General features: G+C 35.1%; 59 protein-coding genes (1 of these 59 running past the window's edge). 27 read left to right on the top strand and 32 right to left on the bottom strand.

Features of this window, described 5'->3' with window-relative positions:
* The first annotated feature begins 66 nt into the window (after nt 1-66).
* Nucleotides 67-780: a YebC/PmpR family DNA-binding transcriptional regulator gene (locus EV142_RS21655; RefSeq protein WP_132037933.1), complete on the top strand. Its 714-nt coding sequence runs from the start codon at nt 67-69 to the stop codon at nt 778-780.
* A gap of 308 nt (nt 781-1,088) precedes the next feature.
* Here EV142_RS21655 and EV142_RS21650 read toward each other — a convergent pair whose 3' ends face one another.
* From EV142_RS21650 to EV142_RS21635, 4 genes are all read right to left on the bottom strand, one after another.
* Nucleotides 1,089-1,991: a LamG domain-containing protein gene (locus EV142_RS21650; protein WP_132037932.1), complete on the bottom strand. Its 903-nt coding sequence runs from the start codon at nt 1,989-1,991 to the stop codon at nt 1,089-1,091.
* Nucleotides 1,992-2,431: 440 nt separating this feature from the next.
* Nucleotides 2,432-3,349 (bottom strand): LamG domain-containing protein, encoded by a 918-nt coding sequence (locus EV142_RS21645; protein WP_132037931.1) that lies wholly within the window; start codon nt 3,347-3,349, stop codon nt 2,432-2,434.
* A 356-nt stretch (nt 3,350-3,705) separates the two neighbouring features.
* On the bottom strand, nt 3,706-4,746 hold the full coding sequence (locus EV142_RS21640) for a PLP-dependent cysteine synthase family protein (protein ID WP_132037930.1): 1,041 nt from the start codon (nt 4,744-4,746) through the stop codon (nt 3,706-3,708).
* A 70-nt stretch (nt 4,747-4,816) separates the two neighbouring features.
* On the bottom strand, nt 4,817-6,877 hold the full coding sequence (locus tag EV142_RS21635; RefSeq protein ID WP_132037929.1) for a S9 family peptidase: 2,061 nt from the start codon (nt 6,875-6,877) through the stop codon (nt 4,817-4,819).
* A gap of 142 nt (nt 6,878-7,019) precedes the next feature.
* Between EV142_RS21635 and EV142_RS21630 the strand changes: the two genes are divergently transcribed.
* Nucleotides 7,020-7,340: a YbaB/EbfC family nucleoid-associated protein gene (locus tag EV142_RS21630; RefSeq protein ID WP_132037928.1), complete on the top strand. Its 321-nt coding sequence runs from the start codon at nt 7,020-7,022 to the stop codon at nt 7,338-7,340.
* A 156-nt stretch (nt 7,341-7,496) separates the two neighbouring features.
* Here the strand turns inward: EV142_RS21630 and EV142_RS21625 are convergent, their stop codons facing one another.
* Nucleotides 7,497-8,516, bottom strand: coding sequence for a threonine aldolase family protein (locus EV142_RS21625; RefSeq protein ID WP_132037927.1), 1,020 nt, complete (start codon nt 8,514-8,516; stop codon nt 7,497-7,499).
* Nucleotides 8,517-8,666: 150 nt separating this feature from the next.
* Here EV142_RS21625 and prfB point away from each other — a divergent pair.
* From prfB to hemN, 8 genes are all read left to right on the top strand, one after another.
* Nucleotides 8,667-9,765 (top strand): peptide chain release factor 2 gene (prfB, locus tag EV142_RS21620; RefSeq protein WP_132037926.1). Its coding sequence is split into 2 segments (ribosomal slippage): nt 8,667-8,729 and nt 8,731-9,765, totalling 1,098 coding nucleotides; the frame shifts between segments, so codons are not numbered across the junction.
* Nucleotides 9,766-9,868: 103 nt separating this feature from the next.
* Nucleotides 9,869-10,315 (top strand): peptide-methionine (R)-S-oxide reductase MsrB, encoded by a 447-nt coding sequence (gene msrB, locus EV142_RS21615; protein WP_132037925.1) that lies wholly within the window; start codon nt 9,869-9,871, stop codon nt 10,313-10,315.
* A gap of 663 nt (nt 10,316-10,978) precedes the next feature.
* Entirely contained in the window at nt 10,979-11,977 is a 999-nt protein-coding gene (lpxD, locus tag EV142_RS21610; protein ID WP_132037924.1) for a UDP-3-O-(3-hydroxymyristoyl)glucosamine N-acyltransferase, read from the top strand.
* Nucleotides 11,978-12,143: 166 nt separating this feature from the next.
* Complete coding sequence (locus EV142_RS21605; protein ID WP_132037923.1) at nt 12,144-13,772, top strand: acyl-CoA carboxylase subunit beta; 1,629 nt, start codon at nt 12,144-12,146, stop codon at nt 13,770-13,772.
* A gap of 121 nt (nt 13,773-13,893) precedes the next feature.
* On the top strand, nt 13,894-14,316 hold the full coding sequence (locus EV142_RS21600; protein WP_132037922.1) for a DoxX family protein: 423 nt from the start codon (nt 13,894-13,896) through the stop codon (nt 14,314-14,316).
* A gap of 121 nt (nt 14,317-14,437) precedes the next feature.
* Entirely contained in the window at nt 14,438-14,785 is a 348-nt protein-coding gene (locus tag EV142_RS21595) for a hypothetical protein (protein WP_132037921.1), read from the top strand.
* 104 nt (nt 14,786-14,889) lie between these two features.
* Entirely contained in the window at nt 14,890-15,360 is a 471-nt protein-coding gene (locus EV142_RS21590; protein ID WP_132037920.1) for a hypothetical protein, read from the top strand.
* A gap of 126 nt (nt 15,361-15,486) precedes the next feature.
* Complete coding sequence (hemN, locus tag EV142_RS21585; protein WP_132037919.1) at nt 15,487-16,851, top strand: oxygen-independent coproporphyrinogen III oxidase; 1,365 nt, start codon at nt 15,487-15,489, stop codon at nt 16,849-16,851.
* 7 nt (nt 16,852-16,858) lie between these two features.
* On the opposite strand, the gene EV142_RS21580 is transcribed toward hemN, so the two are convergent.
* From EV142_RS21580 to EV142_RS21545, 8 genes are all read right to left on the bottom strand, one after another.
* Nucleotides 16,859-17,560 (bottom strand): sulfite exporter TauE/SafE family protein, encoded by a 702-nt coding sequence (locus tag EV142_RS21580; protein WP_132037918.1) that lies wholly within the window; start codon nt 17,558-17,560, stop codon nt 16,859-16,861.
* 11 nt (nt 17,561-17,571) lie between these two features.
* Nucleotides 17,572-18,021: a FixH family protein gene (locus EV142_RS21575; RefSeq protein ID WP_132037917.1), complete on the bottom strand. Its 450-nt coding sequence runs from the start codon at nt 18,019-18,021 to the stop codon at nt 17,572-17,574.
* Nucleotides 18,022-18,033: 12 nt separating this feature from the next.
* Nucleotides 18,034-19,452 (bottom strand): cytochrome c oxidase accessory protein CcoG, encoded by a 1,419-nt coding sequence (gene ccoG, locus EV142_RS21570; RefSeq protein ID WP_132037916.1) that lies wholly within the window; start codon nt 19,450-19,452, stop codon nt 18,034-18,036.
* Between the two features lie 9 nt (nt 19,453-19,461).
* Nucleotides 19,462-20,397 carry a cbb3-type cytochrome c oxidase N-terminal domain-containing protein gene (locus EV142_RS21565; protein WP_132037915.1) on the bottom strand — a complete coding sequence of 312 codons (936 nt, stop codon included), beginning with the start codon at nt 20,395-20,397 and terminating at the stop codon, nt 19,462-19,464.
* An 18-nt stretch (nt 20,398-20,415) separates the two neighbouring features.
* Nucleotides 20,416-20,592, bottom strand: coding sequence for a CcoQ/FixQ family Cbb3-type cytochrome c oxidase assembly chaperone (locus tag EV142_RS21560; RefSeq protein ID WP_132037914.1), 177 nt, complete (start codon nt 20,590-20,592; stop codon nt 20,416-20,418).
* Nucleotides 20,593-20,596: 4 nt separating this feature from the next.
* Nucleotides 20,597-22,786: a cytochrome-c oxidase, cbb3-type subunit I gene (gene ccoN / locus EV142_RS21555; RefSeq protein ID WP_132037913.1), complete on the bottom strand. Its 2,190-nt coding sequence runs from the start codon at nt 22,784-22,786 to the stop codon at nt 20,597-20,599.
* Between the two features lie 2 nt (nt 22,787-22,788).
* Nucleotides 22,789-22,980, bottom strand: a complete 192-nt coding sequence (gene ccoS, locus EV142_RS21550; RefSeq protein ID WP_132037912.1) for a cbb3-type cytochrome oxidase assembly protein CcoS — start codon at nt 22,978-22,980, stop codon at nt 22,789-22,791.
* Nucleotides 22,981-23,084: 104 nt separating this feature from the next.
* Nucleotides 23,085-25,481, bottom strand: coding sequence for a heavy metal translocating P-type ATPase (locus tag EV142_RS21545; protein ID WP_132037911.1), 2,397 nt, complete (start codon nt 25,479-25,481; stop codon nt 23,085-23,087).
* A gap of 205 nt (nt 25,482-25,686) precedes the next feature.
* On the opposite strand from EV142_RS21545, the gene EV142_RS21540 reads away from it, so the two are divergent.
* On the top strand, nt 25,687-26,367 hold the full coding sequence (locus EV142_RS21540) for a Crp/Fnr family transcriptional regulator (RefSeq protein WP_132037910.1): 681 nt from the start codon (nt 25,687-25,689) through the stop codon (nt 26,365-26,367).
* Here the strand turns inward: EV142_RS21540 and mazG are convergent, their stop codons facing one another.
* The 3 genes from mazG to def all read right to left on the bottom strand — a co-directional run bounded on the left by mazG (nt 26,368) and on the right by def (nt 28,397).
* Nucleotides 26,368-27,138 carry a nucleoside triphosphate pyrophosphohydrolase gene (mazG, locus tag EV142_RS21535; protein ID WP_132037909.1) on the bottom strand — a complete coding sequence of 257 codons (771 nt, stop codon included), beginning with the start codon at nt 27,136-27,138 and terminating at the stop codon, nt 26,368-26,370.
* Nucleotides 27,139-27,239: 101 nt separating this feature from the next.
* On the bottom strand, nt 27,240-27,740 hold the full coding sequence (locus tag EV142_RS21530; RefSeq protein ID WP_132037908.1) for a DUF5606 family protein: 501 nt from the start codon (nt 27,738-27,740) through the stop codon (nt 27,240-27,242).
* Between the two features lie 66 nt (nt 27,741-27,806).
* Nucleotides 27,807-28,397 (bottom strand): peptide deformylase, encoded by a 591-nt coding sequence (gene def / locus EV142_RS21525; protein WP_132037907.1) that lies wholly within the window; start codon nt 28,395-28,397, stop codon nt 27,807-27,809.
* A gap of 198 nt (nt 28,398-28,595) precedes the next feature.
* On the opposite strand from def, the gene EV142_RS21520 reads away from it, so the two are divergent.
* Nucleotides 28,596-30,818: an FUSC family protein gene (locus EV142_RS21520; protein WP_132037906.1), complete on the top strand. Its 2,223-nt coding sequence runs from the start codon at nt 28,596-28,598 to the stop codon at nt 30,816-30,818.
* Between the two features lie 39 nt (nt 30,819-30,857).
* Here EV142_RS21520 and EV142_RS21515 read toward each other — a convergent pair whose 3' ends face one another.
* The 3 genes from EV142_RS21515 to EV142_RS21505 all read right to left on the bottom strand — a co-directional run bounded on the left by EV142_RS21515 (nt 30,858) and on the right by EV142_RS21505 (nt 33,649).
* Nucleotides 30,858-32,354 (bottom strand): malate:quinone oxidoreductase, encoded by a 1,497-nt coding sequence (locus tag EV142_RS21515; RefSeq protein WP_132037905.1) that lies wholly within the window; start codon nt 32,352-32,354, stop codon nt 30,858-30,860.
* Nucleotides 32,355-32,479: 125 nt separating this feature from the next.
* Complete coding sequence (gene ruvX / locus EV142_RS21510; RefSeq protein ID WP_132037904.1) at nt 32,480-32,896, bottom strand: Holliday junction resolvase RuvX; 417 nt, start codon at nt 32,894-32,896, stop codon at nt 32,480-32,482.
* A 132-nt stretch (nt 32,897-33,028) separates the two neighbouring features.
* Nucleotides 33,029-33,649 (bottom strand): PAS domain-containing protein, encoded by a 621-nt coding sequence (locus EV142_RS21505; RefSeq protein WP_132037903.1) that lies wholly within the window; start codon nt 33,647-33,649, stop codon nt 33,029-33,031.
* A 298-nt stretch (nt 33,650-33,947) separates the two neighbouring features.
* Here EV142_RS21505 and EV142_RS21500 point away from each other — a divergent pair, with 298 nt between their 5' ends.
* Entirely contained in the window at nt 33,948-34,763 is an 816-nt protein-coding gene (locus EV142_RS21500) for a 2,3,4,5-tetrahydropyridine-2,6-dicarboxylate N-succinyltransferase (RefSeq protein WP_132037902.1), read from the top strand.
* An 84-nt stretch (nt 34,764-34,847) separates the two neighbouring features.
* Here EV142_RS21500 and EV142_RS21495 read toward each other — a convergent pair whose 3' ends face one another.
* A complete protein-coding gene (locus EV142_RS21495) occupies nt 34,848-35,597 on the bottom strand; it encodes a glycosyltransferase family 2 protein (RefSeq protein ID WP_132037901.1) in 750 nt (249 codons plus the stop codon).
* A 129-nt stretch (nt 35,598-35,726) separates the two neighbouring features.
* Between EV142_RS21495 and EV142_RS21490 the strand changes: the two genes are divergently transcribed.
* The gene (locus EV142_RS21490; protein ID WP_132037900.1) at nt 35,727-36,803 is read left to right on the top strand and encodes a glycosyltransferase family 9 protein; all 1,077 of its coding nucleotides are present in this window, start codon (nt 35,727-35,729) and stop codon (nt 36,801-36,803) included.
* A 10-nt stretch (nt 36,804-36,813) separates the two neighbouring features.
* Nucleotides 36,814-37,590, top strand: coding sequence for a glycosyltransferase family 2 protein (locus EV142_RS21485; RefSeq protein WP_132037899.1), 777 nt, complete (start codon nt 36,814-36,816; stop codon nt 37,588-37,590).
* On the opposite strand, the gene EV142_RS21480 is transcribed toward EV142_RS21485, so the two are convergent.
* Nucleotides 37,568-38,335 carry a lipopolysaccharide kinase InaA family protein gene (locus EV142_RS21480; protein WP_132037898.1) on the bottom strand — a complete coding sequence of 256 codons (768 nt, stop codon included), beginning with the start codon at nt 38,333-38,335 and terminating at the stop codon, nt 37,568-37,570. The two genes, EV142_RS21485 and EV142_RS21480, sit on opposite strands and share 23 nt — an antisense overlap.
* 80 nt (nt 38,336-38,415) lie before the next feature.
* Between EV142_RS21480 and EV142_RS21475 the strand changes: the two genes are divergently transcribed.
* The 4 genes from EV142_RS21475 (at nt 38,416) to EV142_RS21460 (ending at nt 42,383) form a co-directional block, all read left to right on the top strand.
* Nucleotides 38,416-39,492 (top strand): glycosyltransferase family 4 protein, encoded by a 1,077-nt coding sequence (locus EV142_RS21475; RefSeq protein WP_132037897.1) that lies wholly within the window; start codon nt 38,416-38,418, stop codon nt 39,490-39,492.
* A gap of 134 nt (nt 39,493-39,626) precedes the next feature.
* Entirely contained in the window at nt 39,627-40,589 is a 963-nt protein-coding gene (locus EV142_RS21470) for a CgeB family protein (RefSeq protein ID WP_132037896.1), read from the top strand.
* Nucleotides 40,590-40,591: 2 nt separating this feature from the next.
* Nucleotides 40,592-41,557, top strand: coding sequence for a hypothetical protein (locus EV142_RS21465; protein ID WP_132037895.1), 966 nt, complete (start codon nt 40,592-40,594; stop codon nt 41,555-41,557).
* Nucleotides 41,558-41,567: 10 nt separating this feature from the next.
* Nucleotides 41,568-42,383 (top strand): glycosyltransferase family 2 protein, encoded by an 816-nt coding sequence (locus EV142_RS21460; RefSeq protein WP_132037894.1) that lies wholly within the window; start codon nt 41,568-41,570, stop codon nt 42,381-42,383.
* A gap of 62 nt (nt 42,384-42,445) precedes the next feature.
* Here EV142_RS21460 and EV142_RS21455 read toward each other — a convergent pair whose 3' ends face one another.
* From EV142_RS21455 to EV142_RS21430, 6 genes are read right to left on the bottom strand one after another with little or no spacing between them, the layout of a single operon-like run.
* Entirely contained in the window at nt 42,446-43,081 is a 636-nt protein-coding gene (locus EV142_RS21455) for a PglD-related sugar-binding protein (RefSeq protein WP_132037893.1), read from the bottom strand.
* Nucleotides 43,081-44,091: a ketoacyl-ACP synthase III gene (locus EV142_RS21450; protein ID WP_132037892.1), complete on the bottom strand. Its 1,011-nt coding sequence runs from the start codon at nt 44,089-44,091 to the stop codon at nt 43,081-43,083. Before EV142_RS21450 ends, EV142_RS21455 begins: the two co-directional genes overlap by 1 nt.
* 6 nt (nt 44,092-44,097) lie before the next feature.
* Complete coding sequence (locus EV142_RS21445) at nt 44,098-44,841, bottom strand: SDR family NAD(P)-dependent oxidoreductase (RefSeq protein WP_132037891.1); 744 nt, start codon at nt 44,839-44,841, stop codon at nt 44,098-44,100.
* Nucleotides 44,841-45,926 (bottom strand): aromatic ring-hydroxylating oxygenase subunit alpha, encoded by a 1,086-nt coding sequence (locus tag EV142_RS21440; RefSeq protein ID WP_132037890.1) that lies wholly within the window; start codon nt 45,924-45,926, stop codon nt 44,841-44,843. Before EV142_RS21440 ends, EV142_RS21445 begins: the two co-directional genes overlap by 1 nt.
* Complete coding sequence (locus EV142_RS21435; protein WP_132037889.1) at nt 45,923-46,978, bottom strand: ketoacyl-ACP synthase III; 1,056 nt, start codon at nt 46,976-46,978, stop codon at nt 45,923-45,925. The genes EV142_RS21440 and EV142_RS21435 overlap by 4 nt, the downstream gene beginning before the upstream one ends.
* A gap of 4 nt (nt 46,979-46,982) precedes the next feature.
* Complete coding sequence (locus EV142_RS21430; RefSeq protein ID WP_132037888.1) at nt 46,983-47,213, bottom strand: phosphopantetheine-binding protein; 231 nt, start codon at nt 47,211-47,213, stop codon at nt 46,983-46,985.
* Between the two features lie 256 nt (nt 47,214-47,469).
* On the opposite strand from EV142_RS21430, the gene EV142_RS21425 reads away from it, so the two are divergent.
* Together EV142_RS21425 and EV142_RS21420 are read left to right on the top strand one after the other, a co-directional pair.
* Nucleotides 47,470-48,546 (top strand): DegT/DnrJ/EryC1/StrS family aminotransferase, encoded by a 1,077-nt coding sequence (locus EV142_RS21425; RefSeq protein ID WP_132037887.1) that lies wholly within the window; start codon nt 47,470-47,472, stop codon nt 48,544-48,546.
* Nucleotides 48,547-48,590: 44 nt separating this feature from the next.
* Entirely contained in the window at nt 48,591-49,163 is a 573-nt protein-coding gene (locus EV142_RS21420) for an L-threonylcarbamoyladenylate synthase (protein WP_132037886.1), read from the top strand.
* A gap of 282 nt (nt 49,164-49,445) precedes the next feature.
* Here the strand turns inward: EV142_RS21420 and EV142_RS21415 are convergent, their stop codons facing one another.
* Nucleotides 49,446-50,570, bottom strand: coding sequence for a cysteine desulfurase family protein (locus EV142_RS21415; protein ID WP_132037885.1), 1,125 nt, complete (start codon nt 50,568-50,570; stop codon nt 49,446-49,448).
* A gap of 83 nt (nt 50,571-50,653) precedes the next feature.
* Here EV142_RS21415 and EV142_RS21410 point away from each other — a divergent pair, with 83 nt between their 5' ends.
* Complete coding sequence (locus tag EV142_RS21410) at nt 50,654-51,646, top strand: hypothetical protein (protein WP_132037884.1); 993 nt, start codon at nt 50,654-50,656, stop codon at nt 51,644-51,646.
* Nucleotides 51,647-51,800: 154 nt separating this feature from the next.
* On the opposite strand, the gene EV142_RS21405 is transcribed toward EV142_RS21410, so the two are convergent.
* The gene (locus EV142_RS21405; protein WP_132037883.1) at nt 51,801-52,352 is read right to left on the bottom strand and encodes a Smr/MutS family protein; all 552 of its coding nucleotides are present in this window, start codon (nt 52,350-52,352) and stop codon (nt 51,801-51,803) included.
* The gene (locus EV142_RS21400) at nt 52,342-52,527 is read right to left on the bottom strand and encodes a hypothetical protein (RefSeq protein WP_132037882.1); all 186 of its coding nucleotides are present in this window, start codon (nt 52,525-52,527) and stop codon (nt 52,342-52,344) included. The genes EV142_RS21405 and EV142_RS21400 overlap by 11 nt, the downstream gene beginning before the upstream one ends.
* A gap of 105 nt (nt 52,528-52,632) precedes the next feature.
* Here EV142_RS21400 and EV142_RS21395 point away from each other — a divergent pair, with 105 nt between their 5' ends.
* Nucleotides 52,633-52,911 carry a DUF2752 domain-containing protein gene (locus tag EV142_RS21395; protein ID WP_132037881.1) on the top strand — a complete coding sequence of 93 codons (279 nt, stop codon included), beginning with the start codon at nt 52,633-52,635 and terminating at the stop codon, nt 52,909-52,911.
* A 143-nt stretch (nt 52,912-53,054) separates the two neighbouring features.
* Here EV142_RS21395 and EV142_RS21390 read toward each other — a convergent pair whose 3' ends face one another.
* Nucleotides 53,055-53,756, bottom strand: a complete 702-nt coding sequence (locus tag EV142_RS21390; protein ID WP_132037880.1) for a DUF1003 domain-containing protein — start codon at nt 53,754-53,756, stop codon at nt 53,055-53,057.
* Nucleotides 53,757-53,947: 191 nt separating this feature from the next.
* Here EV142_RS21390 and epsC point away from each other — a divergent pair, with 191 nt between their 5' ends.
* The 4 genes from epsC (at nt 53,948) to EV142_RS21370 (ending at nt 57,435) form a co-directional block, all read left to right on the top strand.
* Nucleotides 53,948-54,739, top strand: a complete 792-nt coding sequence (gene epsC / locus EV142_RS21385; RefSeq protein ID WP_132037879.1) for a serine O-acetyltransferase EpsC — start codon at nt 53,948-53,950, stop codon at nt 54,737-54,739.
* Between the two features lies 1 nt (nt 54,740).
* Nucleotides 54,741-55,628, top strand: coding sequence for a cysteine synthase CysM (gene cysM / locus EV142_RS21380; protein ID WP_132037878.1), 888 nt, complete (start codon nt 54,741-54,743; stop codon nt 55,626-55,628).
* Nucleotides 55,629-55,765: 137 nt separating this feature from the next.
* On the top strand, nt 55,766-56,752 hold the full coding sequence (locus EV142_RS21375; protein WP_132037877.1) for an aldo/keto reductase: 987 nt from the start codon (nt 55,766-55,768) through the stop codon (nt 56,750-56,752).
* A 239-nt stretch (nt 56,753-56,991) separates the two neighbouring features.
* Nucleotides 56,992-57,435 carry a hypothetical protein gene (locus EV142_RS21370; protein WP_132037876.1) on the top strand — a complete coding sequence of 148 codons (444 nt, stop codon included), beginning with the start codon at nt 56,992-56,994 and terminating at the stop codon, nt 57,433-57,435.
* Here the strand turns inward: EV142_RS21370 and EV142_RS21365 are convergent, their stop codons facing one another.
* On the bottom strand, nt 57,436-57,546 hold the 3' end of the coding sequence (locus EV142_RS21365) for a sensor histidine kinase (RefSeq protein WP_132037875.1). It continues 939 nt past the right edge of the window; the window shows 111 of its 1,050 coding nt (coding positions 940-1,050); the start codon falls outside the window, past its right edge; the stop codon is at nt 57,436-57,438.

The following is a 57,546-nucleotide window of genomic DNA, read 5'->3' as shown; positions in this document are numbered from 1 at the left end:
AGTAGTTTTGATTTTGGAAAAATAAGGAATAACCGTATTTTTGCATCACAAAATAAAAAATCAGTAATGGGAAGAGCGTTCGAATTTAGAAAAGGAAGAAAAATGAAACGTTGGTCTGCAATGGCCAAAACATTTACCCGAATTGGTAAAGACATCGTTATGGCCGTTAAAGAAGGCGGACCTAACCCTGATGCCAATTCCAGATTAAGAGCTGTAATACAAAACGCCAAAGCGGCCAACATGCCTAAGGACAATGTTGAGCGCGCTATAAAAAATGCCAGCAATAAAGATACTGCCAATTATAAAGAAATTTTGTTTGAAGGATATGCTCCTCACGGAATTGCCATTTTGATTGAAACTGCATCTGACAACAATAACAGAACAGTGGCTAATATCCGCAGCTATTTTAATAAATGCAACGGAACGATGGGAACTCAGGGTTCTGTTGAGTTTATGTTTGACCATACTTGTAATTTCCGAATTGCAAAAGGTGCCCTTGATCCTGAAGAATTAGAATTGGAATTAATTGATTTTGGAGCAGAAGAAGTATTTGAAGACGAGGACGGAATCTTAATCTACGCTCCTTTTGGAAGCTTTGGAGCTTTACAAAAAGAATTAGAAAACAGAGGACTTGAAATTTTGTCTTCCGGTTTTGAACGTATTCCTCAAATTACCAAAGAACTGACTGAAGCTCAAATTGCTGATGTAGAGAAATTAATCGAAAAAATTGAAGAGGATGATGACGTAATGAACGTTTATCATACGATGAAAGAAGAATAAAAATACTACCCGTATAAGCAAAGCCCTGAAAATTTTCAGGGCTTTTTTTGCTTTACATTGTTTTTATTTTAATTATGAAAAACCATATTAACTATTATATTTGCAACTGTCCCTATTTTTAATTTAAAAACCGATCCCATGAAAACATCAAAATACACCAAATACGCCGTAATCATTCTGGTAATAGTATTCGTAGTGCTTAGCGTAATTAGCTAAAAAGATCAGAATAAAAATGAAAAAGCCTTCTGAAGTATTAAATCAGAAGGCTTTTTCATTTTTTCAATTAATTGTTTGTTGGTACTTTGAAGTTATTTTTTCGAAGGTGTATTTGTTATCTTGAGCAAATAGGTTCCTTCGGGCAGATCACCAATATTTGTTGCATTGCTTCCCATAATTTTTTTCCCTTGCGAAAAAACCTCAACACTTTTAGATCCCGTATAGGTATCAGCTGAAATTACGGTAGCTGGTGTCTTTACCGGAGTTGTCGCTTTTACAATGACAGGAACAGCTTTTTTTACTGAAGATGAACTAGTTTCAGTTAAAGCCGGAGCAGTTGATTTTGAGCTGTTGTAAGACTCCATTACCTGTTCATCTGTCATTGCTACACTGTATAATCTGAGATCATCAATATCAGCATTAATACCAACTGTTGCGTTTAATTTTCCTATATTCAAAATATACCCTTTCGTTAAGCGCGAAATTCCATCTACTGACTTTAATAATTCACCATTACGGTAAATTTTTGACGCATTTCCATCATACGTAATGCTGTACTGATACCAAACCTCTTTCGCAAGCGGTACTGAAACAATGACATCATTTCCAGTTCCCCAGCCAGCCAGGCTTAAATCGGAATTTCCGTTAGAAGAAGCGTGTTGCAATAATCCAAAATACTGGGCATTTACCGCACCGCCATACCCCAAAATATAATTTGGTGCAGTAATAGTATTAAATTTCACCCAAATTGAAATAGAGCGTGGTTTATTACCTTGAGGAAGATCACCCACTACAGCCTGAAAAGCTTTGTTGGTAAGTCGGAGAGCACTTTTAGGAACTCCCATTCTGTCCGTTACAAAAGCAGGGGTTCCCAAAAAGGAAATTGTATTATCTGTATTATTTAAATTCCCATTGAAATTAAATTCCTGAACAGGATTCTGCGCACTCGTATTTAAAAAAGTTACAAACATTAAAGTGAGTAATAATTTTCTCATATATATAAATTTTAGGGGCCTGTTTTTAACTCACACTAATTTTTAAGTACCTTTTATCCTGGCAAAATAATAACCAAAATGATTGTTTTAAAATATTAATTATATTTATTAATACTTTTTAAAAATCTGTTAAAACTATAAATTTAATTCAATATTACCAAACGCTTCTTACATATAAATAGAGAATTCTCACATAAATAAAAAATAATAACACTACAAAAACAGCAGCATCCATTATTTATAAAAAACACCGCAAAAGCGTTCCATCGCTCTGTTGACGGGGTATCTTAGTATTACTTTTTTTTAAGGAAATGGTAATTTATAAAAATCAAAAAGCCTGCTGATGCTACAATTCAGAAGGCCTTTTTTTTACTATTCAAAATTTAAAACTTAAAACAACATAAAAAACTAACTAATCTATACTAATCAAAATCTTATACTTAATTTGAAGTTATTTTTTTTGAGGCAACATTTGTTATTTTCAATAAATATGTTCCTTCCGGTAAATCATTAATATTCATTCCGTTCCCATTATTTCCTGCTACTTTTTGCCCTTGCGAAAATACCTCAACATTTTTGGAGACATTAATATCCCCGGCAGAACCAATTGTAGTTGAAGGATTTTTTAAAGCTGCTTTAGATTTTGAAGCTTTTACAGCTGCCTTTTCAGCTGTTGTATTTTCTACTATCATAACAACAGAAGGCTTAGAACTTGTATAGGATTGTAAAACCTGTGAATCTGTTAAGGCAACATTATAAATCTTCAGGTCATCAATATCCGCATTAATACCAATTGTAGTATTTATTTCTCCGAGTCTGAAAATATTTCCTTTGGTTTGGCGTGAAACTCCAGTGACCGATTTCAGTAATTCACCGTTACGGTATATCTTAGATACAGTTCCGTCAAAAGTAATGCTATACTGATACCAGACATCTTTTAATAAGGTCGCTGAAACAATAATATCATTGCTTGGTCCCCAGCCTGCGAGACTTAAATCTGAGTTGGAAGAAGCAGTACCTTGCTGTAATAATCCGCAATATTGGGCATTATAAGCTGTCCCGTAACCCCAAATATAATTAGCAGAAGCAATATCATTGAATTTAACCCAAACCGATACTGTTCTGGATTTATTATTTTGTGGGAGATTGTCGATAACAGCTTCCATGGCTTTATTAGCAAGACGCTGTGCTCCTTTGATAACTCCGTTCCTGTCCGTAACGAAATTCCCTGTACCAATAAATGAAGTTGTATTATTGGTATTATTTAAAGTAGCATCGAAATTGAATTCCTGAATTGGTGTTTGCGCATTAACATTCAAATAACTTACAAACAATAATGTAAGTAGTATTTTTTTCATAGTTGTAGGTTTAGGGTATTATAAAACAGTGTGTCATTTTAACATTACTAAACTAAATTATAATGCATTTGGACAGAAATTTTTCCGTTAACGAACCTAAATAATCGTTTAAATAACCAAATTTGATGATTTTGACGATTCAATTATATTTATTTATAACTTAGGTGTTTTTATTAAAATACTAATTTTACTTCAAACAAAAGAATAAAGTCTTACGTATAAATACGGTATTCTCACTTAAACCAAATTATTAACATTTAAAAAAACCGGAACTAAAAGCCATTATTTAGATTTTGATTAAAAAAAAACTCCATCCGCAGAAACGAATGGAGTTTTGTATCTAAAAGTTTTTTAAACTATTTTATAAATTCAATTTTTTGAACTTCTTCTTCATTAACACTGTCAAAGAAGCCTTGTTCGTTCATCCATTCATCACTAAACACTTTACTCATGTAACGTGATCCGTGATCGGGGAAAATAGCAATAATGTTACTGTCCTTTGTAAATTCGCCTTCTTCTGCATATTGCTTAATGGCCTGCATTACCGCTCCTGAAGTATAACCGACAAATAAACCTTCTTTTCTGGTAATCTCCCTTGCTGAGTGGGCACTTTCTTCATCTGTCACCTTGATAAATTTATCAATAATATCGAAATCTGTAGCAGACGGGATTAGGTTTTTACCTAAACCTTCGATACGATAAGGATAAATTTCTTTATTGTCGAACTCTCTTGTTTCGTGGTATTTTTTCAATACGGATCCAAAAGCATCCACACCTAGAATTCTAATATTTGGATTTTGTTCTTTTAAGAATTTTGCTGTTCCGGAGATAGTTCCTCCCGTTCCGCTGCAGGCAACAAGATGTGTGATTTGGCCTTTTGTCTGTTCCCAGATCTCAGGACCAGTAGTGTTGTAGTGCGCATCAATATTTAACTGATTAAAGTATTGATTAATGTAAACCGAACCTTTCGTTTCTTCGTGTAATCGTTTAGCGACATTATAGTAAGATCTTTCATCATCTGCTGAAACGTGCGCCGGGCAGACATATACTTTAGCTCCTAAACTTCTTAGCATGTCAATCTTATCTTTCGATGATTTTGAGCTTACTGCCAAAATACAGTTGTAACCTTTTATAATGCTTACCATTGCTAAGCTAAATCCTGTATTTCCAGATGTTGTTTCAATTATGGTGTCTCCTGGAGAAAGAATTCCTTTTTTCTCGGCTTCTTCAATAATATATAACGCTATTCTATCTTTTGAGGAATGTCCCGGATTAAAAGCTTCGACCTTTGCGTAGAAATTTCCTTCTAACTCTTCGGTGATTTTATTTAGCTTAATAAGTGGGGTGTTACCTATTAACTCTAAAACATTATTATAAGCGTTTATTTCTTCTTTCATAAAAAAATAGTTAATCAAAGGCATTTTTAAATAACCTCGATAGGTTGCAAATTTAACAAAAATTTTCTAATTAGCTTTTAATTTTTTCTAAATCTAATAAAAAACTAAATTCTTTTGCTAAGTCTTTCAGTGCTTCAAATCTTCCTGAAGCACCACCATGTCCGGCGTCCATATTGGTATCTAAAAACAAAAAATTATCATTTGTTTTCAGTTCTCTCAATTTGGCTACCCACTTGGCCGGTTCCCAATATTGCACTTGTGAATCGTGCAATCCTGTAGAAACGTACATATTTGGATAATGTTGTGGCTGTACATTGTCATAGGGCGAATAGGATAACATATAATCATAATATTTTTTATTGTTTGGGTTACCCCATTCATCATATTCTCCTGTTGTTAAGGGTATACTGTCGTCAAGCATTGTCGTAACGACATCAACAAAAGGCACCTGGGCAATAACTCCGTTGTACAATTCCGGGGCTTCATTGATGATAACTCCCATCAATAATCCTCCTGCTGACCCTCCTTCTGCATACAAATGTTTAGAAGAGGTAAACTTTTCGTTAATTACAAATTTAGAGCAATCGATGAAATCTGTAAAGGTATTTTTCTTTTTTAACAGTTTTCCGTCTTCATACCATTGTCTTCCTAAGTCCTCTCCTCCCCTGATATGGGCAATTGCGAAAACAAATCCACGATCTAACAAAGAAAGTCTGGTTGACGAAAAATAAGTATCCATTGTCATTCCGTAAGAACCATAAGCATAAAGCAAAAATGGGTTTTTTCCGTTTTTCTCAAGGCCTTTTCTGTAAATCATAGAGATCGGAACTTTTACCCCGTCTCTGGCAGTAGCCCAAATACGCTCTTCAACGTAATTTTCTTTATCAAACTTTCCTCCTAAAACCTCTTGTTCTTTTAAGATTTCTTTGGTTTTAGTTTTCATATTAAAATCAATAACAGAAGAAGGCGTTGCAAGCGATTGATAGCTGTAACGCAAAATATCTGTATCAAAATCTATATTTGTTGTGGTGTACGCATTATAAGTTTCGCTTCCAAATGGCAAATAATAATCCGGTTCATCATTCCAGGGCATAATACGAATATGATTTAATCCGTTTGAACGCTCTTCAACCACTAAATAATTCCTGAAAATTTCGATATCTTCCAGCAAAACATCTTCGCGATGCGGAATAAGATCTGTCCAGTATTTCTTTCCGGTTTTGTTTTCAGGCGTTTTCATCAACTTAAAGTTCGTCGCCTTATCTTTATTGGTTAAAATGTAAAAGGAGTCTTCATAATGCGAAATACTGTACTCTAAGCCACGTACACGAGGCTGAAACACTTCAAACTCTCCATCCGGATTATCGGAGTTCAGAATTCTGTATTCCGTCGTTAATGTACTTCCTGAACCTATTACAATATATTTTCTTGATTTTTCTTTGCTGACGGAAACATTAAAAGTATCATCGGTTTCATTAAAAACCAATACATCTTCTTTTGAGTCGGTATTTAATTTGTGTCTGAAAACCTTATCAGCTCTTAAAGTAACTTCGTCCTGTTTGGTGTAAAAAATAGTATGATTATCATTGGCCCATACAGATCCTCCTGTAGCATTTTCGATTTTATCTTCAAGGATCTTCCCGGTTTCCAAATTCTTAAACTGAATCGTGTAAATTCTTCTTCCCACAATATCAACACCGAAACTTGCGAATTTATTATCCGGACTGATGCTTAAACCTCCCAGTTTAAAGTAAGCATGACCTTTCGCTAATTCATTACAATTGAATAAAATTTCTTCCGCAGCAGAAAGGCTGCCTTTTTTTCTTGAAAAAATCGGATAATCCTGTCCGGTTTCAAAACGTGTTATATAATAGTAGCCATTATAAAAATAAGGAACAGAAGCATCATCCTCTTTAATTCTTGCTTTCATTTCGTCATACAAAGCATTCTGAAAATCCTTTGTATGTGCTGTCATACTTTCGTAATAAACATTTTCCTTGTTTAGATAATCAATAACCTCAGGATTCTCACGATCATTGAGCCAAAAATAATTATCGATTCGGGTTTCTTTATGTTTCTTTAATTTTTTAGGAATTTGATTGGCTTTTGGAGCAATTATATCGTTTGGCATGAATTAAGCATTAGTTTTTATATAAGAAGGAGCAAAAGTACTATAAACACAATAGAACAGAATTAATATTTTCATAAAATATTATATTGATTTCATACAGCAATATACTAATTTTGTATGAAATAATTTAAAATCAACAAAAATGGATTTAATGGGAATGATGGGCAAACTTAAAGAAACCCAACAAAAAATTGAAGATACAAAAAAGCGCCTTGATACCGTCCTAATCGATGAACAAAGTGCTGATGGATTATTGAAGGTAACCTTAACCGCTAATAGAAAAGTGACAGCCATCTCAATTGATGACTCTTTACTGGAGGACAAAGAACAACTGGAAGATTACTTAATTGTAACGTTAAATAAAGCGATTGAAAAAGCAACAAGTGTAAATGAAAAAGAACTTGATGCCGTTGCAAAAATGGATATGCCAATGATTCCGGGAATGGATGATCTTTTTAAATAAGGTTTAAAAAAGAGACAAAGGTTCAGAGGGACAAAGGCGCAAAGGTCTTGATTTTGTAAACTTTGAACTTTCTAAACAAAAAAAAGACGCACTTTGTGCGTCTTTTTTTTTTAACCCTTTGTACCTCTGAACCTTTGCTTCTTTGTACCTTTTTTTTTAAATTTTCGAAAGTGTCTCAAGCACATACGTATGCATAACCTCCCTGTAATCTAAATGAGTTACAATTCGGAGTTTATTATGACCCATTGAACTTATGGAAATATTTTTCTGTTTTAATTTTTCTATTAAAAGCTGGTCGCTGTAACCTTCCGCGAGCGAAAAAATCAAAATATTCGTTTCAACAGGTTGTACAGCCGATACCCACGGTTTTGTGCTTAGAATTGCTGCGATTTCTTTTGCTCTTCTATGGTCCTCTGCCAGTCTTTCGATATTATGTGCCAGGGCATACAAGCCTCCCGCAGCCATATAACCTATCTGACGCATTCCTCCACCAAGTATTTTTCTGATTCTCAACGCCCTATGAATATCTGCTTTGGTTCCTAATAAAACAGAACCAATCGGAGCCCCTAATCCTTTAGACAAACAAACCGAAATCGTATCGAAAATAGCGCCAAATTCTTTCGGATTTTGTCTTTTAGCCACTAATGCATTCCAGATTCTCGCGCCATCAAGATGAAATTTCAAATTATTGGCATCACAGACTTTTTTTATTTCTCTTAAATCTTCTAATTCATAACAGGCACCACCGCCTTTATTAGTGGTATTTTCCACACAAACCAAACTGGTCAGCGGACTATGATAAGATTCCGGATCATTGATAGCCGCAGCCACCTGGGCCGCATTTATCATTCCACGGTGTCCATCGATCAGACAACAGGAAACACCGCTGTTAAAAGACACTCCGCCACCTTCATAATTATAAATATGTGCGTATTTGTCTGCAATTAATTGCTCTCCGGGCTGCGTGTGTAATTTGATTGCTGTTTGATTGGCCATAGTTCCAGACGGAAAAAAAAGTCCGGCTTCCATTCCAAAAAATTCTGCTACTCTGTTTTCAAGTTCAATGACTGTAGGGTCTTGTTTATATACGTCATCGCCAACCTGGGCGTTAAACATATACTGCAACATTTCGAGTGTAGGTTTGGTAATGGTATCGCTAATTAAATTTATTTCCATATTCTAAAAACTATGTCTTATTTTTGTACAACAAAATTACGTATTACTGATAGTTATTCGAGATAAGTTTTAATAAACTTTAACGTGTGAATATCCCAGAACCAAATTAACGTAATATTTATAAAAAACATATAAAACTAGTATTAATTTATGACAACTACCGAACAAATAAAAGGTATTGTGGAGCGCCTTGGTGCGTTGAGGAGGTATCTTTGACGTTGATGCCAAACTAATCGAAATTGCCAACGAAGAAGAAAAAACCTTCGCTCCTGACTTTTGGAACAATGCCAAAGAAGCTGAAATTATTGTAAAGAACCTTCGAAACAAGAAAAAATGGATCGAAGATTACAATAAAGCCATCGAGCTGACAGATGAATTACAGCTGGCGTATGATTTTTATAAAGAAGGGGAACTTTCTGCTGAAGAATTAGACGAGCATTACAGTAATACACAAACGCATATCGAAAACATAGAATTCAAAAATATGCTTTCTGATGAAGGCGATAGTCTGAGTGCTGTGGTTCAGATTACAGCTGGTGCAGGCGGAACCGAAAGTTGCGACTGGGCCGGAATGCTAATGCGTATGTACATGATGTGGGGAGAAAGCTACGGATTCAAAATAAAAGAACTTAACTTCCAGGCTGGAGAGGTAGCAGGTATCAAAACCGTTACTTTGGAGTTTGAAGGCGATTATTCTTTTGGATACCTAAAAGGAGAAAATGGTGTTCACCGTCTGGTCAGAATCTCACCTTTTGACAGTAACGCCAAACGCCATACCTCATTTGCATCTGTTTATGTATATCCGCTTGTTGACGACAGTATCGAAATTGACATCAATCCGGCTGATATCGAAATTACAACTTCCCGTTCCAGTGGTGCCGGAGGACAAAATGTAAATAAGGTTGAAACCAAAGTACAATTGGTTCATAAACCAACCGGAATTCAGATTCAATGTTCTGAAACCCGTTCACAGCAGGATAACAGACAACGTGCCATGCAAATGTTACGTTCCCAGTTATATGAAATTGAGCTAAAAAAGCAACAGGCTCAACGTGCTGATATTGAGGCCGGAAAAATGAAAATCGAATGGGGCTCGCAAATACGAAATTACGTTATGCAGCCTTATAAACTGGTAAAAGATGTTCGTACAGGCTATGAAACCAGCGATGTTGATGGTGTAATGAACGGAAATATCGATCCTTTCCTGAAAGCATTTCTAATGATGATGGGACAGAGAGAAGAGGAATAAGTGTGCAGTCGCTCCCGATAGCTATCGGGATCAGTCGCAGTACCGTAAGCGTAAACTGAGACCTGAAACCTCAAACTTGAAACTTGAAACTAAAAATAAAGTTATGATAAAATGGGCAGATGTAATTCGTTTTACGAATAAAGGAAATCCGGCTCCTGAAAAAAGAGTGGAAAAAACGGAAGAAGAATGGAAGCAGCTTTTAACCGCTGAAGAATATCAGGTAACCCGTTTAAAAGGAACTGAAAGATCTTTCAGCTCTGAATTATGCAGCTTATTTGATCCCGGAATTTACGAATGTAAATGTTGCGGCACTTTACTTTTTGATGCCAGCGAAAAATTTGAGTCCGGAACAGGATGGCCCTCATTCACGCAGCCAATCAAAGAAAATGCAATTGGATATCATGCAGACAAATCATACGGAATGATTCGTGTTGAAGTAATCTGCAATAGCTGTGATGCACATTTAGGACACGTTTTTCCTGATGGCCCTGAGCCAAGCGGATTACGTTATTGTATTAATGCTATTTCTCTTTCTAAAATAAAAGAGTAATTATAATTAAGTATTCTGAAAAGCGATTCGTTTACAAAGTGAATCGCTTTTTTTGCTTTATCCTGATTTTAAAATCAATTACTAATTAAGAAGAACTTTAAATACTAATCTTGCTGATAACGATACAAAATAAAAATAGCTTCCTTTGTAAATTCATCGTATTAATACTACTATTTTTAAAATAATTTTACTATTGTTAGAAAAAAACATTTAGTCGGTATATTTTTGTTTGATCCTTATTTTGAATGAATTAGAAAAAAACAGAATCTAATTCATTTTAGAATCAAAAATCTGCAGCTTACTTTTCTTATCCTGTCCTGCCTCTTTTATATAGAAAGTGAACAAGCAGACCTCCTGAGATTACCAAACAGCTGAAAAACTTTTAAGATACATATATGATAATCAACGAATAAGGTATTATCTACACATTATTATTACAGTTCTTTTTAAGTTTAAATATCAAATTTATTACAGATTCAAAAACTCTTACAGCCTTTAAAAATTATACATTGCTCAGGAATTTAGTAAGTTTTATGTTAAATTTGTAATATTTAAACTATTATTTAAAGAGTAGCGTAAAAAACTTCAAAATAAGATTAGGTAATTCGAATCAAATTTATTTTATTTGGCAAAAAATAACCCCATAATCAATTAATTAATTCTATGAAATCCTATTCAATTCAAGAGATTAACGAAGTCATACAAGGTGTAATTTACGGCACTACTTCTCAAAGTGTAACAGCAACAGAGCAGTTGGAAAAAGCAACAACTTCTGAAATTTCTTTCATAGGAAATAAAAAATATGAAAAATTATGGGAAGCTTCAAAAGCTCCGATAGCAGTTGTTAACGAAGACATTTCAATTGAACCGGGAGATAATCGTGCTTTTATTAAAGTAAAAAATGCGGACTTGGCCATGTCTCAGATTCTTGCTCTTTTTGCACCACCTACCCCGTTATTTCATAATGACATTCACAAAACAGCAGTGATAGACGAAACCGCTATTATTGGTGAAGGAAGTAAAATTGGTGCTGGCTGTTATATCGGCCCAAAAGTAGAAATTGCAGCAAATGTTACCATCTATCCAAACGTTACTATTTTAGACGAATGTACTATTGGCAAAAACACAGTGATTTGGTCTGGAGCAGTAATTCGTGAGCGTTGTCATATTGGTAACGACTGTATTATTCATCCCAATGCAACAATCGGTGCAGATGGTTTCGGATTCCGTCCCTGCAGCGAAAAAGGTCTGGTAAAAATTCCACAAATCGGAAATGTAATTATAGGAAACGGTGTTGAAATTGGAGCAAATACTTGTGTTGACCGTGGAAAATTCAGTTCTACAATTCTAGGAGATGGCTGTAAAATTGATAATTTAGTTCAGATCGGGCATAACAGTAAATTAGGTAAATTTTGTATCATGGCCGGAAACAGTGGTTTGGCTGGTTCTGTAACTCTTGGAAATGGAGTAATAATTGGTGGAAGCGCCTCTATCAAAGATCATACGACTATAGGTGACGGAGCCATTGTTGGTGCCGGATCAGGAGTTGTCGGAGATATTCCTGCCGGAAAAACCATGCTGGGATATCCTGCTGTAGAAGCTCGTGATGCCTTAAAACAATGGGCAATCCTAAAAAGAATGGTTTGCGATTCTAAAAAATAATTTAAAAAATAGAAAAACATACAAAACAGGAGTTCGCTTCTGTTTTTTTTTGCTCTAAATTGTCAAAACGGTCAAAATTTCAATTGCAAACAATTCAGTTTATTATATTTATTTCAATTGATTTTGTAAATTAGCACACACTATTTTGTAAAAACATCAATAACTTATGGATTTAAACTTCAATAAAAACGAAGATCACAATAAACTATTACTTTCTGATTTAAAACAAAGATTTGCCAAAGTCAAATTAGGCGGAGGCGAAAAACGAATTGCAAAACTTCACGCAGAAGGCAAAATGACTGCCCGCGAACGCATCGATTACTTATTGGACGATAACTCCAAAAGTATCGAAATCGGAGGATTTGTCGGAGATGGAATGTATGCCGAACACGGTGGCTGTCCTTCCGGAGGTGTTGTAATCAAAATAGGATACATAAAAGGAAAACAATGTATTGTTGTCGCCAATGATGCCACTGTAAAGGCCGGAGCATGGTTTCCAATCACAGGAAAGAAAAACCTGCGTGCCCAGGAAATTGCAATGGAAAACAGATTGCCAATTATATATTTGGTAGACAGCGCAGGAGTTTACCTGCCGCTTCAGGATGAAATTTTTCCGGACAAAGAACATTTCGGCCGTATTTTTAGAAATAATGCTCAAATGAGCAGCATGGGAATCACGCAAATAGCCGCTGTAATGGGCAGTTGTGTTGCCGGTGGAGCCTATTTGCCCATTATGAGTGATGAAGCTTTAATCGTTGATAAAACCGGAAGTATTTTTCTTGCCGGAAGCTATTTGGTAAAAGCAGCCATTGGAGAAACGATTGATAATGAAACTTTAGGCGGCGCAACAACGCATTGCGAAATTTCGGGCGTAACCGATTATAAAGCAAAAGATGATGCAGACGCTTTAGATAAAATAAAAAACATTGTAGACAAAATTGGTGATTTTGATAAAGCCGGCTATAGCAGAATTAAAGCCGAAAAACCTGCCTTAGACCCGACAGCTATTTACGGGATTTTACCAAAAGCCAGAAACGAGCAATACGACATGATGGAAATCATCAATCGTCTGGTTGACAATTCTGAATTTGAAGCCTACAAAGAGGGATACGGACAATCACTCATTACCGGTTATGCCAGAATTGACGGCTGGGCTGTAGGTATTGTAGCCAACCAAAGAAAAGTAGTAAAAACCAAAAAAGGCGAAATGCAATTTGGCGGTGTTATTTATTCAGACAGCGCCGATAAAGCAACCCGCTTTATTGCCAATTGCAACCAGAAGAAAATTCCATTGGTTTTTTTACAGGATGTGACCGGTTTTATGGTAGGATCAAAATCCGAACATGGCGGAATCATTAAAGATGGTGCTAAAATGGTAAATGCGGTAAGTAACTCGGTAGTACCTAAATTTACCGTAATTGTTGGTAACTCTTACGGAGCCGGAAATTATGCAATGTGCGGAAAAGCCTATGACCCAAGATTGATTTTTGCCTGGCCAAGCGCAGAACTTGCTGTTATGGGAGGAACTCAGGCCGCAAAAGTACTGGCTCAAATTGAGGCTTCTTCACTTAAAGCGAAAGGAGAAATTGTAGATGAAGCCAAAGAAGCAGAATTATTTGCAAAAATAAAAGCCCGTTACGACGAGCAGACCTCGCCTTATTATGCAGCTTCAAGATTGTGGACAGATGCTATTATTGATCCGTTAGACACCAGAACCTGGATTTCTATGGGTATAGAAGCAGCCAACCACGCTCCTATTCAAAAACAATTTAATCTGGGTGTCATTCAGGTATAATTTTTAAGGGATTCTTAAAATGGGTTAAATAAAAAGTAAAAAACTTATTTTCAGGTACTTAAAATTAAATATATGATTAAAAATTATTAACTTAGTGGGTAATTTTTAATAACGTAGTATCATGGAAAATGTAAAAAGTTTAAATAAATGGGCCAATGCGCACACTTATTTACCAGTAGATTTAGTACGTATTGTATTGGGTGTTTTTTTATTTATGAAAGGGATTTCGTTTGTAACCAACGTTCAGTATCTGCATGATTTAATTTCTCCGATAGACCAGTTTGGAGGCGGAATGTTTCTCTTACATTACATTGCGCCGGCCCACATGATTGGTGGAATTATGATTTTCTTCGGATTACTTACACGCTGGGCAATAGCGGCACAATTACCCATATTATTTGGAGCTGTTCTGGTCAACTCTTTGGGACATATGCACTCTGAAAGTTTAATTCTGGCAGTAATAGTATTGCTGGTTTGTATTTTCTTTTTGTTTTATGGAGGAGGAAAACACTCTGCTGATTATTATTTCAAAATGCAACAATAACATTATTTTATCCTCAATGGTATCAAAAAATCTTTGAGGATAAAATAATAAAGCGTCTTTTGAGCGTTAATTAATTCTATAAAATTTCTTTAATTGTGTTTTATGCGTTAATTTCGCCGCTATGAACTGGATTCGTAAAACCGTTATTTTTGTTTCACTTTTGATTGTAGCTTTCTTCGCTTCTCAGACGAATGAGATTGCTATAGAAAAAATCGAAAGTCAAAAAACGGATACAACGTTCTCTGCTGAAACACCCGATTCTTTAGCTTTTATACAACCTCAGGCAAGTTATCAATTTGCTGCAAATATAAAAACCAACTACCTTGTCGTAGGAAAATGGTTTGATTCTATATTGATGGTCATTCCATCTCATCAGGCGGTACAATCAGTAACCAATTTCTCCAATCAACATTTAAACCAGAGTAAAAGAGTCTTACTTCTGCTCTTTCCTTTCCATTATTTTTGGTAGTTAATTTTTTGAATCTTTAATCGGAAGAATCCTTTCTTTCCAAGTCATTAAACTGTTTTCAAAACGAAAACCGTTTATTATTTCATTCAATTAATACAACAAAAATGGATACAAGTGTAACTATAATTGGTATTGTGATTGCGATCATAGTAGCCATTCCCGTATATTTTTCTGCCAGGACAAGTGCAGTCAACAAAGCAAAAATTTTAGATATAAAAAGAAGATTCAATCCAAATCATCCGCAGGATTTTGATGTAACAGAATCTCAAAGCAACAAAACGCTTACCATAGATCAAAAAAACAGAAAATTTATTTTAATGAATTTCAATCCAAATCAACAGGAATCTATATATGTTGATTTAAAAACGGTTTCATCCTGTAAGCTGGTTTTAACTTCTGACTCGAACTCAGAGACTATACTAAAAATTGATTTTGAATTTCACGAAAAAGAAAGTTCAAAGAAAATCATAATTCCTTTTTATGATTTCGATGACGACCGTATCAAACAAATAAGTGCTTACCAAGATCATATGTTTGCAAAAAAATGGCTTAAAATCATTCAGGATTCTATTTAATGTTAGTTATTTAATTCACCGGAGAGACCCATAATTGGGTCTCTTTTTTTATACCTCTAATATGACAATTATCATTTTATCTGTTCGTCTCAATAAGTATTTTTGATAAATCCAAAAGACACTTTTATGAAAATTTCTCTCACTCAAAAATACAATGTTCCTGGCCCGAGATATACCAGTTATCCAACAGTTCCGTATTGGGATGAAAGTAATTTCACAGAACAAAAATGGGTAGAATCCTTTCAAAAATCATTCGCAGAAAGCAATTCTGAAAACGGAATCAGTTTATACATACATTTGCCTTTTTGCGAAAGTATGTGTACGTTTTGCGGGTGCAATAAACGAATTACAAAAAATCATTCTGTTGAGGAAACTTATATCAAAGCACTTTTAAAAGAGTGGAGTTTATACTGCGGGTTACTTCCGAAAAAACCACTTATAAAAGAAATACATTTGGGCGGAGGTACGCCTACCTTTTTTTCGGTAAATAATTTAGAGCATCTTATAAATGGCATTTTTTGCTTTGCCAATAAAGCGGAGCATTATGAATTTAGTTTTGAAGGCCATCCTAATAACACCACGTATGAACAACTTAAAAAATTATATGATTTAGGTTTCCGCCGGGTAAGTTTTGGTGTTCAGGATTATGCCGAAAAAGTTCAGAAAGCAATTCACAGAATACAGCCTTTTCACAATGTAGCGAAAGTAACTTTTTGGGCAAAAGAAATTGGCTATACTTCTATCGGACACGATCTGATCTTTGGTCTGCCTTTTCAGAATATCGAAAATATAGTGGATACTATTGAGAAAACAAATTCTTTAAAACCGGACCGACTTGCTTTTTACAGCTACGCACACGTACCCTGGATAAAAGGAAATGGCCAGCGTGGTTTCAATGACGAAAACCTTCCTAAAGATATCGAGAAACGAAAACTTTATGAAGTTGGAAAACAATTGCTTTCTAAAAACGGTTATCATGAAATTGGAATGGATCACTTCGCCTTAACTTCTGATAGATTATACAAAGCGTCACAAAATAATAAACTACATAGAAATTTTATGGGTTATAGTGCTTCCAAAACTCAGCTTATGATCGGATTAGGAGTTTCTTCCATTAGTGACAGCTGGTACAGTTTTGCACAAAACACTAAAAATATCGAAGATTATTATCAACTGTTGGAATGGGATAAACTGCCTGTTGTTAAAGGTCATATTCTTACTAATGAAGATCTGATTATTAGAAAACACATCCTAAATTTAACCTGTGAATTTGAAACTTCCTGGACAGACAAAAACCTTTATTTTAATGAACTTCCGGATGTTTTATTAAGTTTAAAAGAAATAGAAAAGGACAATTTAATTTGTATTGAAGAAAATAGAATCAGAATTACAGAAGCCGGAAGACCTTTTGTCCGTAATATTTGTATGGCGTTTGATTTACATCTAAAAAGAAAATCACCGGAAACCAATTTGTTTTCGATGACTATTTAAAAAAAAATTAATGACAATTTGGAGTCTGCTGTACAAATAAACTCATATTGGACGGAGATACATACGGAATTCCCAGACCTAAACCCCTTAATATAAACAGCACTCCAATAATTACAGCTATATAAGGAATTACTTTTTGAATTCTATTTCTAAAAGATGCTGTTATTATGGAATTGATGTATAAAACAATTGTCATTAACGGTACTGTTCCTAATCCGAATAAAAGCATATACAAAACGCCAAAGCCGGCACTTTGCATTGCTATTGCTCCAAACAAAGCGACATATACCATTCCACACGGGAGAAATCCGTTTAGTAAGCCAATTATGAAAAGTGACTTGTAACTCCTGTTTTTAAATTGAGTTCCTAAACCTGATTTTATTTTTGAAATGACTTTATAGACTGGTTTCGAAAAGTTGTATTTTGAAAATATTTTTTCCGGGATCAAAACTACAAGTATCATGGCCAAACCAATAAAAATCGATAGTTTTTGTTGTAAACCAGCCAGGAAAAAAAACCTTCCTAACAACCCGAAAATTAATCCGATAGTTGAATAAGCTGCTAATCTTCCTAAATGATAGGTTACAATTTGGGTTACTTTTTTTGCCTCATTCTGGCGATCGACCGGTAACATCATAGCAATTGGTCCACACATTCCAATGCAGTGAAAACTACTAATCAGTCCAAATATAAAAGCCGAATACAACATTTTGCTCTTTATTAATTTACGTAAATTACTTCCTTAGACAAATATTTTATTCCATTGTATTGCCATTCCATACTGACATCCCAACTTCCTTTAATTAATTTTTCATGAGAAATCAACAAAGAATTGCCTGTCAGGCTAATGGCGGTATTAAAATCAAATTTTTTGTTTGATGGACGATACAACAATACATTCCCTTTTATTTTTTCACTTGCAAATGTATTGGGGAAAGTTATTTTCAAACCTTCAGCCGTATAAACCATAGCAGGTTTATCTTTTAGATCATGTGCATTTTGAATTCGTGCCATCTCTTCCTGAAAATGCGAATCATGTTTGTAATATTCTTCGACAACCAAGTCGTTATCGTATTTACTATTCGATTGTACTTCAAAAACAAAGTACAGAATAAAGGTCATAAATAATCCAAAAGCGATTACTACTCCTGTTCCCCAGTTAATTTTCATGGTATTATTTTTTTAATTAAAACTTCTTGGTCCCAGAAAATTTGTTGTGGAAGTTTCCAGCAACTGTTTCCCGTTATAAATTCCGATTTTCACTTTGGTCTTGTCACTTTCTAAAAGCGCCTGATCAATTTCTATAAAAAGAGTTCCTTGTGAAATTCCTTCTTTCAGTACTTTAAAATGTTGATTTCCTACGTTTTTAATATCGCCTTTCTGCTCTATTAACTCAAAATGAATATCATTGTAGTCTTTCATCGTTTTATTTACAATCTTATACGTATACACATTGCTGATTTTATCTCCTTTGTGTTGAAAAAGTTGGCCCGGCAAACGTAAAATAATAGCCTGAACATCTGTTCTTAAAAACAACATCCCTACAAAAACACTTAACAAAATAAACAAGACTGCTGTGTAACCTTTCATTCGGGCAGTGAATTTAAAAGGTTCTTTTTTCTCGATTTCATCTTCAGAAGCATATCGGATAAGACCTTTTGGCAATCCCACATTTTCCATGATGTCATCGCATTCATCAATACAAGCGGTACAATTGGTGCATTCTAACTGTGTTCCGTTTCTAATATCAATTCCCATTGGACAAACGTGCACACACTGGTTACAATCTATGCAATCCCCTTTTCCTGTTGACGCTCTGTCTTCTTTTTTATTGAATTTTGCGCGACCGGTATTTTTTTCACCCCGAACAAAATCGTAAGCTACATTTATGGATTTATTATCTAAAAGGACGCCTTGTAAACGACCATAGGGACAGGCGATAATACAAACCTGCTCCCGAAACCACACAAAAACAAAATAAAAAACAGCTGTAAAAATAAGCAGTGCCATAAAATTACTAGCCTGTTCAACTGGCCCTTGTTTGATCATTAGGAATAATGTGTCACTTCCGACGAGATAAGCCAGAAAGACATTTGCGATTCCGAAAGAAATTAAAAAAAATACAAACCATTTTAATACTCTTTTACGAATTTTTTCGGTGTCCCATTTTTGCCTAGATAAACGTAATTGTGCTCCACGATCTCCGTCAATCCAATATTCAATTCTTCTGAAAACCATTTCCAAGAAAATGGTTTGGGGACAAATCCATCCACAAAAAATTCTTCCAAAGACAACTGTAAACAAGATGACAAAAACTACTCCCACAAGCATCGATATCACAAAAAGATAAAAATCCTGCGGCCAGAATGGAAACCCAAAAATATTAAACCGACGTTCCAGAACGTTGAACATCATAAACTGGTTCCCGTTTACTTTTATAAATGGGTTCGCAATTAATATGGCAAGCAATACATAACTGACCCATTTTCTGTATTCATAAAACTTACCAGACGGTTTTTTAGGGAAAATAAATTTTCGCTTACCACCTTCATCAATTGTTCCGATAGTATCTCTAAATGCTTCGTCTGGTAAATTTGACATGATTTTCTATTATTTAACTTGAGTACTATCTACCGCTTTATTTGCTGCCGTATCCTTTTTTGGCATGTTTTCATCAACCCAAATTTCACCATCAGCTTCCTTGGGGTCTTTCGGATTACTTCCTTGAAGAGACAAAATATAACTCGCGACTTTTTGAATTTCTTTAGGTTTTAGAGTTCCTTTCCAGGAAATCATTCCTTTTCCGTCACGCCCGCCATTGGTTATGGTATGGAATAGATTTTTAATTCCACCCCCTAATATCCAATGATTATCGGTTAAATTTGGTCCAATTTGCCCGCCTCCGTCAGCACGGTGACAAGCGGCACAATTGGTGGTGAAAATTTCCTTTCCGGCATCTAAACTTGGTGCATCCGTTAATAAAACAACTGTTTTTTCATCCATTAAATCCGGAGCAGTCTTTAGATATTCTTCTACCTCAATTTTTGCCTGCGCCATTTCTTTTTTGAGTTCGATTTCCTGATCATCTCCTCCGAAAACGTCATAACGCGCCACATAAACTACTCCAAAAACAATACAGATGTAGAACAAATAGACCCACCATGGTGGCAAATTGTTGTCTAATTCCTTAATACCATCATAATCATGATCCATTAATAAGTCGCCTTCTCTTTCAATTGGCTGTGTCTTCGTTAGTTTTTGCATCAGGTTTTTATACCAGCTGCTTTCCTTTAAAGTCAGACTGTTTTCGTACTCTAATTTTGCCTTTTCTTCCGGTGTCATCAATTGGTACATCACACGATTAACAGCGCTCAACGTAATTTCGATAGCAATCAGAATAAAAACAAATACAAATAAAAAGACCGAAACCATTGGGTATTTTATAAAAGCAGGCCTGTCACCGGAGTCTATAAAATATTCCATCAAAGCAAAAACGATGAAGAAAATTACAGGGACTCTTACATATATCGGGAAAAATTTTTTCATTTTATTTATCTTTTGAAATTAAACTAATCCTTCATCTAAAGGAATTTCACTCATTTCCTGTATCTTTTCTTTTTTATAAGAGAACACCCAAAAGCCTAAGCCTACGAAAAAGAAAAAGAATATCAGAAGGGAAAGAATCGGGTAAATTTCTATACCCTTGATATTCTCCATATTGTGTTTTATCTGTTCGAACATAGCTTTATTTTTTAGCGGTTTCTTTTACTTTAATATCGGTACCGAGTCTTTGTATGTAAGCGATAAGAGCTACAATCTCCCTTTCGTTCATTGGGGTGAAATTTTCACCTTTAGCAGCTGCTTTTTTCTTACTATCCTCATAGCTTTTTACAAAATCAGGATCACTCTCTAAGTTTTTTTCTATAGCCAATGCCTGAGTTCTTAAGGTCTTTTGTGCGTTTGCTACTTCGAGATCTGTATAAGGAACCCCAAGTGAAACCATTGCTTTCATTTTTCTCTGAGTTAATGAAATATCCATTGGTTTATTATCAAACAACCATTTATAACCCGGCATAATTGAACCTGCCGAAGTACTTTGCGGATTCCAGAAGTGATTAAAATGCCAATTATCATTATATTTTCCTCCCACTCTCAGCAAATCAGGCCCCGTACGTTTTGATCCCCAAAGAAACGGATGATCATAAACAAATTCACCTGCCTTAGATTGTGGTCCGTAACGTTCTACTTCACTTCTAAACGGACGAACTGATTGTGAGTGACAGCCAACGCAGCCTTCACGGATGTATAAATCACGTCCTTCCAGTTCTAATGGTGTATAAGGTTTTACGCTTGAAATGGTTGGAATATTTGATTTGACCATAATTGTTGGTACAATCTGAATTATTCCTCCAATTAAAATAGCGACTGTAGCTAAAATGGTTAACTGAATTGGTCTTCTTTCTAACCAGGAATGGAATTTTTCTCCTTTAAGCCTGTTTGTACTGATTCGTTGTAAAGCGGGAGCCTGAGCTAGTTCGTCTTCCACGGTTTCACCTGCTCTTACTGTCATTATAATATTATAAACTAATATAAGCATACCCACCAAATACAAAGTACCACCGATGGCCCTCATCCAGTACATTGGCATAATCTGAGTTACTGTTTCAAGGAAATTCCCATACGTTAAAGTACCATCCGGGTTAAATTGTTTCCACATGGATGCCTGAAGAAAACCAGCAACATACATTGGTAAAGCATAAAGGATAATTCCTAAAGTTCCGATCCAGAAATGAAAATTGGCCAGTTTATTTGAGAACAATTTAGTTTTGGTCATTCTTGGAACGAGCCAGTAAATAATACCAAATGACATGAATCCGTTCCAGGCTAAAGCCCCAACGTGTACGTGAGCAATAATCCAATCGGTATAATGGGCGATAGCATTTACATTTTTTAAGGAAAGCATCGGGCCTTCAAAAGTGGCCATTCCGTATCCTGTAATTGCTACTACAAAGAATTTCAAAACCGGTTCTTCACGAACTTTATCCCAGGCACCTCTCAACGTTAACAGACCATTAATCATACCTCCCCAGGATGGAGCGATCAGCATTACAGAAAATGCTACTCCTAAATTCTGAGCCCAATTGGGTAAAGCAGAATACAATAAGTGGTGTGGTCCTGCCCAGATATAAATAAAGATTAAGGACCAGAAATGTATAATCGATAAACGATACGAATAAACTGGCCTGTTGGCTACCTTAGGAATGAAATAATACATCAGGCCTAAAAATGGTGTGGTCAGAAAAAAAGCAACGGCATTATGTCCGTACCACCATTGTACTAAGGCATCCTGAACTCCGGCGTAAACGGAGTAACTTTTTAACGCTGAAACCGGCAGTTCGATATTATTAAAAATATGCAAAACGGCAACGGTAACAAATGTGGCCAGATAAAACCAGATAGCCACATACAAGTGACGCTCGCGACGGCGCAATATGGTACCAATCATATTAATACCCATTACCACCCAAATAAGTGCGATTGCAATATCAATCGGCCACTCCAGCTCAGCATATTCTTTTGAAGAGGTATATCCTAAAGGCAACGTAATTGCAGCGGCTACTATAATAAACTGCCATCCCCAAAAATGAAGATTACTTAGAAGGTCGCTAAACATTCTGGCTTTTAGCAAACGCTGCAGCGAATAATACAAACCTGCAAAAAAGGCATTACCAACAAAGGCGAAAATTACAGCGTTTGTATGCAAGGGTCTCAATCTACCATAGCTTAACCACGGAATTCCGTCGGTCATGTTAGGAAAAAGATACATCACTGCTAATGTAAGCCCGACAAGCATTCCGACGACTCCGAATAGGATCGTAGCGTAAATGAATTTTTTTACAATTTTGTTGTCATAATAAAACTGTTCCATTTCCATAATTAGATTTGTTTTTCTTCGTTTGTTGATTTATTTTTTTTGGGAGTAATTTTTGTTTCGTCGTCAAAAAGCATTCTGACCGAAGGCGTATAATCATCATCGTACTGTCCCGATTTGACAGCGATAATAAAAGCAATAAAGAAACCGATTGCTACGAAAATACTTACTGTAATTAATAGATAAATGACACTCATACCTTAAAATTTATGTTAACAAAATTATTGCGTTACAGGCAGATAAAATATGATAATTATCATGACAGAAGATAAATGTTAATTTTTAAAAAATAATCTATTTTCTAATTGCAATCATCCAAATTACTATTGCTGAAATAGTTAGACATAAGTGTTACAAAACTCACAATTGTAATTGTACTTAACGGCATAATAATAGCCGCTATCAAAGGAAGAAGATTACCTGTTACCGCAAAGGATAATCCAACAATATTGTAGAGTAAGGATAAGCCAAAACTCATTTTGATGATAAGGATTGATTTATGCGAAAGTTTTAAGAAATAGTCTAATCGGGAAAACTCTGCAGCATCTAAAATTGCATCACAGGCGGGTGAGAAAACATTGACATTTTCAGAGATCGAAATTCCGACGTTACTTTGGGCCAAAGCTCCTGCATCATTTAGGCCATCTCCCACCATCATTACATTCTGACCTCTTTCCTGCAGGCTTCTGATAAACTCCAGTTTTTGTTCCGGTTTTTGATTGAAGATTAATTCTGTATTTTGAGGAAGTATCGCTTCCAGATTGGCCCTTTCGCCGTCGTTATCACCCGAAAGCACTTTTATCTGATACTTTTTACTTAAAGATAAAAACAGCTCTTCCAGACCATCACGATACTGATTCTGAAAAACGAACCTACCATAATAAACAGAATCTATTTTAATATGCAGGGAAGTTTTTTCTGTTTCTGACCTTTCAGGAACGGGTGCACCAACAAATTCTGAAGAGCCAATACAGATTACTTTATTATCAACAGTAGCCTGAATTCCTTTTCCTGTTATTTCCTGGAAATCATCTGTTTTTATTTTTCTGTTTTCAGGCAGAAAATCATATAACATTCTGCTTAACGGATGATTTGATGCGCGAAGTACATTTTTTATCAGGATATGATTTTCAGCAGAAATTACACTTCCTTCATAATTGATAGTTGCTTTTTTATTGGTTGTAATTGTTCCGGTCTTATCAAAAACTATGGTATCTACTTTTGCTAATTGTTCAATAACCAAAGCATTCTTCAGGTATAATTTCTGTTTTCCCAAAATCCTGAGGATATTTCCAAAAGTAAAAGGTGCTGTCAATGCCAATGCACAAGGGCATGCTACGATAAGTACGGCAGTAAAAACATTAAAAGCTGTATTGGCATCAATAAAAATCCAATATCCAAAACCAGCAAGTGCAATTAATAATAATATAGGAGTAAAATAACGGCTAATAGCATCGGTAATCGTTTTATGCTTTTGCTGTACATTTTTTTGAAAAATCTCATTGCTCCACAACTGTGTCAGATAACTTTGTGAAACGGAATGCAAAACTTCCATTTCGATTACTTTTCCAATCTGTTTTCCTCCGGCAAAAACTTTATCACCGGATTTTTTGGTAATCGGAACAGCTTCACCTGTCACAAAACTGTAATCGATTTCGGCTTTTTCGCTCATTAAAATACCATCAACCGGAATTAATTCCTGATTTCTGATAATTAACCGATCTCCTTTTATGATATCATAGACCGGAACACTTTCTTCGGATGCGTTGGGATTAATGCGGGTAACTGCAATAGGAAAATAGGATTTAAAATCTCTTTCAAAACTTAAAAAACTGTAGGTTTTAATCTGAAACATTTTTCCGAGCAGCATAAAGAAAACCAGACCTGTCAGACTATCAAAAAAGCCAGGGCCATAATTCATTGCAATATCGAAAGTACTTCTGATAAACATCACAATAATTCCCAGGGCGATAGGAATATCAATGTTGAGCATTCCGGCTTTTATACTCTTGTAAGCTGAAACATAATAACCGCTTGCCGCATATAAAAAACTAGGCAGCGACAACATGAAAATCAAAGCCCTGAAGAATGGTTTATAATTATCGAGCCAAAACTCCTTAATTTCAAAATATTCCGGGAATGATAGTAACATGATATTTCCGAAACAGAAAAAGGCGACTCCTAATCTGTAAGTCAGACTTCGGTCTACATTATTTTTACCTGTTTCATAGTTTTCAAGGCTAATATAAGGTTCATAGCCTATGGAGCTTAACAGATAAACAATGGTTTTAAGCGAAACAAGATTCGAATTAAAAGTAATTCTGACTTTCTTCTCCGGAAAATTAACCTGAGAGATACTTATTCCGGATTGAATTTTATTAAGATTTTCTAAAATCCAAATGCAGGAACTACAATGTATGTGCGGAATATTTAAGGAGACAATAGCGGTATTTCCTTCCTGAAACTCCAATACTTTAGATAGTATCGTTTCATTTTCCAGAAAGTCATATTTACCCTGAATATCTTGTGGAGTAGCACCGGGTGATTTTTCAAAATCATAATAGGAAGTTAAATCATGAAGGCTGAAAATTTCATAAACGGTCCTGCAGCCGTTACAGCAAAACCTTTTTTCATCAAAATTGACTTCTTCATTTTTGGCAATAATTAACCCGCAATGAAAACAACTTTGCTCGCTCATAATTTGTTTTTTTTAACTTATGCAAAGTTTATAAATTGTAAAAGATTTTAAATATGACATTTATCATACTCCGATAAATTATAATTTTAAATTTCTTAAAACAAAAAAGATAAAATACAGTTAATAAATTATTTCCTGCATTTTCTGTAATAATTAGGACTTCTAACGCGAATAATGGTTAATTTTGCAGGAAATACTTTTTGCCATGAATAAATGTGATCAATGCATCGTAAGACAGCTTACTTCTCTAAAAGCTCTGAATAAAGAAGAGGTTATTAAATTGGCTAACAGTAAGACAACTTATAGCATAAAAAAAGGGGAAGCCATTTTTGAGGAAGGTGAAATCACTAATGGTGTTTTTTGTGTGAAAGACGGAATTGGAAAACTTTCCAAATTAAGTGCTAACGGAAAAGATCAGATTGTAAAACTCGTTAAATCCGGAGAGCTTTTAGGACAGCGTTCCATGATTAGCAATGAACCGGCTAATTTATCGGCAAAAGCTGTGGCTGACATGGAAGTTTGCTTTATTCCAAAAGCTGAGATCATCCATTTTTTCAACAACAATAATCAGTTTTCAATGAACCTGATGCAAACGGTCTGTGAGGATTTGAAAGAATCTGAAAACGATAAGATTGCACTGGCACAAAAAACAGTAAAACAAAGGCTGGCCGAAACCTTATTGTACCTTCATGCTACTTTTGGCGAGAACACTGATAAAACCTTAAAAGTTCAGCTTACACGAGAAGAATTAGCCGGAATGATTGGTACTGCAACCGAAAGCTGCATCCGGTTATTATCAGATTTCAATAAGCTTGAATTAATTGAATTGGTTGGTAAAAAAATTGTGCTTAAAAATGTAAAAGCCTTAAAGAAACTAGCGGAATAATTATAATTTTTTCGCTTCGTTCCAAAATACGTCCATTTCGGCCAACGTCATATCCATCAGCGGTTTTCCGAGTTCACCTGCTTTGCTTTCGAGGTATTGAAAACGTTTAATAAACTTTTTATTGGTGCGTTCTAAAGCATCTTCGGGGTTTACATTTAAAAATCGGGCGTAATTAATCATGGAAAATAATACATCTCCAAATTCAGCTTCAATCTTATCCTGATCCCCTGCTTTTACTTCTTCCTGTAACTCTTCTAATTCTTCCTGCACCTTATCCCAAACCTGATGTGGTTCTTCCCAGTCGAAACCTACGCCTTTTACTTTGTCCTGAATTCTGCTTGCTTTTACCAAAGCCGGTAAACTTCCCGGAACGCCTTCCAAAACAGATTTTTTTCCTTCTTTAAGTTTCAGTTTTTCCCAGTTTTGCTTTACTTCTTCTTCATCTTTCACGACTGTATCGCTGTAAATATGCGGATGACGATGAATTAGTTTTTCGCAAATTTCATTACAGACATCAGCGATGTCAAAATCGTTGGTTTCGCTGCCTATTTTAGCATAAAAAACAATATGTAATAATAGATCGCCAAGTTCTTTTTTAACTTCATTCAAATCATTGTCCAGAATGGCATCTCCTAATTCATAGGTTTCTTCAATCGTTAAATGTCTCAGCGTTTGTAAAGTCTGTTTTTTATCCCACGGACATTGCTCACGAAGTTCATCCATGATAATTAATAACCTTTCGAAAGCCTGAAGTTGAAGTTCTTTACTCATTTTTGAAGTGTTTTTTGGTTTATGTCCGAATGCTGTAAAAGTAAAAAATCCTGTCAGGAAAACATCTTAACAGGATTATTATATTTTGAATGTAAAACTTACTATTCTTCTTTTTTAGTAGCCTCTTTTTTCACTGGTGCTTTTTTAGCTGCCGGTGCTTTTTTCGGCTTTTCTTCTGCAACCGGAGCTTCTTCTTTAGTTTCAGTAGGAGCCGGAGCCAAATCAGTCACTAAACCTTTTGCCTGAAGTGTATTGTACCAGTTTAATACTTTTTTAATATCAGACGGATATACTCTTTCTTCATCATAATCAGGTAAAACTTCTTTAAAATAAGCAGCCAGAGTTGCGTTATCTTCTTTGTGAGAAATCGCCTGACCTTTGTTTTCTTTAGCAGCAATAAGTTGCATTACTTCAGTCAATGGTTTTTCGCCATCCTGCGTATAAATTGAAATTTCAGACAATAAACTTACATTGCTTTTTAAGCTTACAGTGATTTTTTTTCCATCTGTTAATGATTCAGCTACAAATCCTGTACGAGTCTGTACTTTTAAAGCATATAAACCTGGTTTCCCGGAAACAGCTAATATTTTTTCTAAATTCATGTTTATTATAATTTGTATTAAGAATTTCGTTTATTTTTTATCGTCTATAATATTTGTCAAAAATAATTATCTCCCTTTTTTGGCAGCAGCAAATTTCATTTTGTAATCCTGAAAAGTCTTGCCTTCTGTAATGTTTTTTAATTTCTTCTGAATCAAACGCTTTTTTAAAGAAGATATTTTATCTGTAAATAAAACGCCTTCGATATGATCGTATTCGTGCTGAATGACTCTTGCAATCAAACCGTCAAAAACTTCTGTTTTCATTATAAAGTCTTCTTCGCAATATTCAATTGTAACGGTTGGTTTTCTGTAAACATCCTCACGAACATCAGGAATACTCAGACAGCCTTCGTTAAAACTCCACTCTTCACCTTCTTCTTTAACAATTTTGGCATTGATAAAAGTTTTTTTGAACCCTTTTAATTTATTTTGTTCTTCTGCTGATAAATCTTCATCATCGCTAAAAGGATTTGTATCGATTACGAACAAACGAATTGCCATCCCTACCTGTGGTGCAGCAAGCCCAACGCCATAAGCATTGTACATGGTTTCATACATGTTTGCTAAAATCTCTTTTAAGTTTGGATACTCAGGCGTAATTGCCTCACCTACTTTTCTTAAAACAGGATCACCGTATCCTACAATTGGTAAAATCATTTGTATTTTTTTATGTATTATCTACTGAAAACACTGAATTTTATTTTCATAATTCAGCTGGCAAAAATAGTAAAAAATAGTCAATGAATAATTCTAAACCACATATTAATATCAATTTTGCATGCTTATTAAAAACTCAGCTATAATTGTGCCAAAATAATTCGTACAATTCTTACCTTTGCTTGTAAACCACAATATATGTTTGATCGTGTCACGAAATTCACCAATAGTACCTCTTTTCTAAATGCTTCAAAAGTAACGATTGCCTCCGTTGTTCCGGTTGTAATTTTAAACTTTCTGGGACATTTTGAAATCGGTTTTACGATTGCTTTAGGGGCTTTCTATACTTATCCGAGTGATATTCCGAGCACTTTGGTGCATAAGATAAAAGGTCTTATTGTGGCTTCACTTATCGTTTCGGGAGTTAATTTACTGGTCAATCTTGCCTATCCTTTTCCGCTGTTATTTTATCCTTTTTTAGGTTTACTGCTGTTTTTATGCTGTATGATTTCTGTTTACGGGCAACGAGCGACCTTAGTGTCGTTTTCTGCTTTGCTTTCTATTTCATTATCTTTTGGACATTTGCACGAAGGCTGGGATGCTGTTGAATATTCGGGTTTTATTTTTGTTGGCGGTATTTTATATTTGATTGTATCTCTGGTATTTCATTTTGTACAGCCTTATAAATATGTGGAATTACAAATTGCGGAAGGCATAAAGTTAACAGCCAAATATTTAAAATTAAGAGGCGATTTATGGAGCCCTGAAGCCAATCGTGAAAAGATAACGGAGAAACAACTGGCACTTCAGGTTGAATTGAATTTAATCAATGAGGATCTGAGAAAGGTTTTAATTGGCAACCAGAATACTTCTGCCGCCACAAGTCAGAATCGAAAAATGCTGCTTGTCTTTATTACTTTGATTGAAATTCAGGAATTGGCCTTATATACGTCGTTTGATCATAACAAACTATTGGAAAAGTTTGATAAACATCCCGAAGTGTTGCGAACGTATCAGAATGTAGCTTATAAACTGGCTTCGACTTTAAAAAAACTTTCTAAAAATGTCAATCATATCGCTGCTTACGTAGACAAAAACGACCTGAAAAATGAAATAGATGCGCTTGAATTTGCGATTTTTGATTATGAAAAAAGTCTGGGTAAAGAGGAAGCCGGCGAAGGTGTTCTGATGCTGACCAATATGCTGAAATATGCTAAAAATCAAGTTGGGAAAATCAAGATTATCCAAAGGGCTTTTTCGCTTGCCATGCAGTCTTATAAATTAAAAGACAAGGATAAAGAGCTCGAAAAGTTTTTGACCCCGCAATATTATCCGTTGCGCACACTGACGGAGAACATGAGTTTTTCATCTTCTATTTTCAGACATTCGCTTCGGTTGACGATTACTATTCTGATTGGTTTTTTTATTGGAAAATTTCTTCCTTTTCAGAATGTGTACTGGATTTTACTGACTATCGTTGTCATCATGCGTCCGGGATACGGACTTACAAAAGAGCGCTCTTACAACAGAATCTTCGGAACTGTATTAGGCGGCCTGCTGGCATTCGGGATTGTATCGCTGGTTCAAAACCATATTGCCCTGAGCATCTTTTCTATTATCTGCATGCTTCTAGGTATTTCTTTTACACAGATTAATTATAAAATAAGTGCCACTTTCGTAACGATGTATGTCGTTTTTATTTACGGTATTCTGACTCCGGATATTGTAGAAGTAATTCAGTTCAGGATATTGGATTCGCTCACGGGAGCTATTCTGGCTTTTCTTGCCAACCAGTTTTTATGGCCTGCCTGGGAGTTTATAAATACTCCGATACATATTGAAAATTCGATTCGTGCCAATAGAAATTACCTGAGGGAAATTGCAGATTTTTATAATAAAAAAGGAGAAACGCCCACTTCGTACCGATTATCGAGAAAGAATGCTTTTGTGGAAATTGGCAATTTGATGACCTCGTTTCAGCGTATGATGCAGGAACCGAAATCTAAGCAGAAAACCCTTCCGCTGGTGAATAAACTGGTCGTGCTGAATCATTCCCTGCTTTCTGCCCTGGCTTCGTTATCGACTTATATTCAGTCGCACCAGACAACATCAGCGTCGGAATCCTTTAATTATATTATAAAAACCATATTATTGAATTTAGATCATTCGATTTCAATTTTAAAAAATGAAACCGTTCTCACCGATACTTTTTTTGATAAAGAAGATGTGACTTTACAATTTGAAGAATTGAAACGTATTAATTTCACACGTCTGGCAACAGATGACGAACTGGATAAAGAAACGCGTCAGGCCAAGATGCAGGAAGCGCAAATGGTTATTGAACAATTGATCTGGATGAGTAATCTGGCAGAAAAAATATTAAAAATTACGAAAGATATAAAAGCAACAAATCCAGATTAATTCATCTGGATTTGTTGTTTATAGCGATACGATATGATTCTAATTGTTTAGTTTTAAAACTTCTGCAGTATGTTTTCTGGTTGCTGCTAAAAGTTCCGGATTGTCATTTAAGGTTTTACCGTAAGAAGGAATCATATTCTTCATTTTTTCTTCCCATTCCGGCGTTTTCATCTGATTGGTAAAACATCTGCTTACTAAATCTATCATGATAGAAACCGCTGTAGAGGCTCCCGGGGAAGCTCCTAACAAAACAGCTAAAGTTCCGTCATGCGTATTGATTACTTCTGTACCAAATTCTAAAATCCCGCCTTCTTTTTCGTCTTTCTTGATCACCTGAACACGTTGTCCGGCTCTTTCTAATTTCCAGTCTTTAGAACGTGCCGTTGGCAAGTATTCACGAAGTGCCTGCATTCTGTCTTTCGGAGACTGACGCACCTGATCAATTAGATATTTAGTTAAGGGTATATTATGAAATCCCGCTGATAACATCGGAATTAAATTATTTGCTTTGATAGATAACGGTAAATCCAGGTAAGATCCGTTTTTCAGGAAACGTGTCGAAAATCCTGCGAAAGGCCCAAAAAGAAGTGCTTTTTCGCCATCGATTACACGTGTATCTATATGAGGAACCGACATTGGAGGTGCTCCGACACTTGCTTTTCCGTACACTTTTGCCTGATGTTTTGCAATGACTTCCGGATTGGTACATTTTAACCATTGTCCGCTTACGGGAAAACCTCCGTAGCCATTTCCTTCGGGAACGTTTGCTTTTTCCAATAAGGGCAATGAACCTCCTCCTGCTCCTATAAAAACAAAATTGGTGTATGCTTTTCTTTTTTGACCTGTAGACAAATCGGTGATTTTAATTCTCCATGATTTATCTTCACGCTGATTTAATTTTTTAACCTCATGGTTAAAGTATAAAGAGACACCGTCCAGTTTTTCCAGATAATTAAACATGCTTCTGGTCAGTGCACCAAAATTTACATCGGTACCAATAGACATGTGGGTAGCTGCTAATTTTTCATTATTTTCACGGCCTTCCATTACAAGCGGCATCCATTGTTTTAGCTGTTCAAAATCTGTACTGAAAGACATTTGAGCAAAAATTGGATTGCTTTGTAAAGCTTCAAAACGTGTTTTAAGATATTCAACGTTTTTATCTCCCCAGACAAAACTCATATGAGGAACGCTTTTAATAAAATTTTCCGGAGACGGAACTTTATTTTGCTGTACTAAATACGACCAAAACTGACGGGAAACTTCAAAAGATTCCGCTATACTTATTGCTTTTTTAGGATCAATACTTCCATCAGCTTTTTCGGGAGTGTAATTTAATTCACAAAAGGCAGAGTGTCCGGTTCCTGCATTATTCCATGCATCTGAGCTTTCGGCTGCAGCAACATCTAATCTTTCGTAAATTTCAATCTTAATATCGGGTTGTAACTCCTTCAAAATTAATCCGAGAGTTGCACTCATAATTCCAGCTCCAATAAGCACTACTTCACTATTGGAACGTATTGTATTGTCAGGCATAACAGTAATTTGTTTTTAAAGTGCAAAGGTACTTTTTTCAATCGCAAAAAAAAACTAATTTTTACATGATAAAAGTTAGAAAACTATAATTTTTTCCTAAAAAGTAAAATTAAATCTTATTACAGCTAAAAACGTTTAGAAGAAAGATAGTCCTGAAGCATAATGGTAGCAGAAATTTCATCAATCAGGCCTTTATTCTGGCGTTGTTTTTTACTTAACCCACTATCTATCATGGTCTGGAAAGCCATTTTTGACGTAAATCTTTCATCTACACGAACTACTTTCATCTCCGGAAAAATATTTGAAAAATGGGTAACAAATCCTTTGATTACCGAAGCACTTTCAGACGGAAGTCCGTTCATTTGTTTGGGTTCGCCTATTAATACGGCTTCGACTTTTTCTTTGGCAAAATAGTCTTTCAGGAAGTCTATTAAAGTGTTGGTCGGAACGGTTGTCAATCCCGAAGCTATAATCTGCATTTCGTCTGTAACGGCAATTCCGGTACGTTTTTGTCCGTAATCTATGGAGAGAATTCTTGGCATTTTGTAATTTTTATCAAAGATAGAAAGGAAAATGCACAAACGGGAAAAGAAATATTTCATTTTACAAAAAAAATCCGCTTTGATTTCTCAAAACGGACTTCCACCAAATATTTAAAACCTAAAAAAATGGGATTATCTACCAAATAAACGACCGAAAAAGCCTCTCTCGTCTTCCTCTTCTTCTTCTTCCTGATGAAGGGATTTTGATTGCGCTTTTTCATGTTCTAAGATCAGTTCCTTGATATATTCAACATAAGTTCTTTTCTTTTCTTCCAGAAAACCAATCAGGTATTTTTCGCTAAATTCCATTCCGCTTACACCCTCAATTTGCAGTAGTTTTTTATACAAGGGTTCTATATGCATGGCGATAACTTCCTGAGGTACTGCCTGTCTTCTTCCAAAATAATTGACAATCACGCCATTTTCATCTTTGGCTATTTCAAAATCAGTAATCACCCAATAATATCTGCCTGACTTTGCCAGGTTTTTTACAATGGCATGAAAGTTTTTCCCCGCTTTAAGATTTTCCCAAAGCACCTTAAAAATAACTTTCGGCATATCCGGATGCCTGATAATATTATGAGGCTGTCCCATAAGTTCGTAATCTTCGTATCCGCAAACGTCTATAAAAACCTCATTGGCATATTCTATAATACCAAAGGCATTTGTTTTACTCATGATAACCTGGGTTTTATCCCACGAAACTTCCTTATCAATAATGGTACGGTTCTGAAACTGATTTTCCTGATTCATATCTCAACAGATTAATTTGTTTGTTTGTTTTGGATTGGTAATTGGTATTTGATAATTCCGATTTTTAAGACTCTGAATTATGGAGCAAAACTAACCCGAAGTAAAAATTCAAAATCTGACTTTTATCATATTATGGCAGTAAAAAAACAGATAACGAAAATCATTGTTTTGAGTTTCATTAGTATTGAAGTTTTTATTTATCAAATTAAAAACAAAAAGTTACATCTGTAACATTTTCAAATGGTTTTACTTTTTTGCTTTTAGCCAAATACTATATCTTTGCAAAAAATTAAAACTTATGAATTCTTTACAGACGATAATTGAACAAGCTTGGGAAAACAGAGCTTTATTACAAGAAACTACTACAACTGATGCTATCAGAGAAGTTATAGAATTATTAGACGCAGGAAAATTACGTGTTGCTGAACCGGTTGGTGACGGATGGCAGGTAAACGAATGGGTAAAAAAAGCAGTTGTCATGTATTTCCCAATTCAAAAAATGGAAACGTTAGAATCGGGTATTTTCGAATATCACGATAAAATGTTACTAAAAAGAGGTTACGCTGAAAAAGGAATTCGTGTAGTACCAAATGCTGTAGCGCGTTACGGAGCTTACATTTCAAGTGGTGTTATTTTGATGCCGAGTTATGTAAACATCGGAGCTTATGTTGATGAAGGAACTATGGTTGATACCTGGGCTACTGTTGGTAGTTGTGCACAGATTGGTAAAAATGTTCACTTAAGCGGTGGTGTTGGTATTGGTGGTGTTCTGGAGCCTTTACAAGCTGCTCCTGTAATTATTGAAGACGGTGCTTTTATTGGTTCCCGTTGTATTGTTGTTGAAGGTGTTCACGTTGGTAAAGAAGCAGTTCTTGGCGCTAATGTGTGTCTTACTGCCTCTACTAAAATTATAGACGTTACCGGTGACGAACCTGTTGAAATGAAAGGTTATGTTCCTGCACGTTCTGTTGTAATTCCGGGAAGTTATACAAAGAAATTTGCTGCCGGAGAATTTCAGGTTCCTTGTGCACTGATTATTGGTACCCGTAAACCTTCTACAGATTTAAAAACTTCATTGAATAATGCGCTTCGTGAATACGATGTTGCTGTATAAGTTTTAAAATCCAAATAAAAAAAATTCCAAATCCCAATACTTATCAATTGGAATTTGGAATTTTTTATTTGAAATTTATAGTATTTATTTTTGTTTTTTCTGAAGTTTTAAGAGCTTCGCATATTTCATGTAAGAAAAAAAACTCTGAATCATGGCAATAGACAATCCGTCGATACCATTGAATATTCCTTTCTTAAAAAAGTAGCAGCGAATAAAAGCTACCGTACCGTTAAGAACGGGTTTAAAAGAATTAACCTTTTTTCCCTGATCCAACAGTTGCTGCGCGTGCCAGCCTGAATATTGATTTTTTTTGGCAATAATCTGATCTAAAGAATCCCATCCGTAGTGCAAAATATGAACGGCTACTTTTTTCTCGTTTTGTGCTATTATTTTCTGATGCACTATAGAATCTGAAGGTCTTGCTGTTTGTTTATTAAAAAAACGAACTTTATGGTCCGGATACCAGCCGGAAAAATCGATAAGCTTATCTCCTAAAAAGTTTTTAACCCTGAAACTGAACGCGTCGTAGTTCCCTTCTAAATATTTTTGATTTAATATAAATTCCTCAGCGTCTTTGTCCAGAAATTCATCTGCATCAAGATTCAGAATCCAGTCATTTTTACAATAAGGCAAACCGTGTGTACGCTGTGGTCCGTCTCCTAAAAAAGACTGTTCTATCACTACAGCTCCTTTTTCTCTGGCAATTTCAGCTGTACGGTCTTTACTAAACGAATCTACGATAATTACTTCATCGCAGACTTTTTGTAAAGCATCAATGCATTTACCAATGTTTTTTTCTTCATTGAAAGTAATGACAAGACCGCTAATTTTCATTTTGGGAGGAGTAAATTTGTTTGCTGCAAAAATAGAAATTTTTATTTTAGTTCCCTTATATCTTATCAGGAGTTTGTACACTTGATATAATTATTCGTAATTTCGCACATCAATTGAATTTTAAATTAGATGAGAATATTAGTCATTCAGCAAAAAAGAATTGGAGATGTATTAACCAGTACCATAATTTGTAACAACCTTAAAACAAAGTTTCCGGATGCCGCAATTGATTATATGTGCTATCCAAATTCTGTTGATGTACTAAAAGAAAATCCAAATATTGACACTATTATTCCATTAACGAATAAGGTGAGAAAATCTATTCCTTCCTTATTTAAATTTATTTTCCAGATTCGAAGAAAAAAATACGATGCTGTCATTGATGTGTACTCTAAATTAGAGACTAATCTGATTACCCTATTTTCAGGAGCAAAGTATAAAGTTTCGTATCGTAAATGGTATACCAAAATATTCTATAATTATACTTACGAACGTTTTGATGCTGTAGAATCCGAACACGGACTGGCAATCGAAAACAGGTTGCTGCTTCTTCAGCCTTTTATTTCTGAAAAAATCACAGATGTAAAACCGAAGATTTTCCTGAAAGAATCTGAAATTGAAGAGGCCAAAAATCTTCTCAAAAAGTACAACATCAATACTGAAGACAATCCTCTGATTATGTTTGGAATTTTAGGCAGCGAAGTCTATAAAACCTATCCTTTGGAGGGGATGGCAAAAATCATTGATTTTACGGTTGCCAAAACCAATGCCAAAATTATTTTTAATTATATCCCGGATCAAAAAGAACTGGCCCTTGAAGTATATAATTATTGTGCTGAAGCGACCAAACAACACATCATTTTTGATTTATATTGTACAGAATTACGTCCGTTTCTGGCTTTACTTTCACAATGTGATATGCTGATCGGAAATGAAGGCGGTGCTGTGAATATGGCAAAGGCCCTTGACATCCCTACTTTCTCTATTTTTACACCTTCAGTGCGAAAAGAGACCTGGCAATTATTTGAAAATGAAGCCAAACACTCTTCTATTCACCTAAAAGATTTAAAACCGGAAATATACGAGCAGCATACTGAGCAATATATCAAAGAGCATACTTTTGAGTATTATGATGAATATCCTCTATCATTAATGCTTGAAAAACTGGATACTTATTTTCAGGAATATAAAAATGGAGAACAGTAAAAATCATTAGATGAATACTATTGAAAAGCAAAAGTTATCCGTTTTGATTATTACTCTTAACGAAGAATTGCATATAAAATCACTACTGGAGGATATCGATTTTGCTGACGAAATAATTGTAGTTGATTCTTTTAGCACCGATCAGACCGTGCCCATAATTGAGTCTTTTACTAATGTTCGATTAATCCGGAATCAGTTCCTTAATTATACTTCTCAGCGTAATTTTGCCTTAGACCAGGCCAGAAATTCATGGATATTGTTTATAGATGCCGATGAGCGTTTAACACCTGATCTGAAAACTGAAATTATTTCTACAATCAATAGTAACAGTCCAGCCAGTGCTTATTTAATCTACCGTACTTTTATGTTCAAAAACATGAAATTGCGTTTTAGCGGCTGGCAAACCGATAAGATTTTCAGGCTTTTTAATAAAACAAAATGCCGGTATACCGAAGACCGAATGGTTCATGAAAAGCTAATCGTGGAGGGGGAAATTTCTATTTTAAAAAATAAATTAATTCATTTTTCTTATTCGGGTTACGAGGATTATAAAAAGAAAATGCATCAATATGGCTTGTTAAAGGCCAATGAAAAGCTAAAAAAAGGACAGAAATCATCTCTTTTACTGATGATTTTCCATCCTGTTTATACTTTTTTGTATCAATTTTTAATTCGTCTTGGATTTTTGGACGGCCTGAAAGGAGTTACAATCTGTTATTTAAACGCTTATAGTATTTTTATCCGATATAAAGAATTACAAAAAATTACTGCTTCTTCCAGAATTTAAGTTTCTTTTTCAAACGTTTTTTTCTGTAGAATTGTTGCTGAAAATCAGCGGTGTACTTCCATAAAGTATCAAATGTTTTTTGCTCCGATTCTCCGGACAATTTGGCGTATTCGTTACTCATTACGGCAACCATTTCTTTTACGGGAGTCAGGCGGCACAGATTTTTCATTCGCATTTCAAAGGTCATGGTGTCATGAAACTCCATTCTGTTGAGATCAACCAGAAAAAAATCATACTTGCCTTCTGTACTTTTTTTGATTAGGGTATTTCCGGGTGAATGATCTAAAAATTCAATTCCTTTTTCATGAAGATCAAAACTAAATCGGGTAAATTGCCTTAATATATTTTCATTATCGGGATAATCCGGAATTTCCACCAGTTCTCTGTAAGTCAGTTCTGTCACTAAATGTTCGCTCACATAATAACTGTCTCTAAGCCCAAGCCAGTTAAAATTTTCAAGAAATGCAATAGGCTGCGGCGTTCCGATACCTTTTTCGAGCAAAACAGTAGCATACTCAAAAGATCGTCTTGCTTTTGATTTTCTAAAATATTTATAAGCTACTTTATTGATTAGATTTGGAATTTTAAACGACTTTATATTGATCGTTTTATCATTCCATTCAAATAGCTTTATAATATTACGTTGTCCATTACCAAAGATCGTTCCTGAGGTATTAAATGCCTTAATAATAGCAAGTATCGATGTAGTTTCGTCAGCAAAAATCGGATTTATTTTAAAATTCATTGGGTCTGGTTATAAACCAACAAAAGTACGTATACAATTTAATTCTTCAAATTAATATTGTATTTTCGTAAAAAAAAATAATGCCACATTATCAGAGTGTTTTTTTAGAAACTCATAATATCAATAACAGAGCGGGCGGTTTAGGAACTTTTAACTATGAGTTAATTAAAGGTTTGTCAGCATTGAATTTTGAGAATATGAAACTAACACTCAATGCCAGGGATGTAAAACTTCTTGAAAGTGAATTTGGCGAAAAATTCAATTACCACAAATATACCAGCTTATCCAGATTAGGTTTTTTCAGAACACGAAAAAAATATGATTTATGGCATTCTGTAAATCAAAATACAAAGGTTGAGCCTTTTCACTGCAATAAATACTTACTTACCGTTCATGATATCCACTTTATTGAAGAAGGATCTTCCGATTACAATCAGGAATTAAGCATCCTTTTTGAGGCTAAGTTAAAGAAAGCCTCCGCCATTACCTATATCTCTGAATTTGCAAAAAAACAAACCCATGCTTTTTTTGATGTGCCGAATGTTTCCGAGTATGTTATTTATAATGGTAATCCAATTTCTACGCTGTTAAATACTGCTGCCTATGTGCCCAATGTTCCTGTAGACAAACCTTTTTTCTACACTATTGGGGATTTTATAGAGCGAAAAAATTATGAGTCTATAATTACCATGATGAAATTTATTAAAGATTTCAACTTAATTATATCCGGAAACGATAACAAAAAATACGGCGAAAAGATTAAAAAAATGATTGTGGATAATGGCTTATCGAATCAGGTTTTTCTAACAGGAAAAGTATCTGATGAGGGCAAGCAATATTATATGAAAAACTGTACTGCTTTTCTTTTTCCATCGATTCGGGAAGGTTTTGGCCTTCCTCCTATTGAAGCTATGAGTTTTGGAAAACCTACATTTTTATCAGACCGGACTTCACTTCCTGAAATTGGCGGAAGCGAATCGAATTACTGGACCAATTTTGATCCGGAATACATGAAAGAAGTTTTGTTTACAGGTTTAGAAGAACATGAAAACAATAAAACCGAAAAAGAAACTCTCCTTAAAAAAAGAGCTGCCAGTTTTAACTGGGATACATCGGCTGCCGAATATTTTAATATTTACAAAAAAATATTATACTAAAAATACTGCAATAATGGTGCGGTTTTTGTGTTTGTAAAATCGAAGCAAAATAAAAATTCCAAACAAAATCACAATCCACCTTTTATTGTTAAATTTTTCTTAATTTCGCGTCGTCGTTTCAACAAATTCACATTATGCACATAACCTTAATAAGCCTTGATAATTGGGGATTCAATAATCATATCGCTACTGCCTTAGAACAACAGGGCCATAATGTACACCACATTAATTTTAATAAATACGAGTATAAATACTCGAGTATACTTTACAGAGCTTATAATTTTTTCCTGAAAACATTCCTTAAGAAAAATCTTAAGACCATGTATTTCGGTAAAAAAATAATTGAAAACCTAAAAGAAATTGATAAAATACAGGATGTAATCGTCGTGATTAAAGGAGATTTTATCGATCCGAAGAGTGTTGCGGAATTAAAAAAATACGGAAAAAAAACTATCGCTTATTTTAACGACAACACACATCGCTGTCCAAAGATAATTCGGGTTATTCCGCATTTTGATGAAGTTTTTTCTTTTGAGAAAGAAGACTGCAGAAAATATAATTTAAAATTCGGTACCAATTGGATTTACAACTCGACCTGTGTCAGAAACGAAAAACCATTTGAATATCAGGTTTTCAACATCATATCTAAAGACAAAAGGCTTTCCATTCTCTCTAAAATTGCCAGTGATTTAAAAGCAAAAAATATTACGCATAAGATATTTGTGTATAACAAAAAGTTTCAGAGAAGGACGTCAACGATTGAATTTATTACCAATCATATTCCTTTATCAGAAATAAATGAATACATAAGCCGTTCTCAGGTTTTACTTGATATTAACCGCAAAAAACAAATTGGATTAACCTTCCGCGTATTTGAAAGCATCGGGCTTCAGAAAAAGTTAATCACCACCAATTCAGATATTGTGAATTACGATTTTTACAATCCGAATAACATTTTGGTGATTGATGAAAAAAATCCCGATATCCCGGTTTCCTTTTTCGAAAAAGAATATCAAAAAATACCTGAAGAAATTTTTAATAAATACACTTTAGAGGGTTGGATTAAAAATGTAGTTTATAATAATATCTCCAAATAACTATGTCACAATATATATATATCATCTGTCCTCCCAAAAAAGCTACCGGAGGGCCGGAAGCATTACATCAGTTGGGTTACATTCTTAATTCACTGGGATATAATGCAAAAATGTTATACACCAAATACAAAAAAGATCCTGTTCATCCTTTTTACAAAAATTACAATGTCCCGTATGTAAGAAGAATAAAAGACAGCGTTGATAATGTTATTATCATACCGGAATCAATGACCAATCTTATTGCCAAATATCCTTTGTCGGAGAAAAAAGTATGGTGGTTAAGCCTTGATTTTTATGAGGTTTTAATGAACAGCAGAGAAAAGAAGAAAAACTGGATCAGAAAGATTTTTATTCCTTATAAACATACCGAATATCGCTTTGAACCTAATAAAACGGTAACACACTGGTATCAGTCCCAAAGAACAAAAGAGTTTTTACTGACCAAAAAACTTGACAATGAAATCGCTTACTTATGTGATTATGTGACGGAACTTTTCTTTGACAATCTTCCTGAAACTTTCACAAAAGAAAATATCATTACCTACAATCCTAAAAAAGGACTGGATAAGATCGAAAAATACATGGAACTTCTTCCTCAATACCAATGGACACCATTGTCCGGCATGACGAGAGAGGAAATGAGAGATACTTTACGAAAAACCAAACTTCATATTGATTTTGGTTATTTTCCAGGCCGTGATAAAATTCCCAGAGAAGGACTTGTTTCAGGTGTTTGTTTGCTAACAGGCCGTGATGGTACTTCGGCATTTAAAGAAGATTTGGGAATACCCGAAAAATATAAACTGCATGCCGATGACAGGCAGCCTGAAAAAGTAATTGAATTAATTAATCATACGATGAATAATTATGAAGAAGTTTTTCAGGAATTTTCAGCTTTCAGAACGTTTGTTATGAATGAAAAAAGCAGAATGACCGAAGATGTAAAACAACTTTTTAATAAAAAATAACTTGAATACGATGTTTGTAAGTGTTGTAATGATTACCTATAATCACTCCAGATATATTAAGCAGGCAGTAGAAAGCATCTTGTCTCAGCATACTGATTTTGAATTTGAACTTGTGATTTCTAATGACAATTCAACAGATGACACAGATGCCATTATTAAAGAAACAATCGCCAGTAATCCTAACGGACACAAGGTAAAGTACTACAATAATGAAATTAATCTGGGAATGATGCCGAATTCTGTTGCTGCTCTTGAGAAAGCTTCGGGAAAATATATCGCTTTATGCGAAGGGGATGATTACTGGTGTGACGATCAGAAACTGAGTGTACAGGTTGAATTTTTAGAAGCCAATCCTGATTTTAGTATTTGCTTTCATAATGTGTATCTACTGACCGATACGGAGATGAAAGAAGACAATCCGAGAAAGAGAATTCCGGAGGTTTCCACAATTAAGGATCTTGCCAAAAACAATTATATTCACACACCAAGCGTCGTTTATCGCAACAATCTTTTTGGCGAATTGCCAAAGTATTTCAGTGAAGCTCCTATTGGCGATTACTTTCTGCATATGCTAAATGCCCAGCATGGGAAAATAAAATACATCGATAAACTAATGTCTGTCTACCGTATTCATAACACCTCGTACTGGTCTTCGAAAAAGGATGCCGAGCAAAGGATAATCATGATTAATTTCCTTACGAAACTGAAAACCTATTTTGATTCTGATGTTCAAAAAATATTAAACAAGCAGATCTTAAAGATCCGATCTAAAGATGCTTCGTTTTTTGAAAAACTAAATTATAAAATAAAGGCTCTGTTGCAATAACAGAGCCTTTATTTTATAGTTACATTTTACTTTTCACATTTCTCAACTCACATTAAAAAAACTTAGAACTCCAGTTTTTTAGCAGGAATGCCAAAAACAGTTATTCCTTCTTTTACATTTTTAATAACCAGACTCGACGCCCCGACTGTAGCTCCTTTACGAACAATTACATGAGGCAACACCGTAGCTCTGGTATTTAAGAGCACTTCTTCTTCTAATACTACGAAACCTCCCGTAAAACTATAAGCGCTTAGATGCGACCATTTATCGATTCTCGTATCATGGCCTAAACCTACATAACCTTGTATGGTCACAAAATCGCCAATAGTACAATCGTTACTGATATTGGAATTCATGAAAGCAATCAGACCGGTCCCCACAACAGCATTTGTGTTCAGAGCTGTTGTTGGATGAATTAAATTAATAAACTGAGCTCCCTTATTCAGAATTAGCTCGGTATAATGTTTTTTCCATTTGATACTTCCTAAGGCACAAACGAAAACATCATTTTCTACAATTTCATAATCTTCGACAGATGAAATAATTTCAGGATAATTTTCGAAACCCGCTAAAGCATCTGATTTATCATCTAAAAAACCCTTTATAACGTATTCTATATTAAATCCGGCACATTGTACGGCAAGATCATAAACCTCACGTCCGAAACCTCTTGCTCCTATTATGATTAAATTCTTCATTATTCTACTATTAAATTACAGGCTGCCCAGGAATATCCGACACCAAATCCTGCCAGTATTAGATTTTTGCTGTCAGCTACTTTTCCCTGCTTCTGTGCTTCATATAAGGCAATCGGAATGGTTGAGGAAACTGTATTTCCACACTCTTCCATCGCGATAAAGAATTTCTCTTCCGGGATTTTTATTTTTTTCCTTAAATGATTCAGCATGTATTTATTTGCCTGATGAAAAACAAACAAATCAATATCTTCCTTGGCTAAATTGGACTTTTCTAAAATGGCTTCTGTCAGTTTTGGAACAAATTCACCTGTGAAATTAAAGATTTCAGCGCCATTCATAAACAGATTTTTATCATTTCGGACATTCCCAAATTCATCAACGATATCTTCATTTTGATCGGAAACCGGAAAACGCATTCCACCCTGTTTTACAATCAGGTTTTCAGCACCTTTACCGTCTGTTCCAAAAATAAAGTTCCCAAGAGAACAAAATCCTTTTTCACTCGTAATAAGTGTTGCTGCAGCGGCATCTCCAAAAATGGTTTTATTACTTTTATCTTTGGGATGAATAAATTTCGAGTAGGTTTCTGAAGTAATCAGCAAAACATTTTTCGCCATTTCTCCCGCAATCAATCCTTTGGCCAAACTTAAACCATACACAAAACCGGAACATCCTAAGTTAAAATCCAATGCACCAATTGTCGTTTCCAGACCTAATTTTTCCTGAATGATACAGGCGGTCGTTGGCAAAAAATAATCGGGGCTCTGTGTGCAAAACAATAAAAAATCAATTTCTGATTTGTCGATATTATGCTCCGCGAATAATTTTTCGGCAGCCTTAACCGCCATATCGGATGAAAACTCGTCTTTGGCACTTATATGTCTGGAATTGATTCCTGTTTTTGCACTGATTTTTTCAATACCCCATTCCGGAAATTCCTGATGGATCAGATCATTGGATAAAACTGATTCAGGTAAATAATACGAAATGGCTTTTATATTGGCTTTCATTGTAATTTATATCGTTGAAGTTCTTCCTCCGTCTAAAACTATATTCTGTCCCGTGATCCAGCTGCTGGCTTCAGCCAATAAAAACACAATCGGATTCGCCACCTGAACGGGGTCACCATAGCCTAAAGGATATTTTTTTTCATCTTGCTGAATGACTTCCAAAGATAAATCTTCAATAGATCTTGCTGTTATTTCTGTTTTTACCATTCCCGGCGAAACACAATTTACGCGAATTTTACTGTTGGCAAATTCGCTTGCCCAAACTTTTGAAATCGCAATCAAGGCCCCTTTTCCTGCGGCATAAATTCCGTTTCCTTTCATTCCGAACAAACCTGCAATCGACGAAACCAAAACAATAGAACTTCCTTTGTTTATTTTTTTCTTTTTGAAAATCAGGTTTACAAGATATACAATCGAGTCAAAATTTATGGATCTCATTTCGTTCATTAGGTCTTCCGTATAGAACTTAACCGGGGCTAAGGATACAATTCCTGCAGAATGCACAATGCCGTCAATATTTTCAATAGTATCTACAATAGCCTTAATATCTTCCATTTTAGATAAATCGGCTGCGATAAAACTATTTTCACTTCCGCATTCTTCAATTAATTTTTCGAGAAAATCCTGGCGTCTGGCGATCGCTATAAAGGTTCCTCCCTGTCTTGTAATGGCCAGACAAGTTTCGTAACCAATGCCCGAAGAAGCTCCCGTTACTAGTATTTTTTTTCCTGATAAATCAAATGGATTCATTATATATCGTTTAATTCTTTTTTATTAAAATAGTCATAGAATTTTAAAATCCTGAACTCTTCATCACCGAATAGGGGTGAACTGTCTTTAAAATGAACCAGATTGGTCTGAATATTTTCGACTATTTTTTTGTCTTCATTCAAAACCAAATCCAACGATTCGTTGGAACTGTTGTTAATGAAATCAATAATATTCTGTTGTGATTCGCTTGGTTCTTTTTCAAATTTAGGAGCGAAATAACGCACTCTTAAATTGGTTTTTGAAGGTGATTCCGGAAACATGAATCCAAAATAAAATCCTTTTCCTTCTACTGAACTTATAAATGCATTGGGATAACTGTAAAAATGCAAATAACCCTGTGTTTTGAAAGTTCTGTCGGCTAATGTTTTTTCTATGATTTTATTTGGTTTGATATCTTCTCCTTTTGGAAATTCACACCAGCTGTGCGCCTCAAAAAAATCAAATTTTTCGGGAGCGACCGATCCAAAACCCATTTTTGCAAATGAATTTTCATGAACGGAAGTACAGTGATAACATTCCAGTACATTTTCTACCAAAAGTTTCCAGTTGACTTTATGCTCAATGGTATAATCGATGGTTTTTGCCCCAAAATGATGGCTGATTTCTGCTAAGGGACTGAATACGTTTCCTAAATAATCGCTTAAACTCCTGTCCAGCTCATCGTTTAATTTTATAAAAACAAAATCACCGCAATAATCAATTTCATATTCTTTTAACCTCAATGCATTGATATCGTCTTTCTCGAATGAATTTCGACACATTAATCCGATTACGTTTCCTTTTTTTCCATATGTCCAGTTATGGTATAAACAGGAAGAAACCCTGTTTCCATAAGGTTCTTCATGAATCGTATTAAATCGGTGTAAACAAACATTCTGAAAAGATTTCAGGGTACCATTATAGTTTTGGATAAATATTTTATTTCCAAAATATTCTAAAGTAACAAAATCATTGTTGTTTGCTAATTCATTTTTATGCGCAACTAATATCCATGATTCCTTAAAAAACAAAGATTTTTCTTTTTGAAAAACGGCTTCATCTATATAATTTAGGTTTTTTATCATAGTTCAATTAAGTCTGAAATTACAGCATTTTTCAATGTTATTTTTGCTGTTCCCCAGGATAAACCAACTCCAAATCCGCAAAGGATCAAATCCTGGGTAGCGTTGTTCAGCTTGTCTTTTATGGCTGCTACGATAGTTAACGGAATTGTTGCAGAAGAGGTATTTCCAAATTCTTTTAGGGAATAGGGCACTTTTTCAACCGGTAATTTTAATTTTTTAACGATCATTTTATTCATCATTAAATTGGCCTGATGAAATACAAAATGATCGATTGTTTCCTTATCTATCTCAAATTTTTCAATCAGTTTATTGACCGTTTTCGGGGCTTGCGATATTCCGAAGCTAAAAACGTCCATTCCGTCCAGGATCAACTGGCAGGCATTTCTTTCGATTCCGGGTGAAATAGTCTGATACGTTAATGAATCAGCATTGATTCTGTTTCTGGACCCACCGTCATTTACAATTATTGTTTTGTAACCCGAACCGTCAGTACCTAAGTCAAAAAGTAAATCCGCCGCATCTTCATCGAATTCAAATGCAGTGGCACTGCCTCCGTCTCCAAAAAGCGGAACTGTACTTTTATCCGATTTAGAAAGTAGTTTACTGCTGGTATCTCCGGCCAGAAGCAATCCTTTTTTTAATCCGGTTGCTTTCATCATACCCGCTATTATTGACATTCCGTAAACATATCCTGAACATCCCAAAGGAACATCAAAAGCCATACAGTTGGTAGACAATCCTAATCTGTCCTGAAGTATGGCTGCAGAAACCGGTAAAATATAATCGGCAGTTTGAGAAACAAAAACTAAAATTTCTATTTCGTCTTTTTGCCAGTTCAGGTCTTTGATTAATTTTTCAGCAGCTTCAGCGCACAAATCAGAAGTACAGATTTCCTTAGTTGCAATTCGTCTTTCTTCCACTCCGGTTGCATCAATAAATCTCTGAATTTCTTCCTGTGTCAATATATCTAAATCAATATTGCGCTCCAGATTTTTTGGAACGCAACACGATATACCTTTTATTGCAATATTATTTACTGAAAAAGTAGCCATTCAATTACCCTTTATTTTTTATTATTTCGAAGATATCATTTAATGAATTCGAAGATTTAATATCATCTCCTGTTAATTTTACTGCATATTCTTCATCAGCCATAGCAATCAGTGACAAAGCTGTCAGCGAATCCCATTCTTCCAAATCTCTAAAAACAGTTTCTTGTTTTATTAATGTTGCATCTGTATCATCTAAAAGATCTGCAAAATTTTGCAAAAAAGTGTTGATTTCCATAGTATCCCTAAATTTATTTTGTTTTTATTGTATCTCTTAATTTTATAAAAATTCAAAAGGAAAGGTATTTATTTATCGAGCGAAAACTATTCCTAAAATCTTGTTTTTCAAAGCATCAGGCATCCCAAATAATTGTTCTGTTTTTTATAATTCCCGCTTATGCCAATAAATCAGCATTCTTTTGTTATTTTTACCCCGCAAATATAACAATAGTTTACCCTTAAAGGTTAATTAAACTTACTAAATACATAATTAAATGATTCCAGTAACCAAAACTTTTCTACCTCCGCAAGAAGAATACAATTCTTATGTAAAACGGGCATGGGATAAAGTTTGGCTCACAAATCGCGGTGAACTGACAATAGAATTGGAAGATAAACTTAAAAATTATCTGAATGTTCCTCATATTACTATTACTAATAACGGTACCATACCTTTACAAATTGCCTTAAAACTATTTGGCAAAGGCGGAGAAATAATCACGACTCCTTTTTCCTATGTGGCCACTTCGGCTGCCATTGTATGGGAAAACTGCACACCCGTTTTTGTGGATATCAATCCGGATTACCTGACAATAGACGAAACCAAAATTGAAGCTGCCATTACTTCAAAAACAACGGCAATTCTTGCTACTCACGTTTTCGGGAATCCATGTGCTATTGAAGCTATCGCAGCGATCGCCGAAAAACACAATCTGAAAGTGATTTATGATGCCGCACATTGTTTTGGGGTTACTTACAATAACGAATCGATATTTAAATTTGGAGATGTAAGCACCTGCAGCTTTCACGCCACAAAATTATTTCATACCGGAGAAGGTGGTGCCATGTTTTGTACGGATAAAAAAATACAAGATCAGTTGTTTTATAGTCATAATTTTGGACATAACGGCCCTTTGGCATTTCATGGACTTGGTATCAATGCTAAAATTTCAGAACTACAATCGGCGATGGGACTGGCTCTTTTCCCGTATATGCAACATATTATTGCGGAAAGAAAAAAGGTAACTGATTTTTACAATGACCATTTGAATTTCAATAATCTTAAAAACATAAAAATAAGGGAAAATACCGAGTGGAATTACAGTTATTATCCTTTGGTTTTTGAATCTGAAGCCATTTTACTGAAAGTTCAGGAAGCGCTGGCAAAGGAAAACATACAGCCAAGACGCTATTTTTACCCTTCTTTAAATACGATTACCTATACAAATGGTGCTGAGATGCCGGTATCGGAATCTATAGCTTCAAGAGTAGTGTGTCTTCCTTTATATGTTGGACTTCCTACCATTGATCTGGAAAAAATTGTTGCCATTATAAATAAACTAACATCTTAAAACTACCCAATTATCAAGTTGTTATTAAGTAAAATTCTTCTATTATGAGTCAGGATATCAATCAGGAAATAATCAATGCTTACGAAGTTATCAAAGAAGGCGGAATCATTCTTTACCCTACAGATACGGTTTGGGGAATTGGTTGTGACGCTACCAACCCTGAAGCTGTTGCCAAAATATACAAACTCAAACAACGTGCGGAAACACAAAGCATGATTGTATTGATGAATGGTGAAAAAATGATGTACAACGTCTTCAAAAACATCCCTGAAGTCGCCTGGCAGCTTTTGGATTTATCCGAAAAACCAACTACATTAATTTTAGACGAACCCAGAAATGTGGCTCCAAATATCATTGCAGCCGATAATTCGCTTGGAATACGTCTGGTAAAAGAACCTTTTTGTTTTAAATTACTGGAACGAATGAAAAAACCTTTGGTTTCCACTTCAGCCAATATTTCCGGTCAGCCCACTCCTATCGCCTTCAAGGATATCAGTCCCGAAATCGTAAAAGGTGTTGACTATGTCGTAAAGTTAAATCAGGATAAAGTCGCCGGAAAACCATCTACTATCATCAAATTAACGAATGATTCACAGGTGAAGGTGATTCGCAAGTAAGTTTTTTGTTTCAGGTTTCAGGTTTAAAGTTTCAAGTTTCAGGTTAACCCATTGGAATTTGGAATTTTCACAATTAGATTTTGTTTGCAGGTTTCAGGTTTAATCCGTTGAAATTTGGAATTTTCACAATTGGATTTTGTTTGCAGGTTTCAGGTTCAATCGTTTGGAATTTAAATTTTCATAATTGAATTTTACTTTCCAGTTTCAGCCTAAACAGTTGGAATTTGGAATTTTCAAAATTTGGAATTTCAACTTATGTACCTTTGAACCTCAAAAAAAAAACTAAACCATTTTCAAACTCTCCACCAGCCAGTCGATATCTTCTTTGGTGTTGTAATGACTGAATGAAATTCGAAGATTGGGCAATTTCAAATCCTCCTCTGAAAGCATTTCTTTTAAAACATGCGAAGGTTTTATACTTCCGGACTGACAAGCGCTTCCTCTCGAAACCGCTATTCCTTTCATATCCAGGCTAAACAAAAGCATTGAAGTTTTATCTGAAGAAAAAGGAAGAATGATATTGATGATATTGTAAAAGTCCTCTTTTTTACCGTTAATTCTAAAACCCGGAAAATGAATTCCAAGCTGATCGATAAGGTACATTTTCAAGTCCGAAATATAGTTTCTTTCCTCTTCCAGGTTTTCATACGAAAGTGATAAGGCTTTAGCCATTCCGGCAATTTGATGAACCGCTTCAGTTCCTGCACGAAGTCCTTTCTCCTGTTCTCCGCCAAATATTAGGGGCTGCAAACCTGTATTTTTTCGAATAAAAGCAAAACCTACTCCTTTTGGCCCGTGAAACTTATGTGCACTGGCTACAATAAAGTCAACGGACGTCTTTTGCAGGTCAATTTCTGTTTTTCCAACAGATTGTACCGTATCAGAATGAAACAAGGCATTATACTGCCTGCAAATAACAGCTACCCTGTCCAGGTCCAAAATAGTTCCGGTTTCGTTATTTACATGCATTAAACTCACAATTGTTTTTTTCTCCTGAGCCAGCAAATTCGACAAATGTGTTAAATCGATTGTGCCGTCAGGGTATATATTTACATAGTCCACCTGAATATTATAATCGGATTGTAAAGCCAGAACACTGTACAAAACAGCATGATGCTCTGTTTTCGAAGTTATAATACGCTGTACTTTAAGATCTTCTACGGCCGAGCGAAGAATCCAGTTATCAGCCTCTGTGCCGCCGGAAGTAAAAATAATTTCCTGTGCTGTACAGTTTAAATGTTTCGCAATGCTTTTTCTGGAAAGTTCTAAAATAGTCTTCCCGTTTCGGCCAAAACTATGGGTAGAAGAAGGATTACCAAAATCCTCTGTCATCACTTTTGTGATTTCCTGAATCACTTCAGGACGCAGGGCAGTTGTAGAGGCGTTATCGAGATATACTTTTTTCATTACGGCAAAGTTACGAAATATCAATTGTGAATTCTTAAATATCAATTGCGAAATTTTTCACTATTTTTGACCCAAATAAAATCATGATGAAAAAATATGCATGCCTTCTGTTATTCGCACTTTTATTAAATGGCTGTGATGATGGTGATATAACTGTTGAGACCGTAGACTTTAAAGATGTTACCTCTGACGTTTGTGACCTTACAACCAATCAACTAATTTTCAAACTAAAAAGCCAGGAATCATTACTATTGCAATTGGCACCGGGTACGCTGCTTAATGAACCAACACCTGTAGATGATCCTAGAGAATTTAGCATTAATGACAGTAGTTTCAGACTTGTTTACAGAAGTTACGACGGAGCTGTAGCCAAAACTAATATTTGCAGCCTGATTCCGCCAACCACACCGAATATCATTAGTGAATGGTATGCGAAGTCGGGAACGATTGAAATTACCACTACCGCACAAAAGACAACAAACGAAACTACGGGTGCCATCACCATTACGGGATATACCCATAACATCATTATTAAAAACCTTACGTATTCGATACCAAGTTTAGATGTTACGCAGCCTCAGGTAATTTTTGGTGATTTTAAAACCACGATACCGGATGCTGACAAACTGAACCTGACTTTCACTAAAGAAGTTAAACAATGTGCAAGTGGAGGACAAGTTTACACCTATAATGACAATTCAGCAATGACCATTGACAATATTGACCCTACGCTAATTCAGAATGTTGTAACTCCGGTAAATACTCCACGAACAGGATTAATAGGTACTACTGTAAATAAACTTTTATTTAAGGTTTATACAGGCAGCGCTCTTAATGATAGTTATTTTTGTACAGCCACACCACCAACGACAGCAGTATTAAAAGAGACCTGGGCAGGAGTTGCAGGTGTAGCCAATACCAGTGGAATTATCGAAGTAACCACCACAACCGATGTTCCGAATACATTTAAACATACCATCAGGCTTAGAAATACTACGCTGCAAAAAACAACAAATACAGTTAATTTAGGTACCAGTTACGTATTGGGTGACATCTATACCAAAACGACAAATTAAACCGCTTTAATTTCAGGTTTTCAGAAGTTAAAAAAGCGTTTTTATTCCTACAAAAAAAACATCCGGTTTCAGTCTAATTTAAAATTAAAATTAGTTTTGAAAACGGATGTTTTTTTATGCTTTAAAGGGTACTGTTCGGGATAGCAAAAATCTCTTATTTAATGTTTTGCCTGAAATAAACTTCTGTTGCTCCCAAGCCATATTTTTGATAATTGGCATCCTGAAAATCAATTCCGTCATAACGGCCCAATAAAAAGTCAAGTTCTGCTTTTAGAATTCCTTCACCAACACCATGAATAAAAACAATCTTTGGAATACGATTTCTAATGGCAAATTCAATATGCCTTTTTGCCGTTTCGGTCTGCAAAGTTAAAATATCATAATTCGACATTCCGCGTTTGTTCGGAATCAGTTTTTCGATATGCAAATCAAACTCGGGAGCCGAGATTTCGCGTTTATCTTTACGCTCTTTCACAAAACTCCTTGATTTTGGTTCTGTTTTCTCTTTTGTAACCTGATCTAAATCTATTCTTTTAATAGAATTCATTAAATTACTGGAATCCTGAATTTTAATTAATTCATTGACAAAAAATGTCATCATAAATCCGTCTTCAGTTTCAATTAAAATCTCCTTGTTTTTAACGGAAACCACTACTCCGTTGATGGCTTCATCCAACACGGAAACCTTATCACCTTTAGTTAACATCTTCTTCTTCTTTATCTTGATTCTTACTCGGTGTTTTTGCACTCAACTGCATCATTCCATACATGAAAACTGCAATTGCAATTACCATAATATAGATATTTTTCTCCGGCGATACCTGTTCATATAAGGCCACAGCAATGGCAAGTATCATTATTATAATTTTAAAAGCTTTCATATTTTTAAGTCTAAGTATCCAAAAGTAAGAAACTTTAAAATAGTACTTCTTACCTTCCTGAATTGTTCTCGTCTTTTTTTCGTAAAATTGTAAAAATTATCACCCGTGAATATAGAGAAATTTATGCTGCCCTGTTTATTCAAAACACTGTTCGGAATCGAGTGTTTGGGATGTGGTTTTCAGCGTGCCTTATTCTTACTTTTTCAGGGTCAGTTTTCAGCTGCTTTCCAAATGTATCCGGCTCTTTATTCTACGCTAATTTTTCTGGGTTTTGTCGCTTTATACTTTTTAGACAAATCCAAAAATTATACAAAAGTACTTTGGATTTCCGGAATCATAAATGTTATTTTCATGATCGCCGGATATTGGTACAAACACTTTTAATTTTTGTACGGTTCTTTTTTTTTGCCACAGATTACACAGATTCGCTTAGATTTTTTTTGTAAATCTTTGACTGTTTTTTTCACGCAGATTTAGCAGATAATGCAGATTTTCTATTACTATAAATCCGGGCTGTATTGCTAAAATCATTTTTTGATCTGATTCAGAATGTCATTCATCATTTCTATTTGTACTTTCTGAATTTCGATTAATTCCTGTTGCTGGTGCATAATCAAATGATCTATTTTGTCGTGAATCATCCTGATTTCCAATTCCGATTTTAAGTTAATCATATAATCTTTTTTAGCACGCGTACGGTCTTTTTCTTCCTGACGATTCTGACTCATCATAATGACCGGAGCCTGCAATGCAGCAATACAGGATAAAATCAAATTCAGCAGAATAAAAGGATAAGGGTCAAAACCTTTATTGACCAATATCAAAATATTAGCACTAATCCAGATCACGATAAAAAGCAAAAATGAAATTATAAAAGTCCAGCTTCCGCCAAAATCAGCCACTTTATCGGCTATTTTTTGCCCAAAATCCCTGGTTTCTTCTTCATCTTCCAAAATACTAACAATTGATTTATCTTCCTTAAGAGACGCTACAACATTTTTTTCAAGCTCAGAAAGTGCCCCGATTTCTGTAGATAAATAGTTTGAAATGTATTTCTGACGATACGCATTTAATTCTTTAATACCAATATAATCACTGTCGCAAAAAGAGGGATGATCTTCAATAATAAGTCCCAAAATAGGATCATGAATAGATTTTCCTGAAATTTTTTCTTTTGCAGGAAAAGACAGGTTAGAAATAGCGCTTTTAAAAGTCGGATTATTTTTCATTTGGGATATATTTTACCCGCTAATTTAAGCATTTAACTTCTTATGAATCATATAAATTATTTCTGTTAACAATTCTTTTATTTATTACAAATACAATTCACAAAACAAAATTTCTTTAAGGAAATCGTGTCTTTATTTACAAAAAACACCTTACTTTTAACGCTTCAAAACATTCATTCAATTTTACAATTGTGTCAAAAGATCTTATCATACAAAATATAAAAGCTTTAAAAAGCCATTCCAATATAAACTACGGAATCAAAACTAAAACCGAAGATTTTACCGAAAAGCTTTTTTATACCCTTTTTGATTCGAATGCGGCTTTAGATGAAAGCATCGATGAACTCGAAATACGGTTTAAAGAAATTGCAGTTATGGCCTGCAATAAGCCTGAAAACTTATGTGAATCTATCTGGGACCGCTTCCTTGAAAAATTGCCCGGTGTTTTGGAAAAACTAAATCAGGATGCTGAATATATTCTGGAAAATGATCCGGCCTCCAACAGTATCAATGAAGTTTATTTAGGATACCCCGGTTTTTACGCCATTGCGATTTACAGATTAAGCCACGAGTTATATCTGCTGGATTTATTGCTTTTTTCGAGATTAATGAGCGAATATGCCCATCGGATTACAGGAACCGACATTCACGCAGGTGCAAAAATTGCTTCGCCCTTTTTTATTGATCACGCTACCGGAATTGTAATTGGTGAAACTACCGTAATCGAAAAGCATGTAAAAATTTATCAGGGTGTTACTTTAGGCGCTTTGAGCGTGAGTAAAGACATGAAAAACGCAAAACGACATCCTACAGTTGAGAAAAATGTCTGCATTTATGCGAATGCCACCATTTTGGGAGGAGAAACCGTTATTGGTAAAAACAGTATTGTAGGTGGAAATGCCTGGATTACCAAATCGATTCCGGAAGATTCTATTGTACTCAATACCACCACTACGGAAGTTAAAATAAAAGAAAAAAAATAATATGGGTCCACAGAAACTGCTAAACCTAATTGGAAATACGCCATTGATGGAAACAGTCCATTTGGTAAAAAATAAAAACGTAAAACTTTTACTGAAGCTTGAAGGAAATAATCCGGGAGGAAGTGTCAAAGACAGAGCCGCTTATAATATGATTGCGTCGGCTCTGCAAAGAGGCGATATCAAAAAAGGAGATAAACTTATTGAAGCGACCAGTGGTAATACCGGAATTGCCCTTGCGATGATTGCCCAGTTGTTTCAAATCGAAATAGAACTGGTGTTACCTGAAGATTCTACAAAAGAACGAACCCAGACCATGCGTGCTTATGGTGCTACCGTTATTTTAACGCCCGCCAGCGAAGGAATTATCGGTTCACGTGATTATGCCGACAAAAAAGTCGCTGAAGGCGGTTATCTGATGTTGAATCAGTTTGCAAATGAGGACAACTGGAAAGCGCATTATAAAACGACAGGGCCTGAAATCTGGAACGATACCGAGGGAACTGTAACTCATTTCGTTTCAGCCATGGGAACCACGGGAACGATTATCGGAACTTCGACGTACCTGAAAGAAAAAAATCCAAATATTCAGATTGTAGGCGCACAGCCCAGCGACGGCTCTCAAATTCCCGGAATCAGAAAATGGCCAAAGGAATATTTGCCTAAAATCTTCGATGCTTCAAAAGTAGACACTGTTATTGACATCAGCGAAGAAGAAGCCCGCGAAATGACCAAACGTTTAGCCCTTGAAGAAGGTGTTTTTGCAGGAATGAGCAGCGGAGGCTCCGTTGCCGTAGCCCTGAAAATCGCAGAAAAACTGGAATCCGGAGTTATCGTAGCCATTATATGCGACCGTGGAGATCGTTATCTTTCTTCTGATTTATTTGATTAAGAATAAGGTACTAAGGTTCTGAGTTTCTAAGATTCTAAGTTTTTTTCAAAATAATTACAGATCTTAGTAACTCAGAACCTTAGAGCCTTGAAAAACTTAGTACCTCATAACCTTAGCAACTTAGCACCTAAAAAAAAATGAACTACCGTAAACTAGGCAAAACCAATTTTAATATCTCAGAAATCTCCCTTGGCACCTGGCAGGTTGGAGGAAAATGGGGCTCTGCTTTTGATAATAAAACTGCTGACGAACTTCTAAATACTGCTATTGACAATGGCGTTAATTTTATTGATACCGCCGATGTTTATGAAAATGGACTGAGTGAAACTGCTGTTGGAAGAGTGGTTCGTTCCCGTTCTGAACGTATTTATGTCGCTACAAAATGCGGGCGTCATATTAATCCGCACGTCAATGAAGGATATCAGCCTAAAGTACTTCAGAAATTTGTGGAAGACAGCCTGAAAAGAATGGGACTGGAAACGATTGATCTGATTCAGCTGCACTGTCCTCCTACTGAAGTTTTCTACAGACCTGAAATTTTCGAAATGTTTGACCGTTTAAAAGAGCAGGGGAAAATTTTAAATTTAGGAGTGAGCGTAGAAAAAGTCGAAGAAGCCTTAAAAGCAATCGAATTTTCGAATGTCACTACGGTTCAGATTATTTTCAATTTGTTTCGTCAGCGTCCTTCCCAATTGTTTTTCTCTGAAGCCAGAAAGAAAGACATTGGAATAATTGCCAGAGTTCCTTTAGCAAGCGGACTTTTAACCGGTTTATTTGATTCAAAAACCAGTTTTGATTCACAGGATCATCGTAACTTTAATCGTAACGGAGATGCTTTCGATAAAGGCGAGACCTTTTCAGGAATAGATTATGAGTTGGGTCTTAAAGCAGTACAGGAATTAAAATCCTTATTTCCTGAAGCTTCCAATCTGGCTCCTTACGCTTTACAGTGGATTTTGAGTTTTGAAGACATAAGCTGTATTATTCCGGGCGCGTCAAAAACAAATCACGTCTTATCTAATTTATCGGTATATGATTTACCTAAACTGACTTCAGAGAAAATTGCAGCGATGAATAGCATTTATGAAAAATACATCAAATCTTCCGTGCACCATCTTTGGTAGGTTTTTGTAAGTTTTAAAAAGGTTCAAAGGAACAAAGGTTCATAGCTACAAAGTTTTTTTACCTTTGCCACTTTGCAACTTTGATTCTCTGAATTTTAAAAAAGGTTCAAAAGAACAAAGGTGCAGAGGAACAAAGTTTTTATAAACTTTTCTCGCTAAAAACCTTTGTAACTTTGCATTTCTGAACCTTAAAAAACCTTTGCAACTCTGTAACTTTGCATCTCTGAACCTTAAAAAAAATGCTTACAAAATCAAATTTCAAGGAATGGTTTAACCGATACAAATATGCTGAACTGGCAAGTACGACAGCGGCATTGCTCACTTCTTTTTTCAGTAGAATTTATAGCGGATTAACAACAGCCTATCTGATTACTTTTGCAGAATATCTCGCTTTTTACGGTGTTATTCTGATTTCTTCTTATAGGAAAATAGCAAGACAGAATAAGATTCAAAACAAATCAACAAGTTTTAAGGAAATTCTTTCACTTGTCAAAAATTTGGTTTTGGAATTTGGATATCCGGCCTTTTTAGATTTTTTAGTCGTCCGTCCGTTTTGTATGTACTGGATGCCGGTTTTGTGCGGGAATTATTTTTTCGGAATTATCCTGGGTAAAATCACAGCCGATTCCTGCTTCTATTTTTTCACCATTATCAATTATGAAATTATCAAGAAAAGATCCTGATTAAAGGTCAAAAACTATTTTAAATTCGGCCCCTTTGTTTTTTCCTTCACTGGCAGCACTTAATTCACCGCGGTTTCTTTCTATGATTTTCTTGCACAAATATAAACCAAT

Origin of the sequence: Flavobacterium circumlabens (assembly GCF_004345565.1) — a bacterium.
Classification (GTDB): Bacteria; Bacteroidota; Bacteroidia; order Flavobacteriales; family Flavobacteriaceae; genus Flavobacterium; species Flavobacterium circumlabens.
This window is presented reverse-complemented; position numbering and strand designations above follow the sequence as displayed.

What these genes read in the sequence shown, in the direction of transcription:
- EV142_RS21655 (WP_132037933.1), top strand. Translation starts at nt 67, where the DNA reads ATGGGAAGAGCGTTCGAATTTAGAAAAGGAAGAAAAATGAAACGTTGG.
- EV142_RS21650 (WP_132037932.1), bottom strand. Translation starts at nt 1,991, where the DNA reads ATGAGAAAATTATTACTCACTTTAATGTTTGTAACTTTTTTAAATACG.
- EV142_RS21645 (WP_132037931.1), bottom strand. Translation starts at nt 3,349, where the DNA reads ATGAAAAAAATACTACTTACATTATTGTTTGTAAGTTATTTGAATGTT.
- EV142_RS21640 (WP_132037930.1), bottom strand. Translation starts at nt 4,746, where the DNA reads ATGAAAGAAGAAATAAACGCTTATAATAATGTTTTAGAGTTAATAGGT.
- EV142_RS21635 (WP_132037929.1), bottom strand. Translation starts at nt 6,877, where the DNA reads ATGCCAAACGATATAATTGCTCCAAAAGCCAATCAAATTCCTAAAAAA.
- EV142_RS21630 (WP_132037928.1), top strand. Translation starts at nt 7,020, where the DNA reads ATGGATTTAATGGGAATGATGGGCAAACTTAAAGAAACCCAACAAAAA.
- EV142_RS21625 (WP_132037927.1), bottom strand. Translation starts at nt 8,516, where the DNA reads ATGGAAATAAATTTAATTAGCGATACCATTACCAAACCTACACTCGAA.
- msrB (WP_132037925.1), top strand. Translation starts at nt 9,869, where the DNA reads ATGATAAAATGGGCAGATGTAATTCGTTTTACGAATAAAGGAAATCCG.
- lpxD (WP_132037924.1), top strand. Translation starts at nt 10,979, where the DNA reads ATGAAATCCTATTCAATTCAAGAGATTAACGAAGTCATACAAGGTGTA.
- EV142_RS21605 (WP_132037923.1), top strand. Translation starts at nt 12,144, where the DNA reads ATGGATTTAAACTTCAATAAAAACGAAGATCACAATAAACTATTACTT.
- EV142_RS21600 (WP_132037922.1), top strand. Translation starts at nt 13,894, where the DNA reads ATGGAAAATGTAAAAAGTTTAAATAAATGGGCCAATGCGCACACTTAT.
- EV142_RS21595 (WP_132037921.1), top strand. Translation starts at nt 14,438, where the DNA reads ATGAACTGGATTCGTAAAACCGTTATTTTTGTTTCACTTTTGATTGTA.
- EV142_RS21590 (WP_132037920.1), top strand. Translation starts at nt 14,890, where the DNA reads ATGGATACAAGTGTAACTATAATTGGTATTGTGATTGCGATCATAGTA.
- hemN (WP_132037919.1), top strand. Translation starts at nt 15,487, where the DNA reads ATGAAAATTTCTCTCACTCAAAAATACAATGTTCCTGGCCCGAGATAT.
- EV142_RS21580 (WP_132037918.1), bottom strand. Translation starts at nt 17,560, where the DNA reads ATGTTGTATTCGGCTTTTATATTTGGACTGATTAGTAGTTTTCACTGC.
- EV142_RS21575 (WP_132037917.1), bottom strand. Translation starts at nt 18,021, where the DNA reads ATGAAAATTAACTGGGGAACAGGAGTAGTAATCGCTTTTGGATTATTT.
- ccoG (WP_132037916.1), bottom strand. Translation starts at nt 19,452, where the DNA reads ATGTCAAATTTACCAGACGAAGCATTTAGAGATACTATCGGAACAATT.
- EV142_RS21565 (WP_132037915.1), bottom strand. Translation starts at nt 20,397, where the DNA reads ATGAAAAAATTTTTCCCGATATATGTAAGAGTCCCTGTAATTTTCTTC.
- EV142_RS21560 (WP_132037914.1), bottom strand. Translation starts at nt 20,592, where the DNA reads ATGTTCGAACAGATAAAACACAATATGGAGAATATCAAGGGTATAGAA.
- ccoN (WP_132037913.1), bottom strand. Translation starts at nt 22,786, where the DNA reads ATGGAAATGGAACAGTTTTATTATGACAACAAAATTGTAAAAAAATTC.
- ccoS (WP_132037912.1), bottom strand. Translation starts at nt 22,980, where the DNA reads ATGAGTGTCATTTATCTATTAATTACAGTAAGTATTTTCGTAGCAATC.
- EV142_RS21545 (WP_132037911.1), bottom strand. Translation starts at nt 25,481, where the DNA reads ATGAGCGAGCAAAGTTGTTTTCATTGCGGGTTAATTATTGCCAAAAAT.
- EV142_RS21540 (WP_132037910.1), top strand. Translation starts at nt 25,687, where the DNA reads ATGAATAAATGTGATCAATGCATCGTAAGACAGCTTACTTCTCTAAAA.
- mazG (WP_132037909.1), bottom strand. Translation starts at nt 27,138, where the DNA reads ATGAGTAAAGAACTTCAACTTCAGGCTTTCGAAAGGTTATTAATTATC.
- EV142_RS21530 (WP_132037908.1), bottom strand. Translation starts at nt 27,740, where the DNA reads ATGAATTTAGAAAAAATATTAGCTGTTTCCGGGAAACCAGGTTTATAT.
- def (WP_132037907.1), bottom strand. Translation starts at nt 28,397, where the DNA reads ATGATTTTACCAATTGTAGGATACGGTGATCCTGTTTTAAGAAAAGTA.
- EV142_RS21520 (WP_132037906.1), top strand. Translation starts at nt 28,596, where the DNA reads ATGTTTGATCGTGTCACGAAATTCACCAATAGTACCTCTTTTCTAAAT.
- EV142_RS21515 (WP_132037905.1), bottom strand. Translation starts at nt 32,354, where the DNA reads ATGCCTGACAATACAATACGTTCCAATAGTGAAGTAGTGCTTATTGGA.
- ruvX (WP_132037904.1), bottom strand. Translation starts at nt 32,896, where the DNA reads ATGCCAAGAATTCTCTCCATAGATTACGGACAAAAACGTACCGGAATT.
- EV142_RS21505 (WP_132037903.1), bottom strand. Translation starts at nt 33,649, where the DNA reads ATGAATCAGGAAAATCAGTTTCAGAACCGTACCATTATTGATAAGGAA.
- EV142_RS21500 (WP_132037902.1), top strand. Translation starts at nt 33,948, where the DNA reads ATGAATTCTTTACAGACGATAATTGAACAAGCTTGGGAAAACAGAGCT.
- EV142_RS21495 (WP_132037901.1), bottom strand. Translation starts at nt 35,597, where the DNA reads ATGAAAATTAGCGGTCTTGTCATTACTTTCAATGAAGAAAAAAACATT.
- EV142_RS21490 (WP_132037900.1), top strand. Translation starts at nt 35,727, where the DNA reads ATGAGAATATTAGTCATTCAGCAAAAAAGAATTGGAGATGTATTAACC.
- EV142_RS21485 (WP_132037899.1), top strand. Translation starts at nt 36,814, where the DNA reads ATGAATACTATTGAAAAGCAAAAGTTATCCGTTTTGATTATTACTCTT.
- EV142_RS21480 (WP_132037898.1), bottom strand. Translation starts at nt 38,335, where the DNA reads ATGAATTTTAAAATAAATCCGATTTTTGCTGACGAAACTACATCGATA.
- EV142_RS21475 (WP_132037897.1), top strand. Translation starts at nt 38,416, where the DNA reads ATGCCACATTATCAGAGTGTTTTTTTAGAAACTCATAATATCAATAAC.
- EV142_RS21470 (WP_132037896.1), top strand. Translation starts at nt 39,627, where the DNA reads ATGCACATAACCTTAATAAGCCTTGATAATTGGGGATTCAATAATCAT.
- EV142_RS21465 (WP_132037895.1), top strand. Translation starts at nt 40,592, where the DNA reads ATGTCACAATATATATATATCATCTGTCCTCCCAAAAAAGCTACCGGA.
- EV142_RS21460 (WP_132037894.1), top strand. Translation starts at nt 41,568, where the DNA reads ATGTTTGTAAGTGTTGTAATGATTACCTATAATCACTCCAGATATATT.
- EV142_RS21455 (WP_132037893.1), bottom strand. Translation starts at nt 43,081, where the DNA reads ATGAAGAATTTAATCATAATAGGAGCAAGAGGTTTCGGACGTGAGGTT.
- EV142_RS21450 (WP_132037892.1), bottom strand. Translation starts at nt 44,091, where the DNA reads ATGAAAGCCAATATAAAAGCCATTTCGTATTATTTACCTGAATCAGTT.
- EV142_RS21445 (WP_132037891.1), bottom strand. Translation starts at nt 44,841, where the DNA reads ATGAATCCATTTGATTTATCAGGAAAAAAAATACTAGTAACGGGAGCT.
- EV142_RS21440 (WP_132037890.1), bottom strand. Translation starts at nt 45,926, where the DNA reads ATGATAAAAAACCTAAATTATATAGATGAAGCCGTTTTTCAAAAAGAA.
- EV142_RS21435 (WP_132037889.1), bottom strand. Translation starts at nt 46,978, where the DNA reads ATGGCTACTTTTTCAGTAAATAATATTGCAATAAAAGGTATATCGTGT.
- EV142_RS21430 (WP_132037888.1), bottom strand. Translation starts at nt 47,213, where the DNA reads ATGGAAATCAACACTTTTTTGCAAAATTTTGCAGATCTTTTAGATGAT.
- EV142_RS21425 (WP_132037887.1), top strand. Translation starts at nt 47,470, where the DNA reads ATGATTCCAGTAACCAAAACTTTTCTACCTCCGCAAGAAGAATACAAT.
- EV142_RS21420 (WP_132037886.1), top strand. Translation starts at nt 48,591, where the DNA reads ATGAGTCAGGATATCAATCAGGAAATAATCAATGCTTACGAAGTTATC.
- EV142_RS21415 (WP_132037885.1), bottom strand. Translation starts at nt 50,570, where the DNA reads ATGAAAAAAGTATATCTCGATAACGCCTCTACAACTGCCCTGCGTCCT.
- EV142_RS21410 (WP_132037884.1), top strand. Translation starts at nt 50,654, where the DNA reads ATGATGAAAAAATATGCATGCCTTCTGTTATTCGCACTTTTATTAAAT.
- EV142_RS21405 (WP_132037883.1), bottom strand. Translation starts at nt 52,352, where the DNA reads ATGTTAACTAAAGGTGATAAGGTTTCCGTGTTGGATGAAGCCATCAAC.
- EV142_RS21400 (WP_132037882.1), bottom strand. Translation starts at nt 52,527, where the DNA reads ATGAAAGCTTTTAAAATTATAATAATGATACTTGCCATTGCTGTGGCC.
- EV142_RS21390 (WP_132037880.1), bottom strand. Translation starts at nt 53,756, where the DNA reads ATGAAAAATAATCCGACTTTTAAAAGCGCTATTTCTAACCTGTCTTTT.
- cysM (WP_132037878.1), top strand. Translation starts at nt 54,741, where the DNA reads ATGGGTCCACAGAAACTGCTAAACCTAATTGGAAATACGCCATTGATG.
- EV142_RS21375 (WP_132037877.1), top strand. Translation starts at nt 55,766, where the DNA reads ATGAACTACCGTAAACTAGGCAAAACCAATTTTAATATCTCAGAAATC.
- EV142_RS21370 (WP_132037876.1), top strand. Translation starts at nt 56,992, where the DNA reads ATGCTTACAAAATCAAATTTCAAGGAATGGTTTAACCGATACAAATAT.